48 protein-coding genes, 2 tRNA genes and 1 pseudogene (2 of these 51 only partly in view) are annotated in these 57,671 nt (G+C 64.2%); 17 read left to right on the forward strand and 34 right to left on the reverse strand.

The annotated features are described in order from the left end of the window. Positions 1-832 carry the 3' portion of an ABC transporter substrate-binding protein gene (locus IF803_RS22500; RefSeq protein WP_028341469.1) on the forward strand. Its footprint begins 395 nt before the window's first position, so 832 of the gene's 1,227 nt are visible here — the last part of the coding sequence; its start codon lies beyond the left edge, outside the window; it ends in the stop codon at positions 830-832. A gap of 202 nt (positions 833-1,034) precedes the next feature. Here IF803_RS22500 and IF803_RS22505 read toward each other — a convergent pair whose 3' ends face one another. After that, positions 1,035-1,460: a DUF1330 domain-containing protein gene (locus tag IF803_RS22505; protein ID WP_461193505.1), complete on the reverse strand. Its 426-nt coding sequence runs from the start codon at positions 1,458-1,460 to the stop codon at positions 1,035-1,037. Between the two features lie 140 nt (positions 1,461-1,600). Between IF803_RS22505 and IF803_RS22510 the strand changes: the two genes are divergently transcribed. Continuing rightward, complete coding sequence (locus tag IF803_RS22510) at positions 1,601-3,859, forward strand: transglycosylase domain-containing protein (protein ID WP_028341467.1); 2,259 nt, start codon at positions 1,601-1,603, stop codon at positions 3,857-3,859. A gap of 229 nt (positions 3,860-4,088) precedes the next feature. On the opposite strand, the gene IF803_RS22515 is transcribed toward IF803_RS22510, so the two are convergent. The 4 genes from IF803_RS22515 to IF803_RS22530 all read right to left on the reverse strand — a co-directional run bounded on the left by IF803_RS22515 (position 4,089) and on the right by IF803_RS22530 (position 8,211). Next, complete coding sequence (locus IF803_RS22515) at positions 4,089-4,928, reverse strand: M48 family metallopeptidase (protein WP_028341466.1); 840 nt, start codon at positions 4,926-4,928, stop codon at positions 4,089-4,091. 198 nt (positions 4,929-5,126) lie between these two features. Continuing rightward, entirely contained in the window at positions 5,127-6,455 is a 1,329-nt protein-coding gene (locus IF803_RS22520) for a polyhydroxyalkanoate depolymerase (RefSeq protein WP_028341465.1), read from the reverse strand. 128 nt (positions 6,456-6,583) lie between these two features. Further along, on the reverse strand, positions 6,584-7,408 hold the full coding sequence (locus IF803_RS22525) for an ABC transporter permease (protein WP_028341464.1): 825 nt from the start codon (positions 7,406-7,408) through the stop codon (positions 6,584-6,586). After that, positions 7,405-8,211 (reverse strand): ABC transporter ATP-binding protein, encoded by an 807-nt coding sequence (locus IF803_RS22530; protein WP_461193506.1) that lies wholly within the window; start codon positions 8,209-8,211, stop codon positions 7,405-7,407. Before IF803_RS22530 ends, IF803_RS22525 begins: the two co-directional genes overlap by 4 nt. A gap of 141 nt (positions 8,212-8,352) precedes the next feature. On the opposite strand from IF803_RS22530, the gene IF803_RS22535 reads away from it, so the two are divergent. Both IF803_RS22535 and IF803_RS22540 read left to right on the forward strand, forming a co-directional pair. Further along, the gene (locus IF803_RS22535; protein WP_028341462.1) at positions 8,353-9,672 is read left to right on the forward strand and encodes an ActS/PrrB/RegB family redox-sensitive histidine kinase; all 1,320 of its coding nucleotides are present in this window, start codon (positions 8,353-8,355) and stop codon (positions 9,670-9,672) included. Positions 9,673-9,806: 134 nt separating this feature from the next. Then, entirely contained in the window at positions 9,807-10,361 is a 555-nt protein-coding gene (locus IF803_RS22540; protein WP_016845514.1) for an ActR/PrrA/RegA family redox response regulator transcription factor, read from the forward strand. A 283-nt stretch (positions 10,362-10,644) separates the two neighbouring features. On the opposite strand, the gene IF803_RS22545 is transcribed toward IF803_RS22540, so the two are convergent. Continuing rightward, positions 10,645-11,127: an MmcB family DNA repair protein gene (locus IF803_RS22545; protein ID WP_016845513.1), complete on the reverse strand. Its 483-nt coding sequence runs from the start codon at positions 11,125-11,127 to the stop codon at positions 10,645-10,647. Positions 11,128-11,258: 131 nt separating this feature from the next. Here IF803_RS22545 and IF803_RS22550 point away from each other — a divergent pair, with 131 nt between their 5' ends. From IF803_RS22550 to IF803_RS22560, 3 genes are all read left to right on the forward strand, one after another. After that, positions 11,259-11,411 carry a hypothetical protein gene (locus IF803_RS22550; protein ID WP_461193507.1) on the forward strand — a complete coding sequence of 51 codons (153 nt, stop codon included), beginning with the start codon at positions 11,259-11,261 and terminating at the stop codon, positions 11,409-11,411. 180 nt (positions 11,412-11,591) lie between these two features. Next, complete coding sequence (locus IF803_RS22555; RefSeq protein ID WP_461193508.1) at positions 11,592-11,780, forward strand: hypothetical protein; 189 nt, start codon at positions 11,592-11,594, stop codon at positions 11,778-11,780. Between the two features lie 118 nt (positions 11,781-11,898). Further along, entirely contained in the window at positions 11,899-13,599 is a 1,701-nt protein-coding gene (locus IF803_RS22560; RefSeq protein WP_461193509.1) for an alpha-amylase family protein, read from the forward strand. On the opposite strand, the gene IF803_RS22565 is transcribed toward IF803_RS22560, so the two are convergent. After that, on the reverse strand, positions 13,587-15,194 hold the full coding sequence (locus tag IF803_RS22565) for an alpha-amylase family glycosyl hydrolase (RefSeq protein WP_461193510.1): 1,608 nt from the start codon (positions 15,192-15,194) through the stop codon (positions 13,587-13,589). The genes IF803_RS22560 and IF803_RS22565 overlap by 13 nt on opposite strands. A 201-nt stretch (positions 15,195-15,395) precedes the next feature. Continuing rightward, positions 15,396-16,208 (reverse strand): RMD1 family protein, encoded by an 813-nt coding sequence (locus IF803_RS22570; RefSeq protein ID WP_038387660.1) that lies wholly within the window; start codon positions 16,206-16,208, stop codon positions 15,396-15,398. 175 nt (positions 16,209-16,383) lie between these two features. Between IF803_RS22570 and IF803_RS22575 the strand changes: the two genes are divergently transcribed. Beyond that, positions 16,384-17,052 carry an MBL fold metallo-hydrolase gene (locus IF803_RS22575; RefSeq protein ID WP_304497800.1) on the forward strand — a complete coding sequence of 223 codons (669 nt, stop codon included), beginning with the start codon at positions 16,384-16,386 and terminating at the stop codon, positions 17,050-17,052. Here IF803_RS22575 and IF803_RS22580 read toward each other — a convergent pair whose 3' ends face one another. Continuing rightward, positions 17,053-18,228 (reverse strand): extracellular catalytic domain type 1 short-chain-length polyhydroxyalkanoate depolymerase, encoded by a 1,176-nt coding sequence (locus IF803_RS22580; protein WP_411783449.1) that lies wholly within the window; start codon positions 18,226-18,228, stop codon positions 17,053-17,055. 209 nt (positions 18,229-18,437) lie between these two features. Further along, positions 18,438-19,844, reverse strand: a complete 1,407-nt coding sequence (locus IF803_RS22585) for an MFS transporter (RefSeq protein ID WP_461193511.1) — start codon at positions 19,842-19,844, stop codon at positions 18,438-18,440. Positions 19,845-20,116: 272 nt separating this feature from the next. Between IF803_RS22585 and IF803_RS22590 the strand changes: the two genes are divergently transcribed. Then, the gene (locus tag IF803_RS22590) at positions 20,117-21,358 is read left to right on the forward strand and encodes an LLM class flavin-dependent oxidoreductase (RefSeq protein WP_028341454.1); all 1,242 of its coding nucleotides are present in this window, start codon (positions 20,117-20,119) and stop codon (positions 21,356-21,358) included. Between the two features lie 696 nt (positions 21,359-22,054). On the opposite strand, the gene IF803_RS22595 is transcribed toward IF803_RS22590, so the two are convergent. Both IF803_RS22595 and IF803_RS22600 read right to left on the reverse strand, forming a co-directional pair. Further along, positions 22,055-22,240, reverse strand: coding sequence for a hypothetical protein (locus IF803_RS22595; protein ID WP_304497803.1), 186 nt, complete (start codon positions 22,238-22,240; stop codon positions 22,055-22,057). A gap of 126 nt (positions 22,241-22,366) precedes the next feature. Next, complete coding sequence (locus tag IF803_RS22600) at positions 22,367-23,206, reverse strand: SDR family NAD(P)-dependent oxidoreductase (RefSeq protein WP_304497804.1); 840 nt, start codon at positions 23,204-23,206, stop codon at positions 22,367-22,369. 178 nt (positions 23,207-23,384) lie between these two features. Between IF803_RS22600 and IF803_RS22605 the strand changes: the two genes are divergently transcribed. Together IF803_RS22605 and IF803_RS22610 are read left to right on the forward strand one after the other, a co-directional pair. After that, complete coding sequence (locus tag IF803_RS22605; protein ID WP_038387665.1) at positions 23,385-24,347, forward strand: sensor histidine kinase; 963 nt, start codon at positions 23,385-23,387, stop codon at positions 24,345-24,347. Between the two features lie 246 nt (positions 24,348-24,593). Further along, the gene (locus tag IF803_RS22610; RefSeq protein WP_461193512.1) at positions 24,594-26,324 is read left to right on the forward strand and encodes a putative bifunctional diguanylate cyclase/phosphodiesterase; all 1,731 of its coding nucleotides are present in this window, start codon (positions 24,594-24,596) and stop codon (positions 26,322-26,324) included. A 269-nt stretch (positions 26,325-26,593) separates the two neighbouring features. Here the strand turns inward: IF803_RS22610 and IF803_RS22615 are convergent, their stop codons facing one another. After that, entirely contained in the window at positions 26,594-27,232 is a 639-nt protein-coding gene (locus IF803_RS22615; RefSeq protein WP_461193513.1) for a carboxymuconolactone decarboxylase family protein, read from the reverse strand. A 219-nt stretch (positions 27,233-27,451) separates the two neighbouring features. On the opposite strand from IF803_RS22615, the gene IF803_RS22620 reads away from it, so the two are divergent. Beyond that, the gene (locus IF803_RS22620) at positions 27,452-27,856 is read left to right on the forward strand and encodes a YccF domain-containing protein (protein WP_461193514.1); all 405 of its coding nucleotides are present in this window, start codon (positions 27,452-27,454) and stop codon (positions 27,854-27,856) included. Positions 27,857-27,877: 21 nt separating this feature from the next. On the opposite strand, the gene IF803_RS22625 is transcribed toward IF803_RS22620, so the two are convergent. The 3 genes from IF803_RS22625 to IF803_RS22635 form a co-directional block, all read right to left on the reverse strand. Then, positions 27,878-28,135, reverse strand: a complete 258-nt coding sequence (locus tag IF803_RS22625; RefSeq protein ID WP_304497808.1) for a GCG_CRPN prefix-to-repeats domain-containing protein — start codon at positions 28,133-28,135, stop codon at positions 27,878-27,880. A 109-nt stretch (positions 28,136-28,244) separates the two neighbouring features. Further along, positions 28,245-29,285 carry an alpha/beta hydrolase gene (locus IF803_RS22630; RefSeq protein ID WP_461193515.1) on the reverse strand — a complete coding sequence of 347 codons (1,041 nt, stop codon included), beginning with the start codon at positions 29,283-29,285 and terminating at the stop codon, positions 28,245-28,247. 94 nt (positions 29,286-29,379) lie between these two features. Further along, positions 29,380-30,459, reverse strand: coding sequence for an LLM class flavin-dependent oxidoreductase (locus IF803_RS22635; RefSeq protein ID WP_461193516.1), 1,080 nt, complete (start codon positions 30,457-30,459; stop codon positions 29,380-29,382). Between the two features lie 130 nt (positions 30,460-30,589). Between IF803_RS22635 and IF803_RS22640 the strand changes: the two genes are divergently transcribed. After that, positions 30,590-30,666 (forward strand) — tRNA-Arg (locus IF803_RS22640). A 163-nt stretch (positions 30,667-30,829) separates the two neighbouring features. On the opposite strand, the gene IF803_RS22645 is transcribed toward IF803_RS22640, so the two are convergent. The 5 genes and pseudogenes from IF803_RS22645 to IF803_RS22665 form a co-directional block, all read right to left on the reverse strand. Further along, entirely contained in the window at positions 30,830-31,993 is a 1,164-nt protein-coding gene (locus tag IF803_RS22645) for an MFS transporter (RefSeq protein ID WP_411784195.1), read from the reverse strand. Next, the gene (locus IF803_RS22650) at positions 31,990-33,159 is read right to left on the reverse strand and encodes an MFS transporter (RefSeq protein WP_461193524.1); all 1,170 of its coding nucleotides are present in this window, start codon (positions 33,157-33,159) and stop codon (positions 31,990-31,992) included. The genes IF803_RS22645 and IF803_RS22650 overlap by 4 nt, the downstream gene beginning before the upstream one ends. A 51-nt stretch (positions 33,160-33,210) precedes the next feature. Further along, on the reverse strand, positions 33,211-34,572 hold the full coding sequence (locus tag IF803_RS22655) for an NAD(P)-binding domain-containing protein (RefSeq protein WP_461193517.1): 1,362 nt from the start codon (positions 34,570-34,572) through the stop codon (positions 33,211-33,213). Between the two features lie 50 nt (positions 34,573-34,622). After that, positions 34,623-34,940, reverse strand: coding sequence for an ArsR/SmtB family transcription factor (locus IF803_RS22660; RefSeq protein WP_028341441.1), 318 nt, complete (start codon positions 34,938-34,940; stop codon positions 34,623-34,625). Positions 34,941-35,045: 105 nt separating this feature from the next. Next, positions 35,046-35,301 (reverse strand): annotated as a pseudogene (locus IF803_RS22665) (tyrosine-type recombinase/integrase); the annotation flags it as partial. A gap of 218 nt (positions 35,302-35,519) precedes the next feature. Here IF803_RS22665 and IF803_RS22670 point away from each other — a divergent pair. Then, positions 35,520-35,602 (forward strand) — tRNA-OTHER (locus IF803_RS22670). A gap of 55 nt (positions 35,603-35,657) precedes the next feature. Here the strand turns inward: IF803_RS22670 and IF803_RS22675 are convergent. The 3 genes from IF803_RS22675 to IF803_RS22685 all read right to left on the reverse strand — a co-directional run bounded on the left by IF803_RS22675 (position 35,658) and on the right by IF803_RS22685 (position 43,190). Further along, a complete protein-coding gene (locus IF803_RS22675) occupies positions 35,658-35,978 on the reverse strand; it encodes a hypothetical protein (protein WP_028341440.1) in 321 nt (106 codons plus the stop codon). Positions 35,979-36,049: 71 nt separating this feature from the next. Further along, positions 36,050-40,873 carry an NAD-glutamate dehydrogenase gene (locus tag IF803_RS22680; protein ID WP_461193518.1) on the reverse strand — a complete coding sequence of 1,608 codons (4,824 nt, stop codon included), beginning with the start codon at positions 40,871-40,873 and terminating at the stop codon, positions 36,050-36,052. Between the two features lie 373 nt (positions 40,874-41,246). Further along, on the reverse strand, positions 41,247-43,190 hold the full coding sequence (locus IF803_RS22685) for a sigma-54-dependent Fis family transcriptional regulator (protein WP_461193519.1): 1,944 nt from the start codon (positions 43,188-43,190) through the stop codon (positions 41,247-41,249). 283 nt (positions 43,191-43,473) lie between these two features. Between IF803_RS22685 and IF803_RS22690 the strand changes: the two genes are divergently transcribed. Beyond that, the gene (locus IF803_RS22690; protein ID WP_461193520.1) at positions 43,474-45,282 is read left to right on the forward strand and encodes an NAD(P)-binding domain-containing protein; all 1,809 of its coding nucleotides are present in this window, start codon (positions 43,474-43,476) and stop codon (positions 45,280-45,282) included. A 191-nt stretch (positions 45,283-45,473) separates the two neighbouring features. On the opposite strand, the gene IF803_RS22695 is transcribed toward IF803_RS22690, so the two are convergent. From IF803_RS22695 to IF803_RS22715, 5 genes are all read right to left on the reverse strand, one after another. Beyond that, positions 45,474-45,893 (reverse strand): CBS domain-containing protein, encoded by a 420-nt coding sequence (locus IF803_RS22695; RefSeq protein WP_411784188.1) that lies wholly within the window; start codon positions 45,891-45,893, stop codon positions 45,474-45,476. A 252-nt stretch (positions 45,894-46,145) separates the two neighbouring features. After that, positions 46,146-46,616, reverse strand: coding sequence for an aminoacyl-tRNA deacylase (locus IF803_RS22700; protein ID WP_028341435.1), 471 nt, complete (start codon positions 46,614-46,616; stop codon positions 46,146-46,148). A gap of 120 nt (positions 46,617-46,736) precedes the next feature. After that, a complete protein-coding gene (locus IF803_RS22705) occupies positions 46,737-47,549 on the reverse strand; it encodes a pentapeptide repeat-containing protein (protein WP_304497817.1) in 813 nt (270 codons plus the stop codon). A gap of 317 nt (positions 47,550-47,866) precedes the next feature. Next, complete coding sequence (locus IF803_RS22710; protein WP_461193521.1) at positions 47,867-49,105, reverse strand: CaiB/BaiF CoA transferase family protein; 1,239 nt, start codon at positions 49,103-49,105, stop codon at positions 47,867-47,869. Continuing rightward, positions 49,092-49,793, reverse strand: coding sequence for a haloacid dehalogenase type II (locus tag IF803_RS22715; RefSeq protein ID WP_304497819.1), 702 nt, complete (start codon positions 49,791-49,793; stop codon positions 49,092-49,094). Before IF803_RS22715 ends, IF803_RS22710 begins: the two co-directional genes overlap by 14 nt. Positions 49,794-49,886: 93 nt before the next feature. Between IF803_RS22715 and IF803_RS22720 the strand changes: the two genes are divergently transcribed. Beyond that, complete coding sequence (locus IF803_RS22720; RefSeq protein ID WP_304497820.1) at positions 49,887-50,789, forward strand: LysR family transcriptional regulator; 903 nt, start codon at positions 49,887-49,889, stop codon at positions 50,787-50,789. Here the strand turns inward: IF803_RS22720 and IF803_RS22725 are convergent. Further along, complete coding sequence (locus IF803_RS22725) at positions 50,786-52,195, reverse strand: MFS transporter (RefSeq protein WP_304497821.1); 1,410 nt, start codon at positions 52,193-52,195, stop codon at positions 50,786-50,788. The genes IF803_RS22720 and IF803_RS22725 overlap by 4 nt on opposite strands. Positions 52,196-52,493: 298 nt before the next feature. Here IF803_RS22725 and IF803_RS22730 point away from each other — a divergent pair, with 298 nt between their 5' ends. Next, positions 52,494-53,663 (forward strand): YXWGXW repeat-containing protein, encoded by a 1,170-nt coding sequence (locus IF803_RS22730; RefSeq protein ID WP_304497822.1) that lies wholly within the window; start codon positions 52,494-52,496, stop codon positions 53,661-53,663. Between the two features lie 115 nt (positions 53,664-53,778). Here the strand turns inward: IF803_RS22730 and IF803_RS22735 are convergent, their stop codons facing one another. The 4 genes from IF803_RS22735 to bioB form a co-directional block, all read right to left on the reverse strand. Further along, positions 53,779-55,041 (reverse strand): adenosylmethionine--8-amino-7-oxononanoate transaminase, encoded by a 1,263-nt coding sequence (locus IF803_RS22735; protein ID WP_304497823.1) that lies wholly within the window; start codon positions 55,039-55,041, stop codon positions 53,779-53,781. Then, positions 55,038-55,670 carry a dethiobiotin synthase gene (gene bioD, locus IF803_RS22740; protein WP_461193522.1) on the reverse strand — a complete coding sequence of 211 codons (633 nt, stop codon included), beginning with the start codon at positions 55,668-55,670 and terminating at the stop codon, positions 55,038-55,040. Before bioD ends, IF803_RS22735 begins: the two co-directional genes overlap by 4 nt. Continuing rightward, a complete protein-coding gene (locus IF803_RS22745) occupies positions 55,667-56,821 on the reverse strand; it encodes an 8-amino-7-oxononanoate synthase (RefSeq protein ID WP_411784495.1) in 1,155 nt (384 codons plus the stop codon). Before IF803_RS22745 ends, bioD begins: the two co-directional genes overlap by 4 nt. 65 nt (positions 56,822-56,886) lie before the next feature. Then, positions 56,887-57,671, reverse strand: partial view of a biotin synthase BioB gene (bioB, locus tag IF803_RS22750; RefSeq protein WP_411784494.1) — the 3' portion only. 211 nt of this gene lie beyond the right edge of the window; the window shows 785 of its 996 coding nt (coding positions 212-996); its start codon lies off the right edge, out of view — the gene reads right to left on this strand; its stop codon occupies positions 56,887-56,889.

Consider the following 57,671-nt stretch of genomic DNA (forward strand, 5'->3'; position numbering starts at 1 on the left):
GTTTGCCGCCACCGGCGCCTCGAAGTTCACCGACCCGAAGAACTTCCCCTGGACGCTCGGCTTCAACCCGAACTACTTCGTCGAAGGCCGCATCTACGGCCAGTACATCCTGAAGGAGCATCCCAACGCCAAGATCGGCGTGCTCTATCAGAACGACGACCTCGGAAAGGATTATCTGAACGGCATCAAGGCCGGCCTCGGCGACAAGGCCGCCAAGATGATCGTGGCCGAAGCCTCCTACGAGGTCTCCGACCCGACCATCGATTCCCAGGTGATCAAGATCAAGGATGCCGGCGCCGACCTGTTCTTCTCGGCCTCGACGCCGAAGCAGGCGGCGCAGGCGATCAAGAAGATCGCCGAGCTCGGCTGGCACCCGATCCACATCGTCGACATCAACGCGACCTCGGTCGGCGCCGTGCTGCAGCCGGCGGGCCTGGAAGCCTCCAAGGGCCTGATCAGCACCAATTACGGCAAGGATCCGGCCGATCCGCAGTGGAAGGACGATCCGGGCATGAAGCGCTATTTCGACTTCATGGCCAAGTACTATCCCGACGGCGACAAGAACTCGAACTTCAACACCTATGGCTACTCGACCGCCCAGCTGATGGTGCATGTGCTGAAGCAGTGCGGCGACGACCTGACCCGCGACAACGTGCTGAAGCAGGCGACCAACCTGAAGAATGTCGAGCTCGACATGGCGCTGCCCGGCATCAAGGGCAACACCGCGCCGAACGACTATCGCGTCAACAAGCAGCTGCAGATGATGCGCTTTAACGGCGAGCGCTGGGAGCTGTTCGGCCCCATCCTCGAGGACGCCGGCCCGGCGGGTTAGTGTTCGCGCAGGCTTGAATGCGATCGGCGGCCTCCCGGCCGCCGATTTGTTTTTGCGATGAGCGCCGCCATCTATCCCCGTCACCCTGAGGAGCCGCGAAGCGGCGTCTCGAAGGGTCGACGGCCACTAGCGGGGCCGTGCATCCTTCGAGACGCGCTACGCGCTCCTCAGGATGACGGGATAGAAATCTCGCTTCCTGCTCTCACTCCGGTATCTCGCCGAAATTCTTGCCGACCGGCAGCACCGCATGCCGGATCAGGCGCGAATCCTCTACGCCCGCCTGGCGGTGTTTCACGGCCTCGCGATAAACGGGATCGCGGATCATCTCGACGAAGGCGGCGACGCTCGGATATTCCGCGATGAAGCAGTGATCCCAGCGCTCCTCCTGCGGACCGATCAGCATCAGCTCGAAGCGGCCTTGCCAGACGATGCGGCCGCCGAGACGTTCGAACACCGGCCCGCTCTCGCGGCCGTAGGCCGCATAGGCCTCCGCGCCGGTGGCCTTGCGACCGTCGGGATAGGCGGCCCATTCGCGCAAGCGCACCAGGTTGAGCATGTGGATCGGGCCCGGCCGGATGTTGTCCCGGAATTGCGCGAAGACGTCCTTGGTCGGATCGATATGGCCCATGCGGTGCTCCCTGTTTTCTTTGTTCCAGCGTCATATAGCAACGCGCTGCCTCACCTCCTAATCCCCCGTTAAGCTTTGCGTAACCGCCCCTTAAACCGGGAACGCTAGCGTGCGTCCTTGTCAGGGTGTGAGCGTTGCGGATGGCGTGGGGACGTAAAAAAGGCGGTGCGCGCAAGGAGCCGCTGTTCGGGCTTCCGGCCGCGCTTGCCGACCTCCGACTGTCGCCGTCCGATCGCATTCCCGGCGGCGACGACGACAAGCCCGCCAAATCCAAACCCAAGAGCAGCGACAAGAGCAGCGATTCCGGTAGCGAGAAACCGCGCCCGTCACGCAGCAGCAGCAAGCGGCGCAGCAAGTCGCGCGGCTTCGGCATCGGCCGCCTGTTCTATTGGACCGCGGTGCTCGGCCTGTGGGCCGGCATTGCGGTGATCGGTGTCGTGGTGTGGGTCGGCGCGCATCTGCCGCCGATCCAGTCGCTGGAGATTCCCAAGCGTCCGCCGACGATCCAGATCGTCGGCATCGACGGCAGCGTGCTGGCGCAACGCGGCGAAATGGCCGGCGCCAACATCGCGTTGAAGGATCTGCCGCCCTATCTGCCGAAGGCCTTCATCGCGATCGAGGACCGCCGCTTCTATTCGCATTTTGGCGTCGACCCGGTCGGCATCCTGCGCGCGGCGGTGACCAACATCCTGCATCGCGGCGTCTCGCAGGGCGGCTCGACGCTGACCCAGCAGCTCGCCAAGAACCTGTTCCTGACCCAGGAGCGCACCATGCAGCGCAAGCTGCAGGAGGCCGAGCTCGCGCTCTGGCTGGAGCGCAAGCATTCCAAGAACGAGATCCTCGAGCTCTATCTCAACCGGGTCTATTTCGGGTCCGGCGCCTATGGCGTCGAGGCCGCGGCCCAGCGCTATTTCGGCAAGTCGGCGAAGAACGTCACGCTGCCGGAAGCCGCGATGCTGGCCGGGCTCGTCAAGTCGCCGTCGCGGCTGGCGCCAAACCGCAACCCGGAAGGCGCCGAGCAGCGCGCGCAGGTCGTGCTCGCGGCGATGGCCGACGCCAAGTTCATCACCGAGGCGCAGGCCAAGGCCTCGATCGGCCAGCCCTCGATTGCGGTGAAGCCGGCCGGCGCCGGCACCGTGAACTATGTCGCCGACTGGATCGGCGAAGTGCTCGACGATCTGGTCGGCCAGATCGACCAGGACATCGTGGTGCAGACCACGATCGATCCGAAGCTGCAGAACGTCGCCGAAGCCGCCATCATCGATGAGCTCGCCGCCAAGAGCGTGAAGTTCAATGTCAGCCAGGGCGCGCTGGTGGCGATGACGCCGGACGGCGCGGTGCGCGCCATGGTCGGCGGCCGGAACTACTCCGAGAGCCAGTACAATCGCGCAGTCACCGCGAAGCGGCAGCCTGGCTCGGCGTTCAAGCCGTTCGTCTATCTCACCGCGGTCGAAGCAGGGCTGACGCCGGACACCATCCGCACCGACGCGCCGCTCGACATCAAGGGCTGGAAGCCAGAGAACTACACCCACGAATATTTCGGCTCGGTGACATTGACCCAGGCGCTGGCGATGTCGCTGAACACGGTCGCGGTGCGGCTCGGCGTCGAGGTCGGTGCCAAGAATGTGGTGCGTACCGCGCACCGGCTCGGCATCTCCTCCAAGCTTGAGCCCAACGTCTCGATTGCGCTCGGCACCTCCGAAGTCTCCGTGATCGAGCTGGTCGGCGCCTATGCGCCGTTCGCCAATGGCGGCTACGTGGTGTCGCCGCATGTGGTGACCAAAATCAAGACCAGTTCGGGCAAGCTGCTCTATGACCGTCCGACCGATCCGCCCAACCAGGTGATCGAGCCGCGCTATGATTCGATGATGAACAGCATGATGCGCGAGACGCTGATCTCGGGCACCGCGCGCAAGGCGGAGATCCCGGGCTGGACCGCCGCCGGCAAGACCGGCACCAGCCAGGATTATCGCGACGCCTGGTTCATCGGCTACACCGCCAAGCTCGTCACCGGCGTCTGGCTCGGCAATGACGACAATTCACCGACCAAGAAGGCGACCGGCGGCGGCTTGCCGGTCGAAGTGTGGACCCGCTTCATGAAGGCGGCGCATCAGGGCGTGCCGGTCGCGGCGATCCCGAACTCGCAAGGCAGTTGGGGGCCGGCGAACCTGATGCAGATCTCGTCGCAGGTCACCGCGCCGTCTGCGCCGGCGGGACCGATGCAGATTCAGCCGCCGATGCAGGCACCGCAGCCGCCAGTGCCGGCACCATCCGGTGGCGGCTATTATCGCGCGCCCCCGCCGACCCCGGCCCGCGCCTCGGCACCACCCAACCCGAACGCGCGGCCCGAGGCTGCGGCCGGACTGGACGGCTGGCTGGCGGATCGGTTGTTTCGGTAAGGCGCCGGGCGGACGAACCGCGTAGCTTCGTAGCCCGGATGAAGCGGAGCGAAATCCGGGGACAGGTCGCGCCGTGTTGAGAGCCGCCCCGGATTGCGCTTCGCTCCATCCGGGCTACGCACGGGGATCCAGTACGCCGCGGTTTATCCGCTGAAATGCAACTGTCTCTGGAATACTGGATCGCCCGCTTTCGCGGGCGATGACAGCAACGTTCGGGCTAAGAGTTCCCCTATTCCTGAATCCCGTAGCGGTGCAGGTCGTTGCCGTAGGTATCGAGCCAGTTCTTGGCGCGGGTCACCGACGCGCAGACCTTGTCGACCACCCGCCAGAACCGCGCCGAGTGGTTCATCTCGACGAGATGGGCGACCTCATGCGCGGCGAGGTAATCGAGCACGAAGGGCGGCGCCAGGATCAGCCGCCATGAGAACGACAGCGAACCCGCCGAGGTGCACGAGCCCCAGCGGCTCGACTGATCGCGGATCGAGATCCGGCGTACCCGCACACCGAGTTCCGCGGCGTGAAGCTGTGCCGACTTCTGCAGATCCTTGCGCGCCTCGCGCTTGAGGAAGTCGTGCACCCGGCGATCCATGTGCTCGACGCCGCCGGCGACGCAAATGATCTTCTCGCCGCTGTCGCGCGTCTCGGTCCAAACCGTGCCGCGCTCGCCCGAGCGGTGCACTAGGCGATGCGGCACGCCGCGCAACGGCACCACGGTGCCGGGCTGGAACGGCGCGGCCTTCGGCAAGCGGCCAAGACGGGCGGCAATCCAGCCGCCATGGAGATTGGCGAACTCCTTGGCTTCGGGAATCGTGCCGCGCGGCGGCATCGTCAGGATCGCCTCGCGATCGGTCGGATGTATCCTGAGCGTGTAGCGGCGCGCGCGCCTGTGCCGGCGCAATCTGACGGTGAAGAACTGGGAGCCGTGTCTGACCAATACGGTCGCGGGTTCGGCAGGCCGCCGATAGAGGAGCGCGCGAGTAGCCATTTCTGAGAGTCCGGGGAGCAGGAGTTCGCCCGAACTTTGCCATATCCGCCGCCAGGGAAAGCGCTCGGCGCAAAAACAAATCATTTGCCCAATATACAGGGGCTGGCCGTTAATTGACCTCTACCGGCAGGGGTCGGAACCGGAATTTTTCTAATGAATCGGAGTCGCGAACAAGGCTCAAAGGATGAAATTATATTCATCCCTTGAGCCTTGCCCGATTTGAGATTCTTTTAGTTAAATCAGCGACTTGCGCGACCGCGAAAATCGAGACCGGGGCGATACCTATTCGGCGGCGGCGACCAGGGAAAGCCGCGTATTGGCCGCCGAAACCATGAAATCGGAGATTCGCGGCACGATTTCGGAGCGGAAGCGCGAGCCGTTGAACACGCCGTAGTGCCCGACGCCCTTCTGCACGTAATGCACGCGGCGATGGTTCGGAATCGCGGTGCAGAGCGCGTGCGTCGCCTCGGTTTGACCGAGGCCGGAGATGTCGTCCTTCTCGCCTTCGACCGTCATCAGCGCGACCCGGCGGATCTTCGACGGATCGACCGGCTTGCCGCGATGGGTCATCTCGCCCTTCGGCAGCGCGTGCTTGACGAAGACGAGATCGACGGTCTGCAGGTAATATTCGGCGGTGAGGTCCATCACCGCGAGATACTCGTCATAGAATTCGCGGTGCTTGTCGACGAGATCGCCGTCGCCCTTGACCAGATTGGCGAACAGCGCCTTGTGCGCGTCCATGTGCCGGTCGAGGTTCATGCTGATGAAGCCGTTGAGCTGCAGGAAGCCCGGATAGACATCACGCATCACGCCCGGATGCGGGAACGGCACCTTGGTGATGACATTGTTGCGGAACCACTCGATGCCGCGCTCTTCCGCGAGGTTGTTGACCGCGGTCGGATTGCGCCTGGTGTCGATCGGCCCGCCCATCAGCGTCATCGACAGCGGCACGAACGGGTCGTTATTGGCTTCCATCACCGAAACAGCCGCCACGACAGGCACCGAAGGCTGGCACACCGCGATGACGTGCATGTTGCCGCCGAGCGCGTGCAGCATCTCGATCAGGTAGTCGACATAGTCCTCGAGATCGAACCGGCCGGCCGCGAGCGGCACCATGCGCGCATCGGCCCAATCGGTGATGTAAACCTCATGCGTCGGCAGGAACGCTTCGACCGTGCCACGCAGCAGCGTCGCATAGTGGCCCGACATCGGCGCCACGATCAGCACGCGCGGCTGCGGCGAACGCAACGGCCGCGTCAGCTTGCGATCGAAATGCAGCAGGCGGCAGAACGGCTTTTCCCAGATCGAACGGACCTCCACCGGGGTGCGGATGCCGTTGACCTCGGTCGTCGGCAGGTTCCATTCGGGCTTGCCGTAGCGGCGTGTGGTGCGCTCGAACAGCTCACAGCCGGCGGCGATCGACTTGCCGAACTCGGTGTGGGTCCACGGATTGAGCGGATTCTGAAACAGGATCTTGGTGGCGTCGGTCACCGCGCGCACCGGGTTGAGCGACGCATGCGCCATCTCGTACATCCAGTACAACGGCGTCGTGAGTGCCGGGCTGCCTTCCGCCGCTAGTGGCGGGGCACCGCCAAATTCACCGATGGGCATAGTATTTTCAGACCCCTGTTTTGCGCCGCAGCATACTGACCAATGCGTAACAATGCGTCAATGCGCCGCGAGCCGAATCTGGGGGCGATATCGGGCTAATACACCGAGAATCCACGAGAAAGTGACATTTATTCACCACCGGCGAGCAGCGAGCCGTTGCGCTTGGCGCTCTGCAAAAGGGCAAGGAAGATCGCAAAAGAGGCAGCGAACAGGATGGCGTTGATGGCCAGCGCCCACGCCATCAGGTCGGCGCGGAAGACGTGATCGATCAACAGCGAGCGCATGCCTTCGAACACGTAAGTCGGCGGCAGCGTCCAGGCAACAGCTTGCAGCCAGCCCGGCAGCACCTCGACCGGATAGTAGATGCAGGCGAGCGGCATCACGGCGAACATCAACGTCCAGACGATGCTTTCCGCCCCTAGCCCGTTGCGCAGCACGAGGCCCGAGGCGAACACGCCGACCGACCAGCTCGTGAAGATCAGATTGCAGAAGAACGCGATCAGCGGCAGCCCGATGGCGTAGAAGTTGAAGCCGAAAAAGAACAGCGCCAGCAGCGTCATCGGGATCACGCCGATGGCGAGCCGGATCAGGCTCATGATCATCAGCGAGAGCAGGAATTCGATCGGCTTCAGTGGGCTCATCATCAGGTTGCCGAGATTGCGCGCCCACATCTCCTCCAGGAACGAGATCGAGAAGCCGAGCTGCCCTCGGAACAGGATGTCCCACAGGATCACGGCGCCGATCAGCGTGCCGCCCGCCTTGGCGAAGAAGCCGGATGCCTGCGAGATGTAATTCTGCAGGAAGCCCCAGGTGATGATCTGCAATGCTGGCCAGTAGACCAGCTCCAGCAGCCGCGGCCATGACGACATCAAGAGATACCAATAGCGCAGCACCATCGCGTTGATGCGTTGCAGTGAAATGGTGTGCTGGTGCTGGCTGACGAGTTCGCTCATGGTGTGCCCTCTGGCGCGCCCTCCCGCACCCGGCCGCGCGCCACGTCGAGAAACACCTCTTCCAGCGTGTCGCGGTTGTAGCGCGCCATGATCCGCTCGGGGCTGTCGTCATCCTCGATCTTGCCGCGCTTCATGATGATGACGCGGTCGCAGAGGCGCTCGACCTCCAGCATGTTGTGTGACGCCAGCAGGATGGTCGCGTTATGGGTCTTGCGATAGGTCTCGAGATGCTGCCGCACCCAGTCGGCGGTATCCGGGTCGAGCGAGGCGGTCGGCTCGTCGAGCAGCAAGAGGTCCGGCTCGTTGATCAGCGCCTTCGCCAGCGCGACGCGGGTCTTCTGCCCGGCGGAGAGCTTGCCGTTGGAGCGGTCGAGGAATTCCTTGAGATCGAGATCGTCGGCGAGCTGGTCGATCCGCTCGCGCAAATTCTGCACGGCATAGAGGCGGCCGAAAATGGTCAGGTTCTGCCGCACCGTGAGCCGCATCGGCATGTCGACATAGGGGCTTTCGAAATTCATCCGGCCGAGCACATCGTAGCGCTGCTCGGGGATTCGTGCACCGAGCACCTCGACGCTGCCCGAGGTCGGCAGCACCAGGCCCATGATCATCGCGATCGTCGTGGTCTTGCCGGCACCGTTGCCGCCGAGCAGGCCGGTGATGCTGCCGCGCGCGATGCGGAACGAGATATCGTCGACCGCGCGGGTGGTCTTGTAGACCTTGACCAGATGCGCGACGTCGATCGCGGCCGATCCGCCCTGATCGACCGCCGGCGTTTGCGCCTGACCTGTCCCGATCTGCTGCATATGGCCGTCATTGAGCCATTGCGACAATAAGCGCAAGGCTCGGCGGTAGTTAAAGGCTTGGCGGTAATTAAAGGCTTGCCCTGCATCGTTGCGCTAAGTCGCGAATTTGTGCGCCGCCCACGGCACAGCTAAGGTCCCGGGATGACCGACGTCGCTTCCGATTTCCGCCAACCCCGCCGCTACGTCCGCCTGGATACGATCCTGCGGCTGCGCTGGCTCGCCGCGCTCGGCCAGCTCGTCGCCATCTTCATCGTGGCGCAGGGACTGGAATTCGACGTTCCGATCGTCCCATGCGTCACCATCGTGACGTTCTCGGCGCTGCTCAATCTGGCGCTGCAGATCGCCTTCAACCCGATGCAGCGGCTGGAGCCGGCCTATGCCGCCGCGCTGCTCGCCTTCAACATCGTCGAGCTCGGCGGGCTCTTGTACTTCACCGGCGGATTGCAGAACCCGTTCTCGTTCCTGTTCCTGGCACCGGTCCTGATCTCGGCCACCGTGCTGCCGATCCGGCTGACGATCGCGCTCGGCTGCCTTGCGGTCGCCTGCGCTTCGGCACTGTTCTTCTACCATCTGCCGCTGCCCTGGGACGCCGACGATCCCTTGGTGCTGCCGCCGATCTATCTGATCGGTGTCTGGCTTTCGATCCTGCTCGCGATCGGTGTCACCAGTCTTTACGCATTCCAGGTGACCGAGGAAGCGCGCCAGCTCTCCGATGCGCTCGCCGCGACCGAGCTGGTGCTGACGCGCGAGCAGCATCTGACCCAGCTCGACGGCCTCGCCGCCGCCGCCGCGCATGAGCTCGGCACGCCGCTGTCGACGATCTTCCTGATCTCGCGCGAGCTCGAGAAGACGGTGCATGACCCGGCGATCGCCGGCGACCTGAAGACCCTGCGCGAGCAGGCGCAGCGCTGCCGCGACATCCTGAGCAAGATCGCGCAATTGTCATCGAGCGGCGCGCCGTTCGACACCATGAAGCTGTCGACCTTGATCGAGGAGGCGGTGGCGCCGCATCGCGATTTCGGCATCAACATCAAGGTGCGGCTTGCTGTCGCAGCAACCCCTGAACCGGTCGCCGCGCGCAATCCGGCGATCCTCTATGGCGTCGGAAACATTCTCGAAAATGCGGTCGATTTCGCGCACCAGACCGTCGAGGTGAACGCATGGTGGAACGCCGAGACCGTTGAGGTCGTCGTCTCCGACGACGGTCCGGGCATCGCGCCCGACATGCTGAAGCGGATCGGCGAGCCGTATCTGTCACGCCGCCGGGGTGCGGATGAGGCCCAAAACCCACGTGGGGGCCTCGGTCTGGGCGTTTTCATCGCAAGGACGCTGCTGGAACGCACCGGCGCCAAAGTGTCGTTTACCAATCGCACCTTCCCCGATCACGGCGCCGTGGTGCAGATCGTCTGGCCGCGAGAGAGCTTTGAGGAATCCGCGCCGGGCGACGAAACCGAATCCTAAGAACGATTCTTAATCGCAACTCTGGCATTACGGATGCATTGCTCTTTCCAGACGAGCACGCGACTTTCGGCTGCCTTGGCAGCGCCACGGTAGGACCCCATATTGTTGGTGTCTGCCACAGGGAAAAATGGACCGTGAACGCCATCACTGAATTGAATGACCATGCTGACCGCTCGCTCCTCATTGTTGAGGACGACAAGCCGTTCCTGGAACGCCTGTCGCGCGCGATGGAGACGCGCGGCTTCGCAGTGAAGTCATGCGACACGGTGTCTGATGGTCTCGCCGAGATCGGCCGCGCCGCGCCCGCTTTCGCGGTCGTCGACCTCCGGCTCGGCGACGGCAACGGCCTCGACGTCGTTTCGGCGCTGAAGCGCAAGCGCCCCGAGGCGCGCGCGATCGTGCTGACCGGCTACGGTAACATCGCCACCGCCGTCACCGCGGTGAAGATGGGCGCCGTCGATTATCTCTCGAAGCCCGCCGACGCCGATGACGTCGTCGCCGCGCTGCTCGCGACCGGCACCGAGAAGTCCGAGCTGCCGGCCAATCCGATGTCGGCGGACCGCGTGCGCTGGGAGCACATCCAGCGCATCTACGAGATGTGCAACCGCAACGTCTCGGAGACCGCGCGCCGTCTCAACATGCACCGCCGCACCTTGCAGCGCATCCTCGCCAAGCGCGCACCGCGCTAAGCAGGATTCATATTGGTTTGCTATGGCCGGGTTATTGCCCGGCCATTTCCGTTCTACCTCCCGTTGCCCGGATGGAGCGCAAGCGAGATCCGGGGCAGCGCAGTCCGCGGCAAGACTCACCCGGATTGCGCTGCGCTCCATCCGGGCTACTTGATTCCACACCGTCATCCTGAGGCGCGAGCGGAGCGAGCCTCGAAGGATCGACGGCCACCAGCCGGGCCGTGCATCCTTCGAGCCGCCGCTTCACGGCTCCGCAGGATGACCGATCACAACCGCACCTGTCCTAAAACTCGTGCCCCTGCGGATCGACCAGGCGGTTGATCCGCTGCGCCGCCGCCATGGCAAAGCGCACCGTCATCGCCTTGCGGGTTGCCGCCGGCAGGCGATGCTCCGGCGCCTCGCAGTGCAGATGCGCGCCATAGGCGTCGGCGATGATCAAACCGGTGTCGACGGGAAAGATCTCGCACGGCAGATCCTGCGTGAAGGCGAAGAACAGCCGGTCGCAATGCATCCGGTAGTCCTGCCATTTCTGGTCGGCGCGCAGATCCTCGACCGATGACTTGATCTCGACGATCCAGATCTCGCCGCGCTCGTTCAGCGCGACCAGATCGGCTCTTCGGCCGGACGGCAGCGGCAATTCGCTGATGCACGAAAATCCCAGCGATCTCAGAAGCCTCGCCGTGCCGCGCGCGATCGCAAGCGCAGTCTCCGACTGGCGTCGGTCGGGCGCGGGCACAAGCGCGATCTGGCGGGCGGATGAGTCCATTGCGCGAAGATTAGCCGATTCCGCGAGAGCATGATCCGGAAAAGTAAAAGCCGGTTTTCGGCGAAGATCATGCTCCAACCGATAGAGCGCGGCAGCGCCGGAATCGGCCGCAGATTCGCGAGGAAGGCGCCTTGATTCCAGCCTCGAAGCCGACAGAACCTGGTTCCGAGGGACGCGGCCAGATCGTCACCATCGAGACGCCGTTCGACGAGGACATCATCATCCTGCAGCGCCAGATCAACGGCACCGTGATCCCCTACGGTCCGCGCGCACTGCAGGAGTGAACGGAATCCAAGACCCAGCAGCTGGCGAGCGTCGCCGCGGCTTCGCCGGCCCGTGCGTCCGAGATGGCAAGCTTCATCGGAGGCGGTCACCGGCGACGGTGACCTGGTCGCCGACGTCGCGGCCGGCCGCAACGATGTGGCAAAGTCAGGGACGAGGATCTGCCAGACAATCTCCGCGCCATGAAGCCGGAAGCACGCAGCGCCGAGATCGACAAGCAGATCACCCAGCGCAAGGCGCTGAACGAGAAGCTCGCTGCGCTGATCGCCAAGCGCGACCAATACGTCGCCGAGCACCGCAAGAGCGCGCCGAAGACGTCATCGTTCGATCGCGTGGTTGAGGACACGCTGAAGGCGCAGATCAAGCGGTAGCCACTCGGCGCGAAGCGTCGTCCGGCTCCTTGCGGGACGGCGCTCCGCAGGAACCCGTCGCCGCCTCACCGCTTATCCTCCCGGCCGCCGCCACGGGTGGACCGGAGAGGATTGCCTGGTGATCGACGACCTCTGGTACAAGAACGGAGTGATCTACTGCCTGTCGGTTGGCACCTACATGGATGCCAACGGCGATGGCATCGGTGATTTCAGCGGCCTGCTGCGGCGCCTCGACTATTTGCACGGGCTCGGCATCACCGCGATCTGGCTGATGCCGTTTCAGCCTTCGCCCAACAGGGACGACGGCTACGACATCTCGGATTATTACGACGTCGATCCGCGCTACGGCACACTGGGCGATTTCGTCGAATTCACCCATGGCTGCCAGCAGCGCGGCATCCGCGTCATCATCGATCTCGTCGTCAATCACACCTCGGATCAGCACGCCTGGTTTCGATCAGCGCGCAGCTCGAAGGATTCGCCGTACCGCGACTGGTATGTCTGGTCGGACAAGAAGCCCGCCAATGCCAATACCGGCATGGTATTTCCCGGCGTTCAGAAATCGACCTGGACGCGCGACAAGCAAGCCGGTGCCTGGTACTTTCATCGCTTCTACGATTTCCAGCCGGACCTCAACACATCGAACCCGCATGTGCAGGCCGAGATCCTCAAGATCATGGGGTTCTGGATCCAGCTCGGCGTCTCGGGCTTCCGCATGGACGCCGTGCCGTTCGTGATCGCGACCAAGGGCGCCTCGAGGCGCAAGCCGGTCGAGCAGTACGACATGCTGCGATCGTTTCGGGAATTCCTGCAATGGCGCCAGGGCAACGCGATCATCCTCGCCGAAGCCAACGTATTGCCCGAGACCGACATGGAATATTTCGGGCGTGACGGCGACCGAATGCACATGATGTTCAACTTCCACGTCAATCAACATCTGTTCTACGCGCTGGCGTCCGCCGATACGAAGCCGTTGGCGAAGGCCCTCACGGCGACCAAGCCACGGCCCGCGACCGCACAATGGGGGTTGTTCCTGCGCAATCATGATGAACTCGACCTCGGCCGCCTCTCCAAGCCGCAGCGCGAGACCGTGTTCGAGGCATTCGGTGCCGACAAGAGCATGCAGCTCTACGACCGCGGCATCCGGCGACGGCTTGCGCCCATGCTGGGCGGCGACCGCCGACGCATCGAGCTCGCTTACAGCGTGATGTGCACGCTTCCCGGCACGCCCGTGATCCGCTACGGCGATGAGCTCGGCATGGGTGACAATCTCGACCTGCCCGAGCGCGGTTGCACGCGCACGCCGATGCAATGGTCGACCGAGCCGCACGCCGGCTTCACCGAAAGCGATCGGCCATGTGTGCCCATCATCGACAATGGACCGTATGGCTATGAGCACGTCAACGCGGCCAAGCAACGGCGCGACCCCAATTCGATGCTGAACTGGACCGAGCGCATCGTCCGCATGCGCAAGGAAGTCCCCGAGGTCGGCTGGGGAGATTTCAAGGTCATCGCAACCCGAAATCCCGCCATCCTGATCATCCGGTACGACTGGCGTAACAACTCGGTGCTGTTCGTGCACAATTTCGCGGAAAAGCCGCTCGAGATATCTTTCAACGTCGGGCTGCCCGACGACGCCGGCAATCTCCTCGTCAATCTCCTGACCGAGGACCACAGCCGCGCCGACGATGCCGGTCGCCACAAGCTTCTGATCGAGGCCTATGGCTATCGCTGGTACCGGGTCGGTGGGCTCGACTATCTGCTCAAGCGCAGCGATATCGATACCAACGAGCCCCGCACACGGCGTCAATCGTCCTGATGCGGTCCGAGAATGACGCCTTCATTGGCGCGCAGATCGAGCACGCCTTCGACCTTCTCGCCCTGCCGGTCCATCAAGGTCGACAGCAGGACCTCATTGCTGAAGCCGATCGCGCTTGAGGAGACCGACGCGGCGGCCGCGCCAAAGTTTAGCGCGATCACGGCGACGCCCTCAGTGCTGCGCCGCCGGTAGAGCAGCACATCACCGTGCGCCGCCACCGGCTCATAGCTGCCATGGACGAGCTGCGGCAGCCTTCGCCGCAGCGCGATCAGCGCCTTGTAGAGGTTGAGGATCGACGTCCTCTCCGCTTCGAGACTTGCGACATTGTCGCTGGCAAAATCCTGCGCCAGCGGCAGCCACGGCGGAGCCGTCGAGAAGCCGGCATTGCGCTCGGCGCTCCATTGCATCGGCGTGCGGCAGCCGTCGCGGCCGACGCCGATGTCCGGCACGTTCTTCTCGAAGGGATCGCGCACCTGATCCGGCGCAATCGCAACCTGGCGCATGCCGATCTCGTCGCCGTAATAGAGCGTGGGCGTACCGCGCAGCGTCAGCAGCAACATTGCGGCGACCGGCGCCTGCGCCGGCCCCACCCGGCTTGCCACCCGCGGCCGGTCGTGATTGCCGAGCACCCAGTTCGGCCACGCACCCGGCGGCAGCGCCTTTTCGTAATCGGCGATGATCATCTCGACCGCTCGCGCGCTCCACAAGGTCGACAGCAGCGCGAAGTTGAACGGCATCTGCGCGCCGCGCAAATCGTTGCCGTAATAGGCAACCAGCCGGTGCAGCGGCAGATAGATCTCGCCGATCAGCACGCGGTTGTCGAATTCCTCGGTGACGCCGCGCATCTCGGTGATGACCGTATGCACCTCGAGCTGATCGGTCGAATATTGCGTCAGCAGCCTCTCGTGCGGCGGCCGGTCCGCGCGATAATGCGGGTTCGTCGGGTTATCGCGGAAGTCGGCATCCTTGATCAGGTGCCAGATCACGTCGACGCGAAAGCCGTCGACGCCCTTGCGCAGCCAGAAGCGCATCACGTCGTAGATCGCGTCCCTGACCTCGCGATTGCGCCAGTTGAGATCGGGCTGCTGCGCGAGGAAGGCGTGATAATAGTATTGGCCCGAGGCCTCGTCATACGCCCAGGCACTGCCGCCGAACTCGGACAGCCAGTTGTTGGGCGGGCCGCCGTCCGGCGCCGGATCGCGCCAGATGTACCAGTCGCGTTTGGGGTTGTCGCGCGAGCTCCTCGCCTCGGTGAACCAGGGATGCTGGTCGGATGTGTGGTTCGGCACCAGATCGAGGATCAGCTTGAGGCCGGAATCGTGCGCGGCCGCGACCAGCGCGTCGAAATCCTCCATCGTCCCGAACAACGGATCGATGCCGGTGTAATCGGAGATATCGTAGCCGAAATCGGCCATCGGCGACGGGAAGATCGGCGACAGCCACACCGCGTCGACACCAAGCCGCGTCAGATAGGGCAGGCGCGTGATGATCCCCTTGAGATCGCCGACGCCGTCACCGTCGCTATCTCCGAACGAGCGCGGATAGACCTGATAGAAAATGCCGCGTCGCCACCAGTCCCGGTCGTCCTGATCCATCCCGTCCCCCAAGCTCGCAGCCCGGCCCAGGCCGTCCCGCGCCCGGGGCCGCCGATCGGGTCAGGGATGACGCACAATTCGGGACGGAAAGATGGCGCCGTAGCGCCGTAGCCCGGATGGAGCAAAGCGTAATCCGGGACCACTGGCACAATTGGCGAGATCCCCGGATTTCGCTTCGCTCCATCCGGGCTACGGGTAGACTTAGTGCCGGGCCATCGCCAACTGATAGATGGTGATCAGCACCTCGAACAGGATCAGGAAGACGATGATCAGCTCCAGCCGCAGCGAGCGGCTGGTGTCGATGATGTCGGTCAGCACCTGCGCGGTCTCGGCCACGACCGCGAGCTTGCGGTTCAGGGATTCCGCACGTTCCTTCAATTCATACTCGTCCTCGAGCCTGGCGTAGAGTCGCTCGAGCTGCGGCTTGTCCCAGAGGATATCGGGCTTCTCCGACACTTCGACCGGTCCGGCCACGCGATGCCGCACCAGCAGCGCGTTGCCGATGTGCTTGAGGATCGCAACGCGGCCGCCATGGACGCGGCCGCCCTTGGCGAGCTCACGTGCAAGCGGCTCGGTCGTGTCGAAGACCGCCCGGACCTCGCGCTCGTGCCGCGCCAGCACCACGCTTTTCGCCAACGCTTCGCCGACCAGGATCAGCCGCTCCGGCGAGAGGCCTTGCAGATAGATCGGGCCGCCCGGCGGAATCTGATCCTCCTTCTCGGCAGCGAGCTCGATGATTGCGATCTCCTCCTCGCGCCGCGTGAACAGGCCGGTCATGCGCGACTGCAGGCTGCGCAGGAATTCATCCTCCTCCAGCGCATTGAGGCCGATCAGGACGACGACGCCGTAGCGGAACAGAATCGCCACACCATTGTCATTGACGCGAAACGCCAGCGGCGTCGTGGCCAGCACGTCGCCGCGCTCGAGGCCCGATGTGTTGATGCGGTCCGCGACGAAGAAGGCGCGCGCGGTGGTCCGGGGTCCGCCGATCGGTGATTTGGGAGCCTGGGTCATGAAGTTCCGGACTGCGAGGACTTGAATCGTGATTGAGAGCAGCCGCGTACCGGCCTGCTCGCGAACTTGTTCTGCTGGAGGCGACCTTATCACGGTCCGTTTTGGGATCACACGCCGGGGCAGCCGCATTTCCGGTGCGTGTTGACGGCGTTTGCCGGAAGCCTATGGTGCCGTCATGAACGAGACAACCGACACCAAACCGAAGGCCGGCGCGATCATCGTGCCGGTGACGCTGTTCGAGCAGAACTGCACCATCATCTGGCACGAGCCCACCAAGAAGGCCGTGGTGATCGACCCCGGCGGCGACGTGGCGAAGATCCAGGCCGCGATCAAGCAGACCGGCGTGACGGTCGAGAAGATCTGGCTGACCCACGGTCATATCGACCATGTCGGCGGCGCCGCCGAACTGCGCGACGCGCTGCAGGTCAAGATCGAGGGCCCGCATATCGCCGACAAATATCTGCTCGACAATGTCGTCTCGAGCGGCGAACGCTTCGGCATGAGCGGGGTGCGCAATTTCGGACCGGACCGCTGGCTCGACGAGGGCGATCAGGTCTCGATCGGCGATCTCACCTTCGACATCCTGCACTGCCCCGGCCATTCACCGGGCAGCGTGGTGTTCTTCAACAAGGAGCTGCGCTTCGCCCATGTCGGCGACGTGTTGTTCGCCGGCTCGGTCGGGCGCACCGATCTGCCCGGCGGCAGCCATCCGACGCTGATCCAGTCGATCAAGGACAAGCTGCTGCCGCTCGGCGACGATGTCGGCTTCATCTGCGGCCACGGCGCGGGATCGAGCATCGGCCAGGAGCGGATGACGAATCCGTTCCTGACCGGCGAGATGTAGCTACTTCATCAGCCCCGCGGCGGTGAGCGCCCGCGTGATGGCGCCGCCGACATCGACACCCTTGCTCCGTCGCTTGCGCGGCCGGTCGCTGTTGTGGCCGGATGCCACCTCCGGCTCGGCCGCGGGCACCGGTACCGTCATCGACACCGTGTCGGCGCGCTCGCGCGGGATTCCGGTTGGCGCAATATGCGGCTGACGTACCTTGTCGGTCAGGCCGAAGAAGCTTGCGATGTGATAGGACGAGGAGATCCCGGCCTCGATCAGGAACGCGCCCTCGACGCCATAGCGCTCGTCGTTGTCGGCAAGCCCGAGCGGCGTGCCATGCGCCATGTCGGCGATGGTGTAGGACTCGACCAGGGTTTCGCCGTCGGTGTTCCACCACACCTCGCGCGGATGGCCGTCGACATCCGCCTTCGACATCGCCGCCAGCGGCAGGCCGTGCACGTCGAGCCACTGCCGGACGATCGCATCGGCATTGCCGGGGTGCACGGTGCGGTCGGCGCTGCCGTGCCACACCGAGATCTTCGGCCAAGCGCCGCCATGCGTCGAGGCGTTGCGGACGAGACCGCCGAGCTCGGGCGCGGACAGCGCGCTGCCATGCATCATCGCGTGCAGTGCTTCGCGCAGATCGGTGGCGACGCCGAACGGCAGGCCGGCGATGATGGCGCCGGCCGCGAACACATCCGGATAGGCCGCGAGCATGACCGAGGCCATCGCGCCGCCGGCGGACAGTCCCGTCACATAGATGCGGCGCGGGTCGATCTCGTGCGTGCCGACCAGATGCGCGATCATCTGCCTGATCGACGCGGCCTCGCCCTGCCCGCGCCCGATGTCCTGCGGGTTGAACCAGTTGAAGCAGGTGTTGCCGTTGTTGGAAGCCTGCTGCTCCGGCATCAGCAGCGCGAAGCCGTAATGCGCCGCAAGCGCCGACCAGCCGGCACCGAGATCGTACGACGCGGCGGTCTGACCGCAGCCATGCAAGACCACGACGAGCGCGGGCGACCGCGCCAGCTGCGCGGGCACGAACGAATACATCTTCAGATCGCCGGGGTTGACGCCGAATTCGGTGGTCTCGACGAGCGGCGTCGGCACGGCCGGCGTGAGTGCGCCAAGGCCGCTGAACGCGTTCATCTTCGGCAGATGACGCAGAAATTCGACGTTGTTGATCAGGGACAACAGCAACTCCTGAGGTGATTTAGTCTTCTGTGTCACCCGATCAGATAATTGCTGCACTGCAAAATGAAAAGGCCGTGTGCTGTCTTTCCCTGCGGAATTGTGAGAATCGGCGTTAATGCGTGATCGCGCTGTGGACCGGCCGAAATGGTTGCCATAGCACCTTGTTTGAGCACCAACTTTTCAGGAATGCGCGCCACGTGCTGCCGGATTCACGTGGTGGCGCGGCGCATCCATGACAGAAATGCGGCTGAAATGGCGATCGACAGCACAAACAATGCGCATGCCGCAAACAGCGCCAGACGTGCTGACATCGTGCTCTCGATTGCGAAGAAGACTGCGCCGATCGCGGCAACGCCGGCCGCGTTGCCGATCTGCGTCGTGGTGCCGTACATGCCGGAGCCGGCACCGGCGCTCGCGGGCTGCACGCTCGCGAGCACCGCGCTCGACAATGGCGCCATGACAAGCCCCTGGCCGTAGCCGAAGATCATCAGCACCAGTGCGAGCATCAGTGCCGACGGTGTCGCGACCGCCTCAATTGTCGCGACCAGCACGGCGAGACCGACGATCTGCAGCGCACAGCCCTCGATCAGCACCAGCGTGCCGCGATGCCTGGCGCGCAGGCCGCTGTGACGCGAGGCAACCACGAAGGTCAGCGCCAGCGGCACGAACACCAGCCCGGCCTCCAGCGGCGGAATCTGCAAACCCTTCTGCATAAAGATGGTCATGATGAGGTAGAAGGACAGGTTGGCGAAGAAGAAGAAAAACACCGCGACCAGCCCGCGCATGAAGGCGCGATCCGACAGCAGCGACAGATCGATCAGCGGCATGCCGCCGCGGCGCGCGACGGACCGCTCGAGCCGCACGAAGGCCGCGATCACAGCGATGCCCATTGCCATCACCAGCCACACCCATGCCGTCCAGTTAAGATCATGGCCGAACAGCAGCGGACCGATCAGGCACAGCAGGCCCGCGAACAGCACGATCGCGCCCGGGATATCGAGCCGCGTGCCGGCGCGGCGCGGCACCGTCGGCATGATCTTCAGCGCCGCGGCGATGATGACGACGCCGCACGGCACGTTGACGAAAAATACCGCGCGCCAGCCGAGCCCGGCGAGGTCGAGCGTCACCAGCACGCCGCCGAGCATGAAGCCGGCGGCGCCCGCGAGCCCCAGCACGATGCCGTAGATGCCGAATGCCCGCGCGCGGGCGGCGCCTGAGAACAACAAATGCAGCGTCGCCAGCACCTGCGGCACCATCAGCGCCGCGGTTGCGCCCTGCGCGAGCCGCGCGACGATGAGCTCGGGCCCGGACTGCGCGAGACCGCACCACAGCGAGGTCACCGAGAATCCGGCGACGCCGGCGATGAACACGTTGCGCGTGCCATGGATGTCGCCAAGCCGGCCGCCGGTAACCACCAGCGTGGCATAGGCGATCAGGTAGATCGCGATCACGGCCTCGATCTGCGCCGGCGTCGCGTGCAGCTCCGCCGCGATCGTCGGGATCGCGACGTTGACGATGAAGGCATCGACCCCGAACATGAATTGCGCCGACACCACGATCGCCAGCACCCACCAGCGGCGCGATGTGTCCGCTCGCGTCGAAACGATCTGGTGCATGTCCTGTCCTGCCCGAAATGACGTTATGGCGGACATCAGCAGATTCCGGTCATCGCTTCGATTACCTGCGAGGTAAGCCCGGGATCACGGACGCTCGAGCCCCGGCTGCCAATTTGCGTTGACGCGCTGGAAAACATTCCGGACGGCGGCAATCGCCGCCGATTTGCGCAACAACCATGCGACCGCCGCAACCCCCGAGCATTGCCTTGCCCCGGGCCACCCCGTAGGTTGGCGGAAAGCCCCCGATAACAATAGTCCGGAGAGAACGACCCATGGCGCGCCTCAAATTCGGAGCCTTCCTCGCCCCGCATCACCCGATCGGCGAGCATCCGATGCTGCAATTCCGCCGCGACCTCGATTTCGTCGAGCAGCTCGACGCGCTCGGTTACGACGAATTCTGGTGCGGCGAGCACCACTCCTCGGGCTGGGAGACCATCGCCTCGCCGGAAATGTTCCTGGCCGCCGCCGGCGAGCGCACCAAGCGCATCAAGCTCGGCACCGGCGTAATCTCGCTGCCCTATCACCACCCCTTCAACGTCGCGCAGCGCATGGTGCAGCTCGACCATATGACCGGCGGCCGCGCCATCTTCGGCTCCGGCCCCGGTGCGCTCGCCTCCGACGCCCATACGCTCGGCATCGACCCGATGACCCAGCGCGACCGCCAGGACGAGGCGATCTCGGTGATCCGCCGCCTGTTCAACGGCGAGCGCGTCACCGCCAAGACCGACTGGTTCGAGATGCACGACGCCGCGTTGCAGATCCTGCCGCTGCAGGAGGACATGCCGTTCGTGGTGGCCTCGCAGATCTCGCCATCGGGCATGACGCTCGCCGGCAAATACGGCATCGGCATCATCTCGCTCGGCTCGATGTCGACCCAGGGCCTGATGGCGCTGCCGCAGCAATGGCAGTTCGCCGAGGACGCCGCCAAGAAGGCCGGCACCACCGTGAGCCGTTCCAACTGGCGCGTGCTGCTGTCCTGGCACATCGCCGAGACCCGCGAGCAGGCGCGGCGCGAGGCCGGCGCCGGGCTGATGCGCTGGCACAACGAATATAATGTCGGCACCCTGATGCGGCCGGGCCTGACGGCGTTCTCTTCGCCCGATGAGGCCGTCGACAAGACCGCGTTCGTCGAAGGCGCCGCGTCCACCATCGGCACACCGGATGATCTGATCAAGATGATCAAGAATCTGGTCGATGTGTCGGGCGGCGTCGGCTCGATCATCGGCTTCGCGCACGACTGGGCCAATCCGGAAAACACCCGCCGCAGCTGGGACATGGTCGCGCGCTATGTCGTGCCCGAGATCAACGGCTATATCGACGGCCTGCGCAAGTCGCGGCAGTTCCTGATCGACAACCGCGCCGTGTTCGAACGCGCCGGCCAGGCTGTCATGGCCAAGATCATGCAGAACGACAAGGCCGCCGCCGCGCTTCAACAAACCGGCCCCGGCCGCGTCGCGATCCCCGCGGTGAATGCGCCGGATCTTGCGAAGGCAGCGGCCAAGCAGAAGGTGTGATTTGCGACCCTTGCTGGAGGAAGAAAGAACGCCAGCTCGCGCCACATCCACCGCTGTCGTCCCGGCGCAGGCCGGGACCCATACGCCGCGGCGATGTTGTGAACGGGACTCGTCGTTCCACCATTGGGCAACAATCACCATTCGTGGTTATGGGTCCCTACTTTCGCAGGGACGACAGCGAGTGTGTTGCGCGGCCCGTGAATCGTGAGTTTGCATTCTCGCGACATGAATGTCCGAGCTTTGCTCTTCGTTCCGCCCTCTTGCTTGCAGAGGGCGCAGGGAAAGCCGGGTGCCGATCGCACCCATGGGCCCCGAGCAATGGGTAGAAAGCTCGGGGGTAGGACCACAGGTGTAACCGGAGCAATCCGGCTTTCCCTGCGCGATGGCTTACGGCTTATACGTGCTCTCCCCGGCGAGACTGGGCTTTATTGTCACCGCCCTCGCAAAACGTTTGCGCGCCTTGCGAGAGGACACCTGCCGCTAGGGCGTCAGGCCTGCACGATTTCGCCGTCCGCTTCATGCGCATTCGTCGACTGCGCATTCCGCGTCCACCGCATCTCACGCCGCGTTCGTGACGATCGCGAAGCGCCCCTCGATCGGGTGAGACGGGCGGAATTGAACATCTGATTTGCCCGACGACGGAAGCGCTAATTTGCCCGTCGGGTTAATTTGTCGCAGCGCGCGAATCCAGACGCGTTACGCCATCGCGCCGATCCCGACCACTCCGATCGCCACAGAGGTGACGAGGGCATAAGCGAATCCCGCAATCAGCGGCCCGAGCGTATGACGGCCTTGCGCGAGATTGATTCTGACGCTCGTCACCGCGCCGGCGACAATGATGGCGCCGAGATAGCGCAGCCGGCGTGCGAGCTTCGCGTTCATGCTCGCACCTTAGCTCGCCAAAGCTAAACACCCTCGATCGTCATTCCGGGGCGATGCGAAGTATCGAACCCCGAATCTCGAGATTCCGGGTTCACGCTGCGCGTACCCCGAAATGACGGCCGTGGCTTACGCCCCCTGATCGAACGCCTTGCGCAGCGAGACGTAGCCCGCCTGCTGCTGGCTCCAGTTGCGGCCGCCGGTGATGGCGCCGTCGATCACGAGGTCATGGCCGTTAATGAAGCTCGATTCGTCGCTCGCCAGGAACACCGCGGCATGCGCGATGTCGTCGGGCAGGCCGGCGCGCGGGATCGGCTGCGCCGCCTTGTAGACCTCGCGCATCACGGCCGCGGTCTTCTCGGCCGCTTCCGTCGACAATCCGAGCGCCTTGCCGAAAATGCCGGTGGCGATCGCGCCGGGCGAGATCGAGTTGACGCGGATGCCGGACTCGCCGAGCTCCATCGCCACGCATTTGGTGAAATGGATGACCGCCGCCTTCGCGGCGCCGTAGACCATCGACGACGAGAAGCCGGCTAGCCGACCGGCGATGCTGCCATTGTTGATGATGCTGCCGGAGCCCTGTTTGCGCATGTAGGGCGCGGCATGCTTCATGCCGAGCATGACGCTGCGCACCAGCGTCGCCATCGCGGCGTCGAACCGCTCGACGTCGAGACCTTCGATGCCCCCGGTCTGCGCCGGGCCGCCGGCATTGTTGAACAGGCAGTCGATCCGGCCGAACTTCTCGACCGCAAGCGCGATCAGCGCCTGCATCTGTTCCTCGACCGTGACGTCGGTCTGACGAAACACGCAAGCCTCGCCGAGTTGTTGCGCCAGTGCCTCGCCCTCCGGCGCGCGACGCCCGGCGATCACGACCTTCGCGCCCTCCGCGACAAAGATCTCCGCCGTACGTAGCCCGATGCCGCTGGTCGCCCCTGTGATCACCGCGACCTTGCCGTCCAGCCGTCCCATGTCAGTCCCTCAACTTACGTATGATGTTGCGGATATTCCCCAGCTCCCGTTGCCAATACAAGCACTTGCACGCCGCCACGCTCGCAAGGTCCGCCTGTGGCCAGAAGGCCACAACTGCGGTTTTTCGGTCGCAGCGGCCTTATTTTGGGTCGCCTGTTCACGTGAACTGGAACGAGCAATGGCGAAATGGATCGATGATTTCAGGGCGTGTTGGCGGGGCGATGTCCAGCCGTCGGTGCGGCTTGCGGTCGCCTTCGCGGTGCTTTGTCTCGTTTTGGCCACGGCCGCGCGCTTCGGGCTCGCCCAGATCCGGCCGGACGTGTTCTTCACGCCCTATTTCCCCGCGGTGTTCTTTGCCACCGCCCTTGGCGGTTTCCGGATCGGGATCGCAACCGCGCTGGCGAGCGGGCTGCTCGGCGTGGTGCTCAATTTCAGCGGTTCGCACGCCGATCCGGCGCGCTTTGCGCTGTTGATGATCTTCTGGGTTGTGTGCGGCATCGCGATCTGGGGCGTGGAGCACTACCGTTCCCTGGTCGCTCAGCAGCGCGAAGTTTCCAAACGGCTGATCGAGGAAGAGCAGTACCGCAAGGTCGTGGTCGACGAATTGCAGCACCGGCTGAAGAACAAGTCCTCGACCATTCACGCCGTGCTGCATCAGGCGCTGCAGGACCGGCCCGATGTCTGGCAGCGCATCGACCATCGCATCCGCGCGCTCTCGGCGACCGACGATCTGATCGCGCGGGTCGACGGCTATGGCTGCGATATCAAGGATTTGCTGCGCTCGGAACTCGGGCCCTACGGCCACGTGCGGTTCAACCTCAATGGCGAGCAGCTGTTCCTGCCCGCCAAGCTCGCCGTCTCGCTGGCGTTGATCTTCCATGAGCTCGCAACCAACGCCGGAAAGTACGGCGCCTTCTCCTCGCCGCGCGGATTTTTGCAAGTGTCATGGACCGTCGACGACGGACGTCTCAACGTGATCTGGGACGAGACCGAGGGACCGGTGGTCGAGGCGATCGGCGAAGCCGGCTTCGGCACCAAGCTGCTCAAGTCGGCGCTGCGGCCGTTCGACGGCAAGACCGAGATCAGTTATCTGAAGACCGGTGTTCACTGCACCATGCAGTGCAAGCTTCCGAGCTGTTGATAAGTCGTCATTCCGGCACAGCCGCACGTGTTGGTGCAACCGCGCGCGCCGCAATCGCTTTCACCAGCGGCCGAAGCCGACATTGATACTCTGTTAATGACGATTGCCGCGACGGCTTGCGAAAGCCGTCGCGGTCTCATTCTGTCACGGCATTTCGCAGGTCCGCTTAACCAAAACTACAACGGACTTTGCCAAGGTCGGCGCATGCACAGTCTCACCAGACACGATTTTCAGACGGGCGCGGCAGTGACCGGCCAAGACGATATTTCCAGCAATGAATTACGTATCCTGCGCGACCTTCTCCAACTGCTGCCGGCGGGCGTGACCGTTCAGGACGAGCAGGGCGAGCTCATCCTGGTGAATGAAGCAGCAGCGAGCCAGCTGCAGCTGGCGGCCAGCGCGAGCCAGCCGTCCCCGGTCGACGAGCGCCACGCCGCCAACCTCGACCTGCTGCGCAGCGGCCGTCCGGTGGTGCTCGAGGAAGTGCTCTCCTGCGGCGCCTCCAAATACGTGTTCCTGACCTCGCACCGGCCGGTCCGGATCGCCGGTCGCAATCTCCTGATCTCGACCTCGACCGACATCAGCGAGCAGAAAGCGTTCGAGGACCAGCTGTTCCGCTCGGCCTATTACGACGAGCTGACCGGCCTGCCGACCCGCCGGGTGATCGAGCACCGCGTCAGCGGCCTGATCCGCGACGATTCGCAAAGCCATTTCGCGCTCGCCTTCCTCGACGTCGACAACTTCAAGCACATCAACGACTATTACGGCCACGCGATCGGCGACGCGCTGCTCGTCGAACTGTCGAAGCGGCTCGGCCACGCGCTGCGCGAAACCGATATCCTGTCGCGCATCTCCGGCGACGAATTCCTGCTGCTGCTCAACCCGATCAGCGGCAATGACGAAGTCGCCGAATTCATCCAGGTCATGCAGGAGCGGCTGAAGGCGCCGTTCTTCATCGAGGAATCCGAGATCTTCGCGTCGACCTCGATCGGCGTCAGCCTCTATCCGATGCATGGCCGGAGCTACGAGGCGCTGCGCCAGAACGCCGACATCGCGATGTACCGCGTCAAGAACAACGGCAAGGGCTCGACCGCGTTCTTCGACAACAGCATGGAGCGCGAGGCGCTGGCGCGGATGAAGATCGAGCAGTCGCTGCGACTGGCGATCCTGGAAAAGCGCTTCTGCTGCGCGTTCCAGGCCAAGGTCGATATCCGCACCCAGGAGGTGAAGGGCATCGAGGCGCTGGTGCGGCTGCGCGACGACGAGGGCGTGATCCAGGCGCCGGGCACCTTCATCAACCTCGCGGTCGAGCTCGGCCTGATCGACGAGCTGACGTTCCTGGTGCTGGCGGAGATCGTCAAGTCGATCGACCTGATCAACGATACGTTCGGCCCGATGGCGACGATCAGCATCAATGTCGCCGCCAAGCAGGCCTCGAACCTCGAATTCATGCGCCGGTTCGCGCGCGCGATCGAGGAGACCGGCTTCCCGAAACGCTTCATGATCGAGGTGACCGAGGACGCGTTCGTGACGCGGTCGCATTTCCAGGACCAGATCCTGCCGATCCTGCGCGGCATCGGCGTCGGCATCTCGATCGACGATTTCGGTATCGGCTATTCGTCGCTGTCGGCGCTCGCCGACATCACCGCCGACGAGATCAAGATCGACCGCTCCTTCATCACCGACATCCATCAGCGGCCGCGCAGCCAGGGCATTTTGCGCGCGATCGAATCGCTGAGCGAGGCGCTTGGCATGACCGTGATCGCCGAGGGCATCGAGTCCTACGAGGAGCTCACCTATCTGCAGGCGGCGACCAAGATCCGCTACGCCCAGGGCTATTACTTCGCCAAGCCGATCTTCCTCGAGGATTTGAAGCCGGCGACGCCGGTCGCCAGCGAAACGCGCGCCAGCATGGCCGCGCGCCCGGCCCTGGAAGGCCGCCAGACCTATTCGCGCGCCAGCGGTTTCCGGCGGTAGGGGCGTGACGTGACTGCGCTCCCTCTCCCGCTTGCGGGCAGGGCTATCGCATTTCGTGGCGGTGCCCTCGTGGCCATCCTTCGAGACGCCCGCCTTCGGCGGGCTCCTCAGGATGAGGTCTTGTTTTGCGGCACAATAGTAGACCCTCATGGTGAGGAGCGCCGCTTGCGGGGGAGGGTTGGGGACGGGGTCTAATCGCGAGTCGTTCTGTAGAGAAAGCCCCCACCGGCACGCGGGAGAGGTAGGAGCGCGAGATCGATGCAGACGCCCTACTTCTCCAGCACCGCCAATGGCTGCACGCCGTTATTCGCGGGGCCGGCCTGCATTGTAATCAACGTCATCGAGACCAGGTCGTAGTAGCCCATGATGCCGATGATATCCATGATGCCGCGCTCGCCGAACTTCTCCAGCGCGGCCTTGTAGACCGCGTCGCTGACTTTCCTGTCGCGATAGAGTGCGACGCCGAGATCGTACAGCGCGGCCTCGTCGTCCTTCATGCTCTCGGGCCGCGTGCCCTTGGCGATCGCGTCCGCGATCTTCGGATCGAGCCCACCCTTCATCGCCAGCGGATAGTGCGCCGACCATTCATATTGCGCGGTCCAGTGCCGCGCCGTGATCAGGATCGCCATTTCGCTGAGCCGCGCCGGCAGCGAGGTATTCCAGCGCAGATACTCCGACAGGTTCGACAGCTTTGGCGCCAGATCGGGATTGCGGATATAGGCGCGGTAGGGCGGCGCGGTGAATTTGGCATTGCGCGGCGGCGCGCTGATCATGTCGGCCCAGGCCTTTTGCGCCGGCGACAGCTCCTCCGCCTTGAGCGGCGCAAAGCGCACGGCGTCCTCGGCCCGCACGGCCGACACCGACAATGCCAGCGCCGCCAGAATCCCTGCTCCGAATATTGTTCTCATTGTTGTTCTCCCTTTTCGGTGCAGGCGTCTTTGCGCCCTGCCCGGTCGCGCGAGATTAGTTGCCGTCGCGACGGATGCAATGAGGTGCGAGCTGTCGTTCAGCGCCGGCCGCCGGTGAAGCGCCTCGTCACGGCAGGCGCGCGCTTAGGCCACACCTACCGCAGCGCCGGGCAGCGGCGTATATGAAGAATAGTCCCAAGCGGCGCGAAGGTGTCAGCCATGCAGCCTGTGTCTATCCTCCTGAACATCCTCTGGATCCTGATCGGCGGCGCGTGGATGGCGTTCGGCTGGCTGGTCGCCGCCGTGATCATGGCGGTGACCATTATCGGGCTGCCCTGGGCGCGCGCCGCCTTCAACATCGCGGTCTACACGCTGCTGCCGTTCGGCTCGCGTGCGGTGCGCCGCGATGAGGTGACCGGCACGCCCGACATCGGCACCGGACCGCTCGGGGTGATCGGCAATCTGATCTGGTTCATCCTGGCCGGCTGGTGGCTCGCGATCGGCCATGTGATCACCGCGGTCCTGCTCGCGGTGACCATCATCGGCATCCCCTTCGCCTGGGCGCATCTCAAGCTCGCCGGCATCGCACTGTGGCCGATCGGCAAGGTGATCGTGCCGGCGTGACGCTGGCCTGGCCGTCGACGGCTAGAGCCAATCCTTCGTCGTCTGCGAACAGGCCTGAAGGTCGCGCCGCCAGATGAAGCCACCGCCGCCACACGGGGGGCGAGCCCGCGAGGTGGCGGGGCACTCGTTCCTGACCCGCGCGCTGGTGCCCCAGCCGTCGATCACGCAGGCACCTCGTGAGGTCCTGTGGCAACCGTCGCCACATCCCTCTGCGGCGTTGGCCGGGGTCAAGCCGAGGAAGGCACCGGCTGTCAGAAGCGTGATCAAGCCTGCTCTCATGATGTTCTCCATCGAGCTGTCGGTCGTGATGCTCCATTCGCGACACGAGCGTAGGCGATCTCGGTGCCGCTTACCACCGAATCCGCGCACAAATTCTGGTGTCGGGGGGCTAGCGCGCCGCTTCGCAGCCGGGGATGTCGAACACCGCGGTCAGGCCGCAGGGCGAGTTGAGCATCTTGCCGCCCGCATGACCGACGCCGGGCACATCCCACACGCTGTGGTTCGGCGCGCCGCCGTCGCGGGCCTGCATCACGGCGGCATAGGAATGCCCGCGCGCGTAACGGTACGGCCCCTCGGCCTCCGCCATGCAGGATTTGTCGAGCGCGGGATGATTGGGGTTGGTGTCGAGCGTTCCGAGCAGATAGATCACGCGGCGCGCGACATAGGCCTGCTCCAGCGCAGCCGGCGAAGGCTCGGCAAGATAGGGCGGGCGGTTGTCCATACCGAATTTCCAGCTGTTATAGCTATGGCAGTTCGCCGCGATCGCGGGCTCCGGCCGCTCCTTGGTGAAATAGGCGTAGGAGGACGGATTGGCGACCACATAGCGCACGCCGATGCCCTGGCGCAGCAGCAGCTGGTCGCCCTTCACCGCGATCGCATAGCGCTGCACCACCTGGCCGCCGCCGGAATGACCGAACACGACGACCTGCTGCAGGTTCGGAAACAGCTTGCGGTCGCCGAGCTTCGCCAGGATGGCATCGAGCGCCTCGAACGAACTCGCCGGGCTCGGCGCGAGCGCGGGCTCGCCGCCCTGCCAGCCATAGAGGCTCCAGCGCAACGTCTCCGCCGGCAGCTTGAATGCCTCGACGTCGGACTCGATCAAGAATTGCGGCGCGATCATCAGCGCATGCTCGCCGGCATCGCCGGCCGCGGCCTGCGCGCTCAGCGCCGCGCGGAAATAGTCGTCGGCATTGCGCAGCACCCCGTGCAGCACAAGCACGGCGCGCGTGACATCCGGCAGCGGATTGGACCAGTCGGCCGAGAGGTAGAGCGGAAAGCTCGCACTGCCGACGGCAATCCGCGCATTGGCGATCTCCTTGACCGGCTTCAGGTCGCGCTCGGTCTGTGCCTGGGTCGCGGACGCTGTGGGTACGTCCGCCGCCGCCACGACGAGCAATGCCGCGGCCGCAAGCCAGGCCCGGTGATGCATGGTTCGACTCCGTTGCTGCCGCGAGCTCGGCAGGATCATGGCGCGTCAGGCGCAGATTCACCCGTGAATTTTCGGAAAGCTTCCGGATCGCGCCTCAGGCGACGAGCCGCCCGCGATTGTTGGCGGCGAGGATCGGGCGGATCAGGCGACCGAACCGCTCGGCCTCCTCGTCATGCAGATAGCCGGACAGGCAGAAGGAGTGGCAGCCGGTGTCGATGAACTGCTGCAAGGTGGCGGCGCATTGCGCGGGATCGCCGACCACCGCGATGCCGGCGCCGGGCCGCACCTTGGTGATGCCGGTCCACAGATGCGGCATCAGAAGATCGCCGTAGTCGCGCGCGAGCTGCTGCACGCGCTGGTTGGCCTCCGAGCGATTGTAGAGCGTCTTCATCTCCTGCTTCTGCCGCTCGGTGGCGTGGCGCACCAGCTGGTCGGCCGCCTCCCAGGCATCCGCCTCGTTCTCGCGGCAGATCACCTGCAGCCGCATGCCGAAGCCGATCGCATCCTCGCGGTCATGCGCCCGCGCCATCCGCCGGATCTCCGCGATATTCTCCGCGATGCGCTCCGGCAGATCGCCCCAGAACAGATGGACGTCGGAATGCTTCGCCGACACCTCCCAGGCCTGCCGCGAGCCGCCGCCGAGATAGAATTTTGGAAACGGCTGCTGCAACGGACGCGGCCGGATATGCGCGCCGGAGATGGTGTGAAACTTGCCCTCGAAATGCACCGGGCCGCGCGTCGTCCATAGCGCTTTCAGGATCGAGACCTCCTCCTCCATCAGCGCGTAGCGCTCTTCCTTGGGCTGACGCACGCCCTCGGCCTCGACCTCGCTCTCGTTCTGGCCGGCGATCAGATTGATGCAGATTCGCCCGCCCGACATCTGGTCGAAGGTCGAGATCATCTTTGCCATCAGCACCGGGTTGATATAGCCGGGCCTTGCTGCGATCAGCGGCTTGATCCGGCGAGAGCGTGCCGCCATGAAGGCGCCCGTGATCCAGGCCTCCCAGCACACCGAGCCCACCGGGATCAGCAGATATTCGAAGCCGGCGTCCTCGGCGGCCGCGACCACGCGCTCGCAGAGTTCCGGCGAGCCGGCGATCTGCGCCTCCATCAGCCCATAGGCCGCGGTGTCGCCATGCGTGGGCAGATACCAGCCGAATTCCAGCGGACGCATGGGCAAACTCCCTCGAAAGACGGCCTTTTTCCGCGGCCTGTCATATTGTCGGGAGGCAGTTTACAGCCCTTAAGCGGCCGGACAACGCCGTTGCCGACAGGGAGCCAATCAGCTAAATGAACCCCTGCACGCACCCGTAGCTCAGCTGGATAGAGCGTTGCCCTCCGAAGGCAAAGGTCACACGTTCGAATCGTGTCGGGTGCGCCAGTTTTTCTTTGTTTACAACGCGATATGACGTCCGAACCGAAATTCCAGTTCTGTCTCATTCGAGCGAGCAAGCAATCTGGATAAAATCGTCGCCGAGAGCCGATAGGTTGCTAACTGACAGTGTCGGTCAGAAGTTCGCCTCGCCTAAGGTGTTGCCACTCCGTTATGGCGCTTGTCTCGCTCGCAGGAAAAAAAGCGCGATGAATGCGGAAACCGACGCTAGCGCCGTGATCCATAACGCTCCTGCACCGAGATATTCAGCAAACAGGCCAACGGCGAGCGGCGCGACTGCACCGGTCGCGCGGGCCGGAAGCGATAGCACGCCAACGCGACGGCCAAAGCCGTGCGGCCCAAATAGTGCGAGCGGTAGCGTGCCGCGCGCTATGGTCAAGATGCCATTGCCCGCACCGTAGAAGATGGCGAAGGCGGGAGCGAGCACCGGTCCTCCAGCCGCAAGGACTACTATGCCGAGTGGATTCATGACCGTCGCAAGCCGAGTCGACGCAAGAGGATGGTAGCGGCTAAGCCAGCCCGCTTCGATAATCCGCGCTGCCACCTGTGCCGGGCCGATCAGGGTTCCCGCGAGCAGCGCTGCCGCCGGTGTTGCACCGAACTGCAAGAGCAGGGAAGGCATCAAGGCAGAAAGTCCCGAACTCACAAACCCGGTCGCTGCAAAGACATAAGCCACGAGGATCATGGCGACTGTCTCGCTTTGCTGCGCCGACTCTGCGGGGCTTGCCTCATCGGGCAAAGCCGCCTGGAATGGTTTAGCGCGCGGCAGCGACAGGTTCAGCGGCAGCGCCAACGCAATGTGAATAAGCGCCCAAACCTGGCACGCAATCCGCCAGCCAAAGTGCGCATCGAGATACGTGGTGATCGGCCAACCTATCGTGCTTGCGAAGCCTGCAATCAGGGTGATGCCGGTGATCGGCCTGCGGGCGGCGTATCCATACATGCGCGTCAGTGTCGCAAAGGCGGCCTCATAGAGCCCCATCCCCATGCCAACGCCGAGGATGAGCCACGACGCGATCAACACAACGCTTCCGGACGCGAAAGAAAGAAGGACCAGTCCCGCCGCAAACACGACGTTCGAAACGGCAAGCAGCCCCCGGCCGCCGAACGTATCGATGAAATGCCCAACACGCGGTCCCAGGAGGCCCGCCATGATCAGGCCGACCGAAAGCGCGCCGAAAACCTGAGTCGACGAGATCCCAAGGTCGCGGGCGATCGGATTGGCAAGAATCGCCGGCAGATAATAGGTGGAGGCCCACGCCAGCGTTTGGCTGGTGCCAAGCGCCAGTATGATTGGAAGCTGACGTTGACTCATCCCTGTGGCGCCCTCGCCCTCGACCAATAGAGCGCGACGGGGCCGAGCAGAATGCCTGCCGCGAGTACGGCAAACGCTGCCGCCCAGGCGGTGGCACTCGATGGTCCGCCCGCCGCATCCAGCGCGACGCCAAGGGCCCACGCGCCCAAAGCCGACAGACTAAAGCCAACGGTCGAATGCACGGCCATCGTTGCGCCGCGGTAGTTGGGATCGGCGGCCATCGTCATTCCCGAGGTCAACGCACCGGAATCGGCGGGCACCGTGATGGCGTAGACCAACACCAGTGGCAGCAACAGCCATGGCGATTTGTCGGCGAACGCGCCGATCAGCAGCGCCACGCAAGCAGAACTCAACATCACGGCGGTGATGGCGCGATGTCGGCCGAACCGGATCGCGCATTCGTTGCCGAGGATGCTAGCCGGCATCGCGAGCAAAGAGAAAAGCACGCTGACGACGACGGGCGTCAGGAGTGAGCCTTCCGAGTTCCTCACCGCCACGAAAGTCCAGAATCCAACCAGCCAGGTGCGGATGCCGTAAAGCTCAAAGCAGTGGGCGCCATAGCCGAGAACAAAGCCCATGGCGTTGGTGTTGCGGAACACCGGCGCGAAGTCCAAGAGGCGGCCCTGCGCGGGTTTTGGCGCCACCGGCCGCAGCAGGAAGCAGACCGAAAGCATCATCAGCGGGCCCAGCGCTGTCACGAGGAAGGCTGAGCGCCAGCCCAAAGCTTCCGCAACGAGCTGCGAGACCAGAAACGACAGCCCGACGCCGAACGAAAAGCTCGACGTATACAGCGTGACCGCGCGGGATGAATCGCCGGGTGCCAGCCGGTCAGTCAGCGCCTTGAGACCGGGCATATAAGCGCCCGCGAAGCCGATGCCCGCAATGGCGTTGAACAATGCTCCGGACCAGAGGCCGGTCGCAAACAGGCCGAACAGCAATGTACCGAGTGCACTGACCGCCGAGCCCGCAATCAGGATCCTGCGCGCGTCGATCCGGTCAGTCAGCGTGGCTAACACCGGCACCGTCAACATGTAGCCAGCTGCGCCCGAGCCGGCGAGAAGGCCAGCCTGCGCACCGCTCAGGTGCCATTCCGGAATCAGGAATGCGGCAAGTATCGACGGCACGACGACATGCGGGAGCAAGCTACCGAGCTGCCCCACACACATCGCCGCGATGACGGATCGCCCCTCTAGCGTCAGCATTCGCACCTTTCCGCGCTAAGCTGCGCAGCCACAGCCAGCTTTTCCTGCACCCTTCGCCTTAGCATCATCGACGCAACAGGCGTCCGCCCGTTCGGTGGCCGGCCCGCCACAGCATTCGACCTGTCCCGGTGTCGCGCTGCGGCTGCACACGCCTGTCTCGGGCAATACGAGTTCAACCCGCGCTGCCGCTTCATTGTCACCGGCAATTTTGGCCGCAATTGACCGCACCTGCTCATAGCCGGTGAGCATCAGGAACGTTGGCGCACGCCCATATGACTTCATGCCGGCGAAGTAGAATCCCGGCTCGTCCTGCGCGAGTTCGGCCGCGCCATGTGGGCGTACTGTGCCGCAGCTATGTTCATTGGGGTCGATCAGCGGCGCCAGCGCGATCGGGCATTCGATGGCCGGATCGAGCTGAATCCGAAGTTCACGCAAGAATTCGAGGTCGGAACGGAACCCCGTCGCGACGATTAGTTCGTCAGCCACAATGCTCCGGTCGCAGCATCCGGCAGTGGCAAGCTTCAGGCGCTCGCCGTCACGGTCGATGCGAGTCACAGGGAAGCTGGCTTCCACTCGGATTTGCCCAGAGGTTACCAGCCCTGCCAGAGCCATTCCCAGTTCGCCACGCGCCACGAGTTTGTCATTGACGCCCCCGCCAAAAGCTTTGGCAGGATTGTCACCGCGCAAGACCCAAATGACTTCGGTGCTCGCAGCCTGAGATTTCAGATTCGTGAGTTCGATTAGCGTGCCAACCGCAGAATGCCCAGCCCCGAGCACGGCGACGGCCTTTCCAGCATACCGGGCGCGATCCTTGCCGAGCACGTCGGGCATCCCGTACGCGATCTTGGTAGCGTTCTCCCGCTCGCCGAGGGCCGGAAGACCGTTTGCGCCACCAGGGTTCGGCGAGAACCAAGTACCTGACGTATCGATCACCGCGTCCGCGCGAATGCTTTTCGGGCCCTGCCCGTTTTGGTAGCGAAGCTCGAAAGGCGCGTCGCCGCGGCCTTTGGTCTTGAGCTTGTCGAAACCAACGCGACTGATGTCGATCACGCGGCTTGATGTATGAATGTGATCCTTGAGCACCGTGCGGTGAGCCAGCGGTTCGAGATACTGCGACAGCAACTCACCGCCGGTCGGATATTGCTTTGGATCCGGCGAATTCCAACCGGTTGGCGCCAGCAAGCGCTCAGCCGCTTTGTCGACGTTGTATTCCCACGGCGAGAACAACTGCACGTGGCCCCACTGCCGCATCGCATGACCAATTTCCGGACCTGCTTCCAAAACGGTCGGTGTCATTCCGCGTTCAAGAACATGAGCAGCGGCGGCAAGTCCGACAGGACCTGCGCCAATGATCGCAACCGACTTCGACTGTCCCATTTTGCTTATCCCATCAAACTAGAAATATCGAAATTTCCGACCTGAAAAGATCAGGCCGCAGTGCTTGTATCCTTGCATTCGGTCGCATCGGCGCAGCATTCAGCAACTAGAAAGTCGACCAGCCCCTGCATCACGTCATAGTTGGCGTGACACGTCAGAGTCGTTGCCTCCCGCACCTGGGTGATGAGGCCGGCGGTCACGAGCGTCTTGACGTGGTGCGACAGGGTCGATGGCGCGATTTTTAGTTTATCCTGCAGTCGGCCGACGGCCAGACCAGCCTGCCCAGCGCGAACAAGGGCACGATAGATCTTGAGCCGGGTCGGATTGCCCAAAGCTTCAAGGTGCATGGCTGCGTCATCCAGTTTCATGTCCATAATCTGTCGCAACAGCTTCAGAATGTCAACCGTATTTCTGGTATTATCGAAATAAAGACGATGAATGATCGCCTAAACGGTTTCCCTGCTTTCACGGCGTAGAATGCCGCCGAGAAGACCAACGGTACGCGTTGCCGTTCCAGCGCCACCCCCGGACGATGGCCTTTCCGCGCAGTTTCTTGGTCTTGACCGAAACCCGCGTCTTGCCGGCCATGATGTCTTTGAGGGCCTTGTTGATGTCGGTCTTGGTCAGGTCCTTGACGCGCCGGGTTCCTATGAGGGGAATGATGTGACGTTCGATACGGCCAGTGTCGGTGACGATGGTCGAGGCCTTCTTTGGTCGCCCTCCCTTTCCAGTTCGTCGTCCCAGATCAGGTAGCCCTTCTCTCGGACATCCGCCGCCTCGACAACCCTCATTGTGATCTTGACCATAACGTTCCTTCGTTCCGGGCGCGATCTCCAAGTAAGCAACGCGTAAGCAGGCGGGAGAAAATCGGCGCGGGGTTTCGGATAGGAACGTCGCTTCTGTTGTTGAGAATATCCAGACGCTTCAGCTGGATAGCGCATAATAGCGCGCCCTATCGTACTTTTCGGATGAGTACGTTATCTTGCTCCGAAGGCAAAGGTCACACGTTCGAATCGTGTCGGGTGCGCCATTTCCGCTTCGTTTGCCGCCGATCAATTGTGGCCCTTGCTGCGCTTCCCGCGGCTTTAAGGGATTCTCGCCACAACGTTGGGCCGGTTTTTCTCGAGCCAGGCGACGGCCTCGGGTCCATCGACGACACACTCGAAGGTTTCCCAGGTTGGGTCCTCCAGAGATTCCAGTTGCAGTCGCTTCGCCGCGTACTCAACGAGGTCGTGCAGGCGTTCGTATCCTTGTCTGTGCTCGAGGGAATCTGCAATCGCAGTGCTGGTCCATCCTCGATGGGCCAAATCGATAATGCTCGGTGCGTCAGCCTCGCTGAACCACGGCGTGGCATCGAACTCGATGCAGCGAACATTGTCGGCGGTATGGCAGGTGGCGTGGATCATTGGATTCCTCCGTTTGCCGGCTAACTACCTGCGCCAGCATTGCGCTTCCCACATCGTTGCCTCGCACGCCCTCAGGCCTTGACCAGGTCCCCCAGCAGGTTCGCCGCCACCGTCAGCTTGGCGAGGGTCAGGCCGCTGGCAGCGATCTCCTCGACCGAGCGGCGGATACGCGTCGCCTCGGGGTGAGCCGCGAGCCAGGTCTCGACGGCCTGCTGGCCAGACTGGCCGGTCGCCAGCATATCGGCGGCCAGTCTCCTTTCGGCGCCGGCGATCTGCTCGACGGCGCGATCGATGGCCATGCGTTCGAAATAATCGTTGGCCGGCACACTGCGTGCGGCGGCGATGATGCGGTCGAGACGGAAATTCGCCTCGGCGGCGTAGAAGGTCGCGGCGGCATCACCGATGGGGCGCGCGGTGCGCTCGGCAACCGTCACGATGTCGGGAGCCGAGACCAAAGCGTCAAGATCGGCGAGCTCGCCGGCGAGGCCGACCGGGACACCGGCATCGGCGAGTTCCTGCCGACGCTTGACGCGCGCGGCTTGCAAGTCCGGCGGCAAGGCAGTGTCGAGCCCGGCGACGATCTGGCGGATCGCCGGGCCGAAGCGCGCGACGACGGCCTCCAGCCCGTCCTTGAAATCGACATTGCGCACGTACCAGACCATGCGGGAGAGCAGAAGGTCCTGCACCGAAGCATAGAGGGACAGCTGCAGCTGCCCGTCGATGCAGGCGTCGAGCGCGTCGATCGCGTCATTGAGCCACTTCAGGCCGAAGCATTCATCGACCGCTACATAGGCCATGACGATGGTCGGGATATCGGCGTCGGTCTCGTCGATCAGGCGCACGACGCAGGCCGGGCCGCCGCGATTGATCACCGCATTGGCGAGACTGGTCGCGATGATCTCCCGCCGCAGGCGATGCAATCCGGCCGCGGTCGGGAATTTCTCCTGAACCTCGCGCGGAAAATACTGGGATAGTTCGCGGGCAAGATAGGGGTCATCGGGTACGCTGGTGACGAGCAGGTCATCATAGAGGGTCAGCTTGGCGTAGGCGAGCAGCACGGCAAGCTCGGGCCGCGCGAGGGACTGGCCGCGCCGTGTGCGCTCGGTGAGCGCGGCGTCGTCGGGCAAGAACTCCACAGCGCGGCTGAGCAAGCCGCGCCGTTCGAGCGACTGCATCAGGCGGGTGAGGAAGCCGGTCTCGGCCACACCCTTGCGCTCGGCCAGCGAGAGCGCCAGCGTCTGCAGATAGTTGTTGCGCAGCACCAGCGCGCCGACCTCGTCGGTCATCGCGGCAAGCAGGCTGTTGCGGTCAGTGGGACTGAGGCGCCCCTCGCGCTCGGGGCGCGCCAGCGCGATCTTGATGTTGACCTCGACGTCGGACGTGTTCACGCCGGCCGAATTGTCGATGGCGTCAGTGTTGAGCTTGACGCCCTTCTGCGCCGCTTCGATGCGGCCGCGCTGGGTAACGCCGAGGTTGGCCCCTTCGCCAATCACCCGGGCGCGCACGTCGCCACCCGCGATGCGGATCGGATCGTTGGCGCGGTCTCCGACCTGATCGTCGCTTTCCCCGGAGGAGCGGACATAGGTGCCGATGCCGCCAAACCACAACAGGTCCGCGCGAGCCTTCAGGATCGCCGTCATCACCTCGAAAGGCGTGGCTTGCGGCTTGTCGAGATCGAGCAGCGTGCGCACTTCCGGCGCAAGCGGGATCGCCTTGAGCGAGCGCGAGAACACGCCGCCACCCTGCGAGATCAGCGACTTGTCGTAGTCCTGCCAGCTCGATCGCGGCAGATCGAACAGGCGCTTGCGCTCGGCGAAGCTGGTCGATGGATCGGGCGAAGGATCGATGAAGATGTCGCGATGATCGAAAGCCGCCACAAGCCTTGTCGCCGGCGAGAGCAGCATGCCATTGCCGAAAACGTCGCCCGACATGTCGCCGACGCCGACCGCGGTGAACGGCATGGTCTGAATGTCGGTGCCGAGCTCGCGGAAGTGGCGCTTGACCGCCGCCCAGGCGCCGCGCGCCGTGATCCCCATCTTCTTGTGGTCGTAACCCTGGCTGCCGCCGGATGCGAAGGCATCGCCGAGCCAATGGTTCTTCTCGGCCGAAATCGCGTTGGCGACGTCGGAGAAGGTGGCGGTGCCCTTGTCGGCGGCAACGACGAGGTAGGGGTCGTCGCCGTCGTGGCGCACGGTGGATTCGGGCGGCACGACGATGTCGCCGTCGAGATTGTCGGTGAGTTCGAGCAGCGAGCGAACGAAGATGCGATAGCTTTCGGTGCCCTCCGCGAGCCAGGCGTCGCGCTTGGAAGGCGGCGGCAGGCGCTTGGGCACGAAGCCGCCCTTGGCACCGACCGGCACGATCACGGCGTTCTTGACCTGCTGCGCTTTCACGAGGCCGAGGATCTCGGTGCGGAAATCCTGCGGCCGGTCGGACCAGCGCAAGCCACCGCGCGCAACCTTGCCGAAGCGCAGGTGAATACCTTCGACGCGAGGGGAATAGACGAAGATCTCGTAGAGCGGTCGTGGAGCGGGTAAGTCGTCGATCCGGCGCGCCTCGAATTTGAAGGAGATCACCGGACGCGGATGTCCATCCTCGCCGATCTGCCACAGATTGGTACGAACGGTAGCCTGCACCAGATTGGTGAAGCGGCGCAGGATGCGGTCTTCATCGAGCGAGGCGACGGATTTGAGCTGTTCCTCGATCTCGGCAAGCAAAGCCGCCTCGCGCGCCGCGCGCTCGGCGTCCGTCAAGGCGAGGCGCGGATCGAGGCGGGTCTGGAACATCGCGACCAGGCTGGCCGTGATCGCGGCGTTCTTGCGCACGGTCTCCCACATGTAATCCTGGGTGAACGGAGCGCGGATCTGGTGGAGATAACGCGACAGCGCCCGGATGGTCGAGACTTCCCGCCAGCTTAGGGCGGTGCGCAGGATCAGGCCGTTATATCCGTCGGATTCGGCGCGATCGGTCACCACCGCCATGATCGAGGCTTCCAGGCGATGGCTGAATTCCGGGTTGATCTCGATGGGCTGGCCGTCGCTGGTCTCGATCGTCATGTCGTGCAGCCAGACCGGCGCAGGCCTGGTACCGGGCACGATCTGATAGGTGCGTTCGTTGACCACGCGCAGGCCGTGATTTTCGATCACCGGCACGCGGTAGGACAACGACAGCGGTACGGCGTCCGAAAACACCTTGAGGCCGAAGCGCCTCGGATCGTCGCCTTCGATGCGGTAAACCGAAATCGTTACCGGGCGGGCCGGCGTCAGCTTTTCGACGGTCGTGATATCGGCGATCGCCTGTTCCGCGCTGAACACCTCGGTATAGCCGCCGCTGAAGGCCTGGGCGTATCGGTTGGTGAGCATGCGCGCCCGCATGCCGTCGGTCGACGCGGTGAGCGCGGCCTTCAGCTTGTCGGCCCAGGTCGCGGCAATGGCGCTGATCCCGGCTTCGAGCAGGGCGCGGTCGACGACGGGCGTTTTGCCTTCATAGCGTCCGATGATGAAGTGGACGCGCGCAAGCGCCCCTTCAGGGAATGATACGTAGGAAGCGGACAGCTTCCCTTTGTAGGCCTGCGCCAAAAAGGCTCCGACGCGCGTGCGGACGTCGGTGTCGTATTTGTCGCGCGGAATGAAGGTGAGGATGGAGACAAAGCGATCGAACTTGTCGACCCGCGGCAGCGCCCGGACGCGCGGACGCTCGTAGAGGATCAGGATCTCGATGACGAAGTTGTAGAGCGTGTCGACGTCGATCTGGAAAAGCTCGTCGCGCGGATAATCTTCGAGAATATGCATCAGCGCCTTGCCGGAATGGCCGTTCGGGTCGAAGCCCGCGCGCTGCAACACCCGCGAAACCTTGTGGCGGACATAAGGGATCTGCCGTACCGAGCGAGTATAGGCACCCGAGGTGAAAAGGCCGACGACGCGCAACTCGCCTTCGAGCCGGCCGTCGGGCGAGTAGAGTTTGATGCCCACATAATCCATCCGGGTGCGGCGATGGACGCGGCTGGAGACATTGGCCTTGATGACGATCAGCAGGGTCGGCTCGTGCATGAATTCGCGGATTTCCGGCGTCATCACCACCATTTCGCTGCCGCGGCGCAGGACCTTCACGTCCGGATCGCGCAGGATACCGAGGCCTTCGCCGGTTGTAATGTCGTCCGACGCGTCGCTGTCCGGCGAGAAGCGATATTTGCGCACGCCGAGGAAAGTGAAATTGTCCGCGCAGAGCCATTGCAGGAACTGATTGGCTTCGGCGAGTTCGTCGATCGGCAGCGGCGGCGGATTGGAAGAGAACGTCTTGATCGCTTCCTCGACACTGTCACGCATGACGCGCCAGTCGGCAACGCAGGCGCGGACATTGTTCAACGTCCTGGTCAGGCCGTCGATCAGCTTCTGGCGATCGGAATCCGCATCCAGGCGGGTGATGTGGAGATGAATCAGGCTTTCGCGCGCGCCCTTTGCTCCCTCCGGCAGTGCTTCCCCGTAGAATCGCAGCAGCTTGCCCCCTTCATCGCGCTCCACGGCGATGATCGGGTGAGCGACCAGGGTGACCTCGAGGCCCTGCTCGGCGAGCTCCGCCATGGTGGAATCGAACAGGAAAGGCATGTTGTCGTTGAGAATTTCGAGCACGGAAATCTCGCGCCCGTTCGGCAACGTCGGATTGACGACGCGGATATCGGCGCTGCCGGCCGTGCGCCGCTGCACGTGCTCCCAGGCTTGCTCCGCCAGTTGGGCAAGCGAGGCGGCATCGTAATTGGCGAGATCCTCGATATTGGTGTAGCCGAACAAGGGCTCGGCAAAGGCCCGGGGGCTCTTGCCCGCTGGCACGCTGCCCGCTGCATCGCGGATCAGGGCTGCCCGGGCCTTGTCGTCACGCCACGCCATAATGTCCTCCATTTGCCGTGCCGTCCGATCGCAGCCGCGACCATCCGCTTGATTCTGGAGTGCATCTCTTCGTGCGTCGCGATCGAATGCTACGCGAAATCCTAGCTTCGACGGCTGCCGACGACAATACTACGATCCCGCAGCGAACGGCGCACGCTGTCGTGAGGCGTGCTGAATTTTCGCTCGCGACAGCGGCTGGGCCGAAGTCGGCGGCGACGGCGGTCGAACGCCTCGGGCAGGAAAAATCACGTGCAATTTCAATTATGTATGGGTTCGTGGTTTTGTTCTGAATAGTGTGCCGATTTTCCACCATTCAGCCAGCCACCGTTCGGCAGGGACATCGTATTTGACCAGGGCGGTCAGCGACGGCGGGCCGCGCCTGAGGTCAGGTCAGGTCTTTCGGCATCGTGATGCCGAAGCGGAGAATCTGGCGATGGATGGTCGAGCGATCGACCCCGCGTTCACGCGCCACCCGTGAGACATTCCAGCGATTGTTGCGCAACGCCGTCAAGAGCGCATCGGCTTGCCGTGACGTTGCCGTTCCGCCTCGTACCGGCTTTCCGGAGCTGTCCTCACGCAAGGGCTGAGCGATCCGGTCCGGCAGATCGGCAAGATCGATCGTGCCGTCGGTCGACAGCGCGCAGCCATGATCGAGCGCGTTGATCAACTCGCGGATATTGCCAGGCCATTGGTACTTGAGCAGCGCGCTGCGCGCGCTTGCCGTCAGCGCATAGTTGGCCTGGTGCTCCATCGAAAGCCGATGCAGGGATTGATCGATCAGCCACTCGATATCGGTGCGCTGACGCAGCGGAGGCAGCGCAAGCACCGCGCCGTTGAGGCGGAAATAGAGATCCTCGCGGAACTGCCCCGCCTTCACCAGCGCGACGAGGTCGCGATGAGTGGCAGCGATGACGCGGACATTGAGCGGGACCGGCCGAGTGCGGCCGACCGGCGTCACCTCGCGTTCGGCGAGCACGCGCAACAGGCGCGTCTGCGACGAGATCGGCATGTCGCCGATCTCGTCGAGAAACAGGGTGCCGCCGTCGGCTTCGAGCACGAGACCCTTCTTGCCCTTGGCCGCCGCGCCGGTGAAGGCGCCCGCCTCGTGGCCAAACAGCTCGCTCTCGATCAGACTTTCCGGCAGCGCGGCGCAGTTGACCGCGACGAAAGGCCTGCCTGCCCGCGCACTGACCGAATGCAGCGCCTTCGTCAGGTGCTCCTTGCCGGTGCCGGTTTCGCCGGTGATCAGCAAGCCCATCTGGGTATTGATGAGCTTGGCGGCGCGCGTCACCACATGATGCATGGTGGGATCGCCGCGGAACAGGTGGCGCAACGGCGCCGGAAGCGCCGACTCGCTGCGGGAGGAGCCCGGCGCCGCCAGCTTGTTCGGGGGCGGCAAGGTCTGCGCGAACAGTGTCGCGCCGCTGTTGGCAAGGCGCAGCGTGCGCTGACCGGTGGGGCGCGAATGGGCGAAGCGCGGCAGATCGTCGATGGTGCATTCGAAGATGTCGGACACGCCGAAGCCGTCGGCCCGCAGGCGAAGGTCCGGACGCTTGGCCAGTTCGCGGGCGAGCAGCTGCCTTGCGCGATTGTTGAAGCCGATGATGCGGCCGCTGCTGTCGACGGCCATCACATAATCCGGATCGACATCGGCGAATTCCGCGGAGCCGGACAGCTTGATGATCCATTCCTGCCGGAAACGGTTCAGCAGGTTCGCATTCTCGATCTTGTGAGCGAACGACTTGACCAGTTGCAGCGCAAGGAACTGGCTGGCCTTCGGCTCCGGCGAGCGCAGCGCGGAGATGTCCAGCACCGCAGCGAGCTTGCCGCTGGGATCAAAGACCGGCGAAGCCGTGCAGGTCAGCGGAATATGGGTGGCGTCGAAATGGTCGGATTGATGCACCGTCAGGGCTTCTTCGGTGGCGATGCAGGTGCCGACGGCGCAAGTGCCGGCATGCGGCTCGTTCCAGTCGGCACCGAGATAGAGGCCGGCCTTGCGAAGCGTGTTGTTGAATGTCGGATCGCCGATGAAATCCACCGTGATGCCCCTGGCATCGGTGAGCAGCAGGACGTAGCCGAGCCCGGCGATCTGGCGATACAGCATCTCGACGCCGAAGCGCGCCGTGTGGAGGAACTCGTCCATGGCGTCGCGATGCTCGCGCAGCCGCCCGGATGTCACGATATGAGCGTCGCGCAGCACCAACGGATCGAGCTTGTGTTCGGAGACGCATCGTACCCACGACTGATGGATGATTGCATCACGCGCGCTGGTCTGGCCGACCGCAACGCGAACCAGCTCGTCGATGTGCGCAGCCCGCTCCGTCGTCACGGCTGATGCTCCTGGATGTTTCCCCGCACGTTGTTGCGTCAAGTGTCACTCGGATTGTGCCGCCGATCAAGTTTGTTGCGTGCAACACCTGTTGCATGGCGCAACAAGTGAGGCGGCCTGGCGCCGGCAGTTAACGCGAGGAAATGCCGAGCGTTTTTCGAGATGCGCCGCGGTGGCATGAGGCTTGCTGACATGGTGGTCGAGGCAAGATTCGACCTCGCTAACGAACGCGCCGGAACCACGACGCAAAGGCGATCGACGCCGGCATATGGGAGAATGAAACATGCTCACGAAAGCCCCGGACGGAAAGATCACCGCGCTGCTCGACGAGTTCAACGCCGCGTTGTCGTCAGGTGACATCGAACGCGCGATCGCGCTGTTCCAGACCGATTGCTACTGGCGCGACCTGGTCACCTTCACCTGGAACATCAAAACCATGGAAGGCAAGGATCAGATCCGCGACATGCTGAAGACGCGGCTTGCGGACAGCAAACCGTCGGGATGGCGCACTGCCGATGGCGAAGCTGCGAGCGAGGCCGGCGGCATCATCGAGAGCTGGATCGAGTTCGAGACCGATGTCGCGCGCGGCTATGGTCACCTGCGCATGAAGGATGGACGCATCTGGACCTTGCTCACCACCATGGCCGAGCTCAAGGGACATGAGGAAAAATCCGGCTTCACCCGTCCGCTCGGCGCCAAGCACGGCCATGGCAAGGACCGTAAGAGCTGGCGCGAGGAACGTGACCAGGAAATCACCGAACTGGGTCATGCAAAACAACCCTATGCGCTGATCATCGGCGGTGGGCAGGGCGGCATCGCGCTTGGCGCGCGGCTGCGGCAACTGAATGTGCCGACCATCATCATCGAGAAGAACGAACGCGCCGGCGATTCCTGGCGCAAGCGATACAAGTCGCTCTGCCTGCACGATCCGGTCTGGTACGACCATCTGCCCTATATCGACTTCCCGAAAAACTGGCCGGTGTTCGCGCCGAAGGACAAGATCGGCGACTGGCTGGAGATGTACACGAAGGTGATGGAGCTCAACTACTGGAGCTCGACCACGGCGAAGTCGGCCAAGTATGACGAGAAGGCCGGGGAATGGACTGTCGTGGTCGAGCGCGACGGCAAGGAGATCACGCTCAAGCCGAAGCAGCTCGTGCTGGCGACCGGCATGTCGGGCAAGGCGAACTGGCCCACCTACAAGGGGCAGGACATCTTCAAGGGTGAGCAGCAGCATTCCTCGACCCACCCGGGGCCGGAGAAATATCGCGGCAAGAAGGTGGTGGTGATCGGCTCCAACAACTCCGCCCACGACATTTGCGCGGCGCTGTGGGAAGGCGGTGCCGACGTCACCATGGTGCAGCGCTCATCCACGCACATCGTGAAGTCCGACACGCTGATGGATATCGGGCTCGGCGCGCTCTATTCGGAGCAGGCGGTCGCGAGCGGGGTGACCACGCGCAAGGCCGACCTGATCTTCGCCTCGCTACCCTACAAGATCATGCACGAATTCCAGATCCCCCTCTATGAACAGATGCGCGAGCGCGACAAGGATTTCTACGCCGCGCTGGAGAAAGTCGGCTTCATGCATGATTGGGGCGACGACGGCTCCGGCCTGTTCATGAAGTACCTGCGCCGCGGCTCGGGCTATTACATCGACATCGGCGCCTGCGATCTCGTGATCGACGGTTCGATCAAGCTCAAGAGCGGCAAGGGCGCCGCGGTGCAGGAGCTGACCGAAACCGGCGTCAGGTTCGTGGACGGCACCGAACTCCCCGCCGATCTCGTCGTCTATGCCACCGGCTATGGCTCGATGAACGGTTGGGCCGCCGACCTGATCTCGAGGGACGTCGCCGACAGGGTCGGCAAGGTCTGGGGTCTTGGATCCGAGACCACCAAGGACCCCGGCCCGTGGGAGGGCGAGCAGCGCAACATGTGGAAGCCGACCCAGCAGCAAGCGCTTTGGTTCCACGGCGGCAACCTGCACCAGTCGCGGCATTACTCCCAATATCTGGCGCTGCAACTGAAGGCGCGGATGGAGGGCATCGCGACGCCGGTCTACGGCTTGCAGAAGGTTCATCACCTGGGTTGATTGACCGGGCGATAACGCGACGTCGGGCGGATCGTGGTGCGATCCGCCCCTCGACAGATCGGATGGAGATCGAACGGTGCCGATGGCCGTCCAGCTTCGGGCCGATGCCTGTGAGACACCCGGCACCGGTTGCCTTCCCGGTTGATCATGATACTGGCCGGTCTGCCGGATTCCCGCAGACCGGCCTCGCTTCAATGATGAGCAGACACGCTCTTCATGCATTGGGATACGAGATCGGCACCGGCAAACTGGCCTATATCCCCCAGGCTGACCATGCCGACCATCCGTTTACTCTTGTTGATCACAGGCAGCCTGCGGACCTTCAGCGTTTCCATGTGGTGCACCGCTTTCGCCAGATCGTCGTCTTCGCGGCAGCAGTGGATGCCTTCGGTCATCACATCCCGCGCCGTGGTACGCGCAGAGTTGAAGTCCTTGCTCGCAAGACCTTTGCAGACGAGGTCGCGATCCGTCACCATCCCGATCAGACGATCGTCTTGCCCGATCGGAATGCAGCCGATGTCGTGGCCTTGCATCAATTTCGCGATTTCGGTGATTGGCGTGTCGGGGCTTACCCAATCGACGCCCTTGTGCATCACGTCCTTGACTTTCATGGAGGACCTCCCGTCCAAGGCAGCAGCCCCCTCGTTCGCAAATATACAACAGAGTTGACGCGACCGCATGCGTGCCGCGCCTTAAGACGCGATGAAACCGGGTCGGATCGTCATCGCGCATGAGCCCCTTGCTTGAGCTTGATCTCCGCGCAAACGCATTCCTCCCTTGTCTCGGGAGAGAGACACTTCGCACCCTCCCGGATCATGCTCCGGTCGGGGCGCACCGACAGATGGTCCCGCTGTCATGTCGCCTCAGTCGTGCGCACTGAAGCTGCCATGCAGGGAACCGGCGGTCAGGCGTGCGAATTGCGCACGACCGAGATGAAGCAACGTCTCATGATCGCCAGCTTCGATATAGATCTCGGGCTGCATCCGGATGCTGTCATCAACGATAACGTCGAGCCCGTAGCAGCTGCCGGCGGCGGGAACCGCTCCGTGCGCACAGTCCGTGAACAGCCGATCGATCTCGCTTTCGGCGGCCATAGCGATATCGTCACCGAATCTCGCCCTGAGATCCGCCAGCCTGAGGTGATGCGATGCCGGCAGCACGGCGAGCAGGTACCCGTCGTTGCGGCGCAGCACGATGGCCTTGGCCAAGCGATCGCCCGAGACGTGACAAGCCTGGGCGGTAAGGGCGGACGACATCGTCAGTACGTGCGGGATTTCGTCGTACTCGATGTTTTCTGCAGCGAGATAATTGTGCAGTTTGGGAGAAATGGTCATGGCGTCACCTCCGGTGCCACATGCAACCATCCACCGTGGTCCTGCCCGCCGCACGATGAGCGGCTGCGTGGTTCTCAAGACAGAACATAGGTCTTGTCGCAGGACACTGCAATTCGATCCCTAACGGGGGCGCCGCGCCAGGTTCAAGTTCCGGGCCTTGTCCAGATTGCGGGCCTCGGCCAGCGCGGCCGCGCCCGGCAAGAGGGCCGACGCAAGGTCGGTCTCGGTGAAATCTGCGCCGGCGACATTGGCGTCGGACAGGTCGGCTCCCGCAAGGTCAGCTCTGTAGAGGCTGCAGTTCGCCAGATTGGCGTTCTGCAGTTGCGCGAATTCGAGATCGGCGCGCGAGAGATTGGCGCCGCTGAGATCCGCATTCCGCAGATCGGCGGATTTGAGCACGCCACGCATCAGGCCCATCGATTGGTTGCGCATGTCGGCGCTCAGATCGGCGCCCGCAAGCCTGGCCCCGATCAGGCTGGCGCCGGAAAGATCGGCGGTTATCCGGGCGCCGCTCAAATCGGCGCCGCCAAGCCTGGCGCGTTGCATCTGCGTGCCGAGCAGCGATGCCTTGACGAGGGACGCCCCCGTCAAGTCTGCGTCGATCAGCCAGGCCTGGTTCAAGGTGGCCCGATCGAAGCGGGCGCCTTTCAGATTGGCCCGGTTGAGCTTTACGAGATGAAGGTTGCCGCCGGTGAAGTCGAGGCCCGAGAGATCGAGGTGCGACAGTCGCTTTCCATCCAAATCCGCAGTGCGCCCGTCCCCTTGAGGGACCGACTTGAGGAGCGCGTCGACCTCGGCGCGCGTCATCTCCGACGTCGTCATTTCCGGACTGTTGAGGTCGACATTCCGCAGCATGTCCTGCGACACGGCGTCGGTCGGATCAAACAGCAGCGCCGCTATCGACACAAAGGTAAATGCGAGACGAAACGACATCGCCGTCTCTCCGCCGCTCAGTAACCCGGTATCGTCTCTTGCATTCTCCGGGTCGGCCGCGCCGACAGGTTAGCTGGCCGGCTCCGGCCTATGCCACAGTATGAAACCGGATATCGATCCTGGCAATGCCAGTGCCCCGTCCGAGGGAGCGCTGCCTCGCAAGGCAAAGTGTCAGATTGCGGTCCGATGCACGTCTCGTCCCGGTAGGCGATCTCAAGCCCGAAGAGACAGGAAGAACGATCCGCCGCTCGTCGCCGACGGCTCGACGCGGCATCTGCCCGGCGATAGCTCTCATGACGATGCCTGCATAACGATACTCACGTCGACGATCGCACGAACGTCCGTCCAAAGTCGCCGAACGCGCCCTCGTCGGCAAATCTCCCGAGCTGATCGTCGCTCCAGCCGAGCCATTCCGCAAACACTTCGCTCGTGTGTTCGCCGAGCATCGGCGGCGGCGTGGAAGGTGGCGGCGGGTCGTCGCCGAACCGCGTCGGCCTCGCGATGAACTTCACATCTCCCGCGGCCGGATGGCTGATGGTCTGGACCATTCCGCGCTGCGTGAGCTGCGGCGTTTCGCAGACCTCGCCGACCGACTTGATCGCGCCGCACGGAATGCCTGCCGCGCCGAGCGCCTGCAGCCAGTCGGCGCGGCTTCCCCGGGCAAAGATCGGCGAAAGGATCGCGACGAGCTCGTTGCGGCTCGCCGCGCGCTTCGGAGCGGTTACGAAGCGGACGTCCTCGCGCAGCTCCGGACGGCCGATGACGTCGCAGAAGGCCGCCCAGAACTTGTCGTTCGCGACCCCGACATTGATCCAGCCATCGCTGGTTTCGAACGGTTCATACGGGCTGATGGTCGGATGGACATTGCCGCGGCGCCTCGGGCTTTCTCCCGAGGCGAAGTACATGCCGGCGTTGAACGTCAGCAGCGATGCCATGGCGTCGAGCATGGAGACGTCGACCCGGCCGCCCTCGCCGGTGCGGCTCTTCCGCATCAGGGCAGCCAGCACCGAATGCGACGCATAGAGGCCCGTGACGAGGTCGGCGATCGACGTGCCGACCTTGGTCGGCGGCCCATCCGGATCGCCGGTGATGTCCATCACGCCGGATTCGCCCTGCAGGATCAGATCGTAGCCGGGGCGCGCGGCGTCGGCGCCGGTGCGCCCGAACCCCGAGATGCTGCACAGGATGATGTCGCCCTTGCGGGCCCTCAGCGCGTCGAAGCCGAGCCCCCATTTGTCCAGCGTACCGGGACGGAAGTTCTCGATGACGACATCTGCGACGGATGCAAGATCGAGCACCGCGTCGCGCCCCGCCGGGGATTTCAGATCGATGGCGCAACTTCGCTTGTTGCGGTTCACCGACAGGAAATACGCACTCTCGCCGCCGATGAACGGCGGGCCGTAGCGGCGGCTTTCGTCGCCTTGCCTGGGATCCTCGATCTTGACGATGTCGGCGCCGAGATCACCGAGCTGCATCGTGGCAAACGGACCGGAGACCACCCGGCAGAGGTCGAGGACCCTGATGCCCGACAGCGGCTCGCGATCAGACGATCGCATCGGCGAGGTCCTTCATCGACGGCACCAGGATGTCGGGCTGATGCGGCGTGATGCCGAACGGGCGGCTGCGCCGGTCGATGAAGGCCGTCCGCATGCCGGCGGACTTGGCGCCAATGCAATCGAAGGCATGATTGGCCACGAACAGCACCTGCTCGGGCTTCACGCCCATGATCTCGGCCGCTTTCGTATAGGTCGCGACATGCGGCTTGAACGAATTGGCCTCGGCCACCGAGATCACGCGATCGAACGGGACCTTGTGGTACTGCTTCGCGGTCTCGAGCATGTCCGGATCGCCGTTCGAGAGCACCACGAGCTTGTACTTGCGTTGCAGCCGCGCCAGCGCGTCCGGCACCTCCGGAAACGGCACCAGCTTCTCGATCTCGCTCACGAGGTAGCGCACATCGTCCATCGTGTAGTCGATCCTCGCGCGATCCATGACGTGGGCAACCGCGCGGTGGCCGATCTCGCGATAGGGCGTGTGCTCGCGATGCAGCAGCGCATCGATCATCGAGTTCTCGAAATGCGTGCGACGCCACCACGTGACGAAGGAATTCGGATCGCCCTTCCAGCCCTTGTTCTCGAGGAACGGCGCCGCGATCCTGGTCAGGCCGCCCTGCATGTCGACGACCGTGCCGTACTGGTCGAACATGCAGATCTTCACGTCGTGCTTGATCGTCTCAAAGTTCATTGATGCCTCCTTGGTCGGATCGATTGATACGCCCTGCATCGTCATGGATGAAATGGATTTGTGATCTTTCGCCATTCACGATATGAATGATGAATGAACCTCCGATCCATCGACCTCAATCTGCTCGTCGCGCTGGACGCACTGCTGACCGAGCGTCACGTCACCAAAGCGGCGGATCGCGTCGGCCTCAGCCAACCGGCGATGAGCAATGCGCTCAATCGGTTGCGCGCGATGTTCAAGGACGAGCTCCTGGTGCGGACCACGACCGGGATGAAGCCGACGCCCCGCGCCACCGAACTGGCGGAGCCGCTGCGCCAGGTCCTGCGCCAGGTCGAGCGCGTGATGGCGAGCGACGCCGGCTTCGATCCAGACCGGACCGAACGCACCTTCACGATCAGGATGTCGGACATTCTCGCGTGCCTGCTGCTGCCGCGACTCGCCGCAGCACGGCCGCCGGAGGGGCGGATCTCCTACAACACGATCCATCTGCCGCCTGCCCTGACGATCGATGCGCTGGAGCGGGACGAGATCGATGTCGCGGTGAGCATGGGGCTCGAGCACTCCGCATCGATCCGTTCCGAGACGTTGCTGCGCGACCGCATGGTCTGCCTGATGCGACGCGGGCACCAGATCAAGCGCGCACGGCTGACCTTCGAGCGCTTCATCGCGCAGGAGCACATGAAGGTCTCGATGAGCCCGACCGATCTTCGCTTCGTCGACGACGTGCTCGCCGAACGCGGCCATCGAAGACGCATCGCCCTGAACGTGCCGCATTGGCTGGTCGTGCCTCACGTCTTGAAGAAGACCGATCTGCTCGCGGTGATGCCGGGACACCTCGCAACCGTGCTGATGGACGACGATCTGAGGATGGAGGAACTGCCGTTCGAGTCCGCGCCGTTCGACTGGATGTTGTACTGGCACCGCAGATACGATCAGAGCAATGCCAATGGCTGGCTCCGCGACCGGATCAGGGCGGCCTGCTCCGACCTGAACTAGGCGCCGAGGTCGGCCGGCCTCCGCGCCATCGACGACCGCCCTCCCGCCTCGACGTCCGTGACCGCCGACGCGTCCTCCAGAGATCGTCCCTTGGTCTCGAAACCGAACACGAGGAAGACCACGGCCTGGAACACGAGGATGCCCGCCAGGGTCGTCAGCACGCCGGTCAGCCCCTGCCAGGCGAAGATCGCGACCACGACGTACTGGACCAGCGCGGTCGCGACGCGTCCGGACGTGGCGCAGATCGCCGTGCCGCGAAGCCGATACCGCGTCGAAAACAGTTCGGGGACGTGCATCGCGAATCCGGTCGCCAGCATCACGTAGATCGCCGTGATCAGCAGGAAGCCCACGGCTGCGAGCGCAACACCATCCGGCATGTATGGATAGGCGATACCGAGCGCCGCTGCCGCAATCGACGAGCCGACGATCGACAGCCGGCGTCCGAGCCGGTCCGCCAGCACGAGCCCGATCAGCGATCCGACCGGCCCGCCCAGCGCCATCACGGTGGTGTAGCCCAGCGAGGACACCACGCTGTGGCCGCCCTTGACCATGAAGGTCGGCAGCCAGCCGATGAACCCGTAGAGGCTGAAGCCGACGACGATGTGCAACAGGCTGCCGAGCAGTGTGCGCGCGAGATAGGGCGGCTGGAACAGACGCCAGACCGCGCCGGGAGACTCCTGCGCCGGCGCGCGGGCAGCGACGGCAGGAAGTACCGCCTTGCGCGCGGCCTCGGCTTCGATCGCCGACAGGATCTTCTCGGCTTCATCGGCGCGTCCATTGGCGGCGAGCCAGCGCGGCGATTCCGGCATCGACTTGCGCAGAAACCAGACGACCATCGCAAGGCAACCGACAAGGCCGAACATGTAGCGCCATCCAAGCGTCGGGATCACCCATAGACCGACCATGGAGGATACGAACAGCGAGAAATTGGTGATCACGGCCAGCAGCCCGATCCAGCGTCCACGCGAGGAAGCCGGCACGAATTCCGTCAAGGTCGCATAGCCGACCACGATCTCCGCGCCGAGGCCAATGCCGATGATGAAACGCAGGCCGATCAGGACGATCATGTTCGGCGCAAAGGCCGCGGCGATCGACGCGAGGCCAAAAATCGCGAGGTTCATCTGGTAGGAGAAGCGGCGACCGAACCGATCGCCGAGGATGCCGGAGCACCACGCGCCGATCGTCATCCCGACGAAGGTCGCGGAGACGAACGCGGCGTTGAGTTCGAGCGTCGACCAGCCTTCCTTGAGCACGGCGCCCAGCACGCCGCCGGCCAGATAGATATCAAACGCATCGAGGAACATGCCGGCGCCGATCAGGGCCAGGATGCGCCAGTGGAATCCGCAGATCGGCAGCCTGTCGAGGCGCGCGCCCGCGTTGATGTCGATGTCGGCGGATCGCGCCATGCCAAACCTCCCTGCCCGGCCTTTGGCAGCCGGATGCTCCGGGCACCGATTGATGACGCGCAGGGGGTCGTCGTCCAATTCAAATCGAAAATTCGACTATTTGGCGCAGTGATGAAGCTGACGCGACCGCACCGTCGCGTTCCATCCTGACACCGAGCTGACTTGCATTCGCCGTCGTTAACGATCCCGCCGTCGCGCGATCTCGAAATCACGGTGTCAGCACAAACATTCACAACGGGTTCATGTCGCCGCCACTATTCGACTCCAACGCTGGGGGAAGAAGATTGGAGTATGTGCCATGCGCCGCATCGCCGGACTGCCTTTCGCCTTGGCTCTCAGCCTCTGCTGTCTCTCACCGCCCGCGCCAGCACGCGCGCAGCTTGCCATCGGCATCACCGTCAATGCGGCGCCGCCGCCATTGCCGGTCTATGTCCAGCCGCCGATCCCCGCGCCCGGCTACATCTGGACTCCGGGCTATTGGGCATGGAACGACGACACCGGTTACTACTGGGTGCCCGGCACATGGGTGCGTCCGCCGGCGCCTGAATTGCTGTGGACACCCGGCTATTGGGGCTGGAGCGACGGCGCCTACGCCTTCCACGCCGGATATTGGGGCGCGACCGTCGGCTTCTACGGCGGCATCTCTTATGGCTTCGGCTACACCGGCGTCGGCTATGAGGGCGGCTACTGGCGCGGCGGCAGCTTCTTCTACAACAGCTCCGTCAACAACATCTCGAACGTCTCGGTCACCAACGTCTACAACAAGACCGTCGTCAACAACACGACCAACGTCAGCTACAACGGCGGCACCGGCGGGACCGCGGTAAAGCCGACGCCGCAGCAGCTTGCTGCCCAGGGCGAGCACCACGTGGCTGCGACCGGCGAGCAGACGCGACACGCGGAAGCAGCGATGAAGAATCCGGCGCTGACGCTCGCCAACAACCATGGTCATCCGGCGGTCGCCGCGACCGCGCACGCAGCACGGTTCAGCGGTGCCGGCGTGATCGCCGCGCACCCAGGCAAGCCGATTGCGGCGCCGCCGCCCCGACATGCGCAGCCCACGGCCGAGCACGCCTTGCCAACGGGACATGCTCTCCCGACGGGGAGTGCTCCGCCGCCAGGACACGCCCTGCCGACAGCAAATGCTTCGCCGGCCGGACACGCTCTACCGACCGGGAACGCTTTGCCGCCGGCACACGCCCCGCCGACTGCGCATGCTTTGCCCGGCGCAGGCGCACATCCTGCACCGGCGCCGCACGCCGCTCCGCCGGCGTCAAGACCGCAGCTCGTGCAGCATGCACCGCCGCAGGCACGCGCGGCTGCGCATCCGCCGGCACCGCGCGTCGCGCAAGCGGTTGTGCATCGGCCCGCGCCGCCGCAGGTGTCGCGACCGGCGCCGCGGCCTCATCCGGCACCACGGCCACATCCCGCTGCGAGGCCGCATCCGGCGCCACAACAACACTCATGATCGAGTTCATCGGCGTGCCTGCAAGGGCACGCCGATGTCGTATGACACCCCATCGCAGGCACAACGACTCGCGATGCATTCATCAATCCTGGACTATCGGGCGCCAAGCGCGTCCTCAAGCCAGTTCGTCGGCCGCACACCTGATCCCGTCGTAGATCTCCTCGAGATCCGCGTCCGTGACGCAGTAGGGCGGCATGACGTAGATCGTGTTGCCGAGCGGCCGCAACAGCAGATCGCGCCGTTCAAAGAAGGCCTGAAGTTTTGGGCCGATGCCGGCGAGATAGCCCGCATCGACTGCCTTCAGATCAAGCGCGGTGATGGTCCCGGTGCGACGGACGTTCTCGAAGCGCGCGTCGGCGCGGAACGGTGCGATCAGGCGCTCCTGCATCGCAGCCACCGCGGCGACGCGCGCGCCCGCGCCGTGTTGCCAGAGTTCGAGGTTTGCTTTTGCGGCGGCGCAGGCGATCGGGTTCGCCGTGTAGGAACTGGAATGGAAGAAGGTGCGGGAACGATCGCTGGAATAATGCGCGTCGTAGATCTCTGCCCGGCAGAGCGTCACCGCGAGCGGCAGCGAACCGCCGGTGAGGCCTTTTGAATAGCAGGCGATATCCGGCGTGATGTCAACCTGCTCGCACGCGAACAATGTGCCGGTGCGGCCCCAGCCGGTCATCACCTCGTCGGCGATGAACAGCACATCGTGGGTTTCGCAGATCCGCTTCATCTCCTTCAGCACCCAGGGCGGATACATCAGCATCCCGCCGGCGCCCAGGATCAGCGGCTCGACAATGAACGCGGCCGCGGTTTCCGCGTTGCACGCGGCCTCGAGCGCATCGAGCGTTGTCTGTTCATAACCGGGCGCAGGAAACGGGATCGACGCGACGTCGAACAGCAGCGGCTCGTAAGCCTTGTTGAAGACGCCGCGCGCGCCGACCGACATCGTCCCGATCGTGTCGCCATGGTAGGAATGCTCCATCACGATGATGCGGGTGCGCGTCGCGCCGATATTGTGCCAGTAGCCAAGCGCCATCTTCAGCGCCACCTCCACGCTGGTCGAGCCAGAGTCGGAAAAGAACACGTAATCGAGCCCATCAGGCGCCAGCTTCAGGAGTTGCGCGGCGACCTGTTCGGCCGGATCGTGAGTATGGCCCGCGAAGATGATCTGGTTGAGCTGCTCCGCCTGGTCCTGGATCGCGCGCACGATGTGCGGATGGCAGTGGCCATGGGTCACGACCCACCAGGATGCGATCGCATCGATGATGCGGCGATCATCCGCGGTGTAGAGATAGGCTCCCTCGCCACGCACGATCCTCGTCATCTCGCCGTGCAGCGCGTGCTGGGTGAACGGGTGCCAGATCGGCGACTTCCGAGCGGATGTCATGGATTGAAATCTTCCCGCCGGAACGACGCCTTGAACGCTGCCTGCAGCGTGTCTGCCGCAAGCGGAGCAAGCCAGGGCAACCGGCCCAGCCGGCGCACCTGCCCGATCTCGCAAATCGCGCGCTCGCTCTCGGGATTGCTCTCGCCGATGAATGCGATCCCGAGAATGTGGATCCCGCGCTTGCGCAATGCCTCGACCGACAATAGCGAGTGATTGATGGTGCCGAGCGCGGTGCGGGCGCAGAGCACGACCGGAAGGCGCCATCGCGCGAAGACGTCGATATAGAGCGTGCCGCCGTCGAGCGGCACCATCAGCCCGCCGGCGCCCTCGATCACCAGCGGCCGGTCCCCGACATCGGGCGCGCCGAGCGCGGCAGGATCGATGCGCACGCCGTCGAGTGCGGCGGACTGATGCGGCGAAGCCGGCGTTCGAAGCCGGTATCGCTCCGGCACGATGCGATCGGCCGGGAGCCCGCCAAGTCGCGCGACCAGCTGCGCATCGGTTTCCTCCTCGATGCCGGCCTGAACCGGCTTCCAGTAGCGCGCGCCGAGGAAACCGGCGAGGCCTGCGGAGAACACCGTCTTCCCGATCCCGGTATCGGTGCCGGTCACCACGATCCGGCTCGTCATCGCGACCAGCCCTTCGTCTCCTCGACCAGCGCATCGAGCAGCGCGCGCACGTCGCTCTCATCGACATTGAGGGTCAGCGCAATTCGCAACCGCGCGGTGCCCGCCGGCACGGTCGGCGGCCTGATGCCTCTGATATCGAAGCCGCGCGCCTGCAGCGCAGACGCCAGCCGCATCGCGCGCGCATTGTCGCCGACGATATAGGGCACGATCTGCGAGCGCGACGGGCTGCGCCAACCGCGCAGGTCGAGCTCGCGATGCGTGAACGCGACCAGTTTTGCCAGGCGCTGCTGATGCTCGGGCTCCTGCTGCAGGATCAGCAGCGCCTCACGCACGGCAACGGCCACAAGCGGCGACGGCGCGGTGGCGAAGATGAACGGGCGGCAGCGATTGACCATGAAGTCGCGCAGCACCGTCGAGGCCGTGACCAGCGCGCCGGCGGCGCCCAGCGCCTTGCCGCAGGTATGAACGATCACGAGGTTCTCGCGCCCCTCATAGGTCGCCGTCAGCCCGCGCCCCTGCTCGCCATAGACGCCGGTGCCGTGCGCCTCGTCCACCATCAGGAACGCGTCGTGCCGGTCCGCGATGGCGACGAGGTCGTCGAGCGGCGCGACGTCGCCATCCATGCTGTAGACGCTTTCGACCACGATCCAGACCCGGCCCGTGCCACCCTCGGCGCGCCAGCCGCGAATGGTGGCTTCGACCGACCCGGGATCATTGTGCGCGCTGATCCGGAATTCGGCCCGGCCGGCCCGCGCGCCCTCATGGATGCTGGCGTGCACGAGAGAATCGAGCACCAGGAGGTCGCCGCGTTGCGGCAGCGTCGTCAGCACGGCGAAATTGGCGACGTAGCCGCCACCGAAGAACAATGCGGTCTCGGCTTTGAAGAACGCGGCGGCTTCGGCCTCCAGCCGTTCGTGCTCCTCGCAATTGCCGCGCAGCAGCCGCGACCCACCGGCGCCGATCGGCGTGCCGGCCTCGAGCGCGGCCGAGACGGCCTGCTTGATGCGCGGCGCGCTCGCGAGCGCCAGATAGTCGTTCGAGACGAAATCGGTGCCCGCGCGCGGCTTGAGACCGCGCAGCCGATCGTCCTTGCTCAGGGCGTGCAAGGCCGCGGCGTAATCAGCGACCTTGGCCGCATGGATTGCGCTCATGCTTCTCTCTCAGATTTGTCGTTGGTCGCGCGGCTAATCCCGCCGCACGCGTGCCGGAGGTACGCTCAGGCGAGGGCGGAGTTGATGCCGAGCCGGTCCAGCAGATTGGCGTCGCGATCGCGCTGCGGGTTCCTGGTGGTCAGCAGCACATCGCCGATGAAGATCGAATTCGCGCCGGCAAGGAAGCACATCGCCTGCAGCTCGTCGGTCATGTATTGCCGTCCGGCCGACAGCCGCACCACGCTCTTCGGCATCATGATCCGCGCGGTGGCGACCAGACGCACCAGCGCGATCGGATCGGGCCGTTCTGCGGTGTCGTTGACCGGCACGCCCTTGACCTCGTTCCACAGATTGATCGGCACGCTCTCCGGATGGCTGGGGAGATTGGCAAGCAGCATCAGCATGCCGAGCCGATCATCGACCTGTTCACCCATGCCGATAATGCCGCCGCAGCAGACCTTGATGCCGGCGTCGCGCACATGCGCGAGCGTATCGATGCGGTCCTGCAGGGTGCGGGTGGTGATGATCTTGTCGTAGAACTCGGGCGAGGTGTCGACGTTGTGGTTGTAGAAATCGAGCCCGGCGTCGGAGAGACGCTCGGCCTGCTTTGGCGTCAGCATGCCGAGCGTGACGCAGGTTTCCATGCCGAGGCCCTTCACCGCGCTGACCATGTCGCAGACCTGATCGAGATCGCGGTCCTTCGGGCTGCGCCAGGCCGCGGCCATGCAGAAGCGGGTTGCGCCGGCGTCCTTGGCGCGCTGCGCGACCGCGACCACTTCGTCCCGAGGCATCAGGCGGGTGGCTTTCAGGCCGGTGTCGTAATGCGCGCTCTGCGAGCAGTAGCCGCAGT

It is taken from the genome of Bradyrhizobium sp. UFLA06-06, assembly GCF_054820065.1.

Excerpts from the sequence above, each read along its gene's own strand:
- IF803_RS22505 (WP_461193505.1), bottom strand. The coding sequence starts at position 1,460 with ATGGGCCATATCGATCCGACCAAGGACGTCTTCGCGCAATTCCGGGAC.
- IF803_RS22510 (WP_028341467.1), top strand. The coding sequence starts at position 1,601 with ATGGCGTGGGGACGTAAAAAAGGCGGTGCGCGCAAGGAGCCGCTGTTC.
- IF803_RS22515 (WP_028341466.1), bottom strand. The coding sequence starts at position 4,928 with ATGATTTGTTTTTGCGCCGAGCGCTTTCCCTGGCGGCGGATATGGCAA.
- IF803_RS22520 (WP_028341465.1), bottom strand. The coding sequence starts at position 6,455 with ATGCCCATCGGTGAATTTGGCGGTGCCCCGCCACTAGCGGCGGAAGGC.
- IF803_RS22525 (WP_028341464.1), bottom strand. The coding sequence starts at position 7,408 with ATGAGCGAACTCGTCAGCCAGCACCAGCACACCATTTCACTGCAACGC.
- IF803_RS22530 (WP_461193506.1), bottom strand. The coding sequence starts at position 8,211 with ATGCAGCAGATCGGGACAGGTCAGGCGCAAACGCCGGCGGTCGATCAG.
- IF803_RS22535 (WP_028341462.1), top strand. The coding sequence starts at position 8,353 with ATGACCGACGTCGCTTCCGATTTCCGCCAACCCCGCCGCTACGTCCGC.
- IF803_RS22545 (WP_016845513.1), bottom strand. The coding sequence starts at position 11,127 with ATGGACTCATCCGCCCGCCAGATCGCGCTTGTGCCCGCGCCCGACCGA.
- IF803_RS22555 (WP_461193508.1), top strand. The coding sequence starts at position 11,592 with ATGAAGCCGGAAGCACGCAGCGCCGAGATCGACAAGCAGATCACCCAG.
- IF803_RS22565 (WP_461193510.1), bottom strand. The coding sequence starts at position 15,194 with ATGGATCAGGACGACCGGGACTGGTGGCGACGCGGCATTTTCTATCAG.
- IF803_RS22570 (WP_038387660.1), bottom strand. The coding sequence starts at position 16,208 with ATGACCCAGGCTCCCAAATCACCGATCGGCGGACCCCGGACCACCGCG.
- IF803_RS22575 (WP_304497800.1), top strand. The coding sequence starts at position 16,384 with ATGAACGAGACAACCGACACCAAACCGAAGGCCGGCGCGATCATCGTG.
- IF803_RS22585 (WP_461193511.1), bottom strand. The coding sequence starts at position 19,844 with ATGCACCAGATCGTTTCGACGCGAGCGGACACATCGCGCCGCTGGTGG.
- IF803_RS22590 (WP_028341454.1), top strand. The coding sequence starts at position 20,117 with ATGGCGCGCCTCAAATTCGGAGCCTTCCTCGCCCCGCATCACCCGATC.
- IF803_RS22595 (WP_304497803.1), bottom strand. The coding sequence starts at position 22,240 with ATGAACGCGAAGCTCGCACGCCGGCTGCGCTATCTCGGCGCCATCATT.
- IF803_RS22600 (WP_304497804.1), bottom strand. The coding sequence starts at position 23,206 with ATGGGACGGCTGGACGGCAAGGTCGCGGTGATCACAGGGGCGACCAGC.
- IF803_RS22605 (WP_038387665.1), top strand. The coding sequence starts at position 23,385 with ATGGCGAAATGGATCGATGATTTCAGGGCGTGTTGGCGGGGCGATGTC.
- IF803_RS22615 (WP_461193513.1), bottom strand. The coding sequence starts at position 27,232 with ATGAGAACAATATTCGGAGCAGGGATTCTGGCGGCGCTGGCATTGTCG.
- IF803_RS22620 (WP_461193514.1), top strand. The coding sequence starts at position 27,452 with ATGCAGCCTGTGTCTATCCTCCTGAACATCCTCTGGATCCTGATCGGC.
- IF803_RS22625 (WP_304497808.1), bottom strand. The coding sequence starts at position 28,135 with ATGAGAGCAGGCTTGATCACGCTTCTGACAGCCGGTGCCTTCCTCGGC.
- IF803_RS22630 (WP_461193515.1), bottom strand. The coding sequence starts at position 29,285 with ATGCATCACCGGGCCTGGCTTGCGGCCGCGGCATTGCTCGTCGTGGCG.
- IF803_RS22635 (WP_461193516.1), bottom strand. The coding sequence starts at position 30,459 with ATGCGTCCGCTGGAATTCGGCTGGTATCTGCCCACGCATGGCGACACC.
- IF803_RS22645 (WP_411784195.1), bottom strand. The coding sequence starts at position 31,993 with ATGAGTCAACGTCAGCTTCCAATCATACTGGCGCTTGGCACCAGCCAA.
- IF803_RS22650 (WP_461193524.1), bottom strand. The coding sequence starts at position 33,159 with ATGTGTGTGGGGCAGCTCGGTAGCTTGCTCCCGCATGTCGTCGTGCCG.
- IF803_RS22655 (WP_461193517.1), bottom strand. The coding sequence starts at position 34,572 with ATGGGACAGTCGAAGTCGGTTGCGATCATTGGCGCAGGTCCTGTCGGA.
- IF803_RS22660 (WP_028341441.1), bottom strand. The coding sequence starts at position 34,940 with ATGAAACTGGATGACGCAGCCATGCACCTTGAAGCTTTGGGCAATCCG.
- IF803_RS22675 (WP_028341440.1), bottom strand. The coding sequence starts at position 35,978 with ATGATCCACGCCACCTGCCATACCGCCGACAATGTTCGCTGCATCGAG.
- IF803_RS22680 (WP_461193518.1), bottom strand. The coding sequence starts at position 40,873 with ATGGAGGACATTATGGCGTGGCGTGACGACAAGGCCCGGGCAGCCCTG.
- IF803_RS22690 (WP_461193520.1), top strand. The coding sequence starts at position 43,474 with ATGCTCACGAAAGCCCCGGACGGAAAGATCACCGCGCTGCTCGACGAG.
- IF803_RS22695 (WP_411784188.1), bottom strand. The coding sequence starts at position 45,893 with ATGAAAGTCAAGGACGTGATGCACAAGGGCGTCGATTGGGTAAGCCCC.
- IF803_RS22700 (WP_028341435.1), bottom strand. The coding sequence starts at position 46,616 with ATGACCATTTCTCCCAAACTGCACAATTATCTCGCTGCAGAAAACATC.
- IF803_RS22705 (WP_304497817.1), bottom strand. The coding sequence starts at position 47,549 with ATGTCGTTTCGTCTCGCATTTACCTTTGTGTCGATAGCGGCGCTGCTG.
- IF803_RS22710 (WP_461193521.1), bottom strand. The coding sequence starts at position 49,105 with ATGCGATCGTCTGATCGCGAGCCGCTGTCGGGCATCAGGGTCCTCGAC.
- IF803_RS22715 (WP_304497819.1), bottom strand. The coding sequence starts at position 49,793 with ATGAACTTTGAGACGATCAAGCACGACGTGAAGATCTGCATGTTCGAC.
- IF803_RS22720 (WP_304497820.1), top strand. The coding sequence starts at position 49,887 with ATGAACCTCCGATCCATCGACCTCAATCTGCTCGTCGCGCTGGACGCA.
- IF803_RS22725 (WP_304497821.1), bottom strand. The coding sequence starts at position 52,195 with ATGGCGCGATCCGCCGACATCGACATCAACGCGGGCGCGCGCCTCGAC.
- IF803_RS22730 (WP_304497822.1), top strand. The coding sequence starts at position 52,494 with ATGCGCCGCATCGCCGGACTGCCTTTCGCCTTGGCTCTCAGCCTCTGC.
- IF803_RS22735 (WP_304497823.1), bottom strand. The coding sequence starts at position 55,041 with ATGACATCCGCTCGGAAGTCGCCGATCTGGCACCCGTTCACCCAGCAC.
- bioD (WP_461193522.1), bottom strand. The coding sequence starts at position 55,670 with ATGACGAGCCGGATCGTGGTGACCGGCACCGATACCGGGATCGGGAAG.
- IF803_RS22745 (WP_411784495.1), bottom strand. The coding sequence starts at position 56,821 with ATGAGCGCAATCCATGCGGCCAAGGTCGCTGATTACGCCGCGGCCTTG.